This is a genomic window from Novosphingobium colocasiae, from assembly GCF_014652555.1.
In the GTDB taxonomy this organism is placed as follows: domain Bacteria; phylum Pseudomonadota; class Alphaproteobacteria; order Sphingomonadales; family Sphingomonadaceae; genus Novosphingobium; species Novosphingobium colocasiae.
Genome location: NZ_BMZA01000003.1, coordinates 233,729 through 281,592, shown reverse-complemented (window position 1 = coordinate 281,592; position 47,864 = coordinate 233,729). Strand labels below are relative to the sequence as shown.

Below are 47,864 nucleotides of genomic sequence, written 5' to 3'. Positions count from 1 at the left end.
TCCAGAGCGTGAATCACATCTCCGACAAAATGGGAATCCTAAATCCCCACAACCCCTAAAACAATATGGAAGGAAGACCGGGCGATGGATCGTGGAGACCATGAAATCCTGATGCGCATGCGCGCCGCACACGCGTGCGTCACCCTGGCGGAGACACCAAGATGACCGCATCCCCCGGCACCGCCCCCCAGGCCGGGCAATCCGCAGATATCCGCGTCCACGGCCGCATCTGCCCTTTCTGCGAACAGAACTGCGCGACCGAAGTCACCTTCGATCACACCGCCGGCAAAGTGGTGAGCATACGCGGCGACAAGCAGGACCCGCTAAGCCAGGGTTTCGTCTGCCCCAAGGCGGTGGCGGTGAAGGACCTGCACCACGCCTCCGACGTTCTGACCGGCCCGATGATCCGCCGTAACGGGCAATTTGAACCGGCGTCCTGGGACGAGGCGCTGGACTATGCGGCGAACCGTCTGCAGGCGATCCAGGCCGAGCACGGGCGCGATGCCGTTGGCCTGTTCTTCGGCACCAGCATCGCCCACATTCCCGGCTTCGCGTTCTACACCGGCCCGCTGCTCAACGCGCTGCAGACCAGGCAGATCTATTCGACCTCCAGCATCGATTGCCACCCCCACTTCCTGGCGGCGATGTCGATGTTCGGCGGCTTCACTTCGTTCCCGGTACCCGACATCGACCGCTCCGATTACTTCGTGCTGATCGGCGCGAACCCTTTGCAATCGAACGGCAGCTTCATGACCGCGCCCGGCGTGCCCCGGCGACTGAAGGCGATCCAGGAACGCGGCGGCAAGGTCGTGGTTATCGATCCGCGCCGGACCGAAACCGCGCGCATGGCCGACTGGTATCTGTCGATCGAGCCGGGCGGCGATGCCGCGCTGCTGCTGGCGATCGTGCGCACGCTGTTCGATGAAGGACTGGTCCAGCCCGGCCATCTCACCCCCTTTCTCAAGGGCGTGGATGCCCTGCGCGCGATGGCGCAGGACTTCGCTCCCGAACGGGTCGGCCCGGCCGTGGGCATCCCCGCAGAGGACATCCGCACGCTGGCCCGCGAGATCGCGGCAGCCCCGCGCGCCTGCCTTTACGGCCGCATCGGTTCCGCCATGCAGCGGTTCGGGTCGCTGACCAACTGGCTCATCAACGCCATCAACATCCTGACCGGCAACCTCGACCGCGAAGGCGGGCCGATGTTCCCGCAAGGCGTGTTCGAAGGCGTCATCATGTCCGACCGCTGCCGCGACGGGCAGCTCCCTTACGACCGTTGGCGTTCGCGCGTGAGCAACTGGCCCGAGATGGCCGGCCAGTTCCCTGCCGCGCTCATGGTGGAAGAGATGGAAACGCCCGGTGAAGGCCAGATGCGGGCGCTCGTCACCATGGGTGCCAACCCGGCTCTGTCCAGCCCCAATGGCGGCGGGCGGCTGTCGCAGGCGATGAGCAAGCTCGATTTCATGCTCTCGTTCGATATCTTCATCAACGAAACCACCCGTCATGCCGACGTGATCCTGCCCTCCCCGCCGCACCTGTCGCATTCGGACTTTATGGTGTTCTTCACCTTCCTGACCGTGCGCGACTACATCAAGTATGCACCGCCCGTGTTCGAGGCTCCGTCCGGAGCGCTGCATGACAGCGAGATCATCTGCGAACTGATCGGCCGGCTGACCGGGCAGAGCGCCGCTGCCGCCGACGACCAGGCGCTGCGGATGCTGGTCGATCAGTTGCGCGACCAGGGCAACGCGGTGATCGCCGGGCTTTCGTTCGAGCAGATCGTCCAGCATGTCGGCAGCGAGCCGGGCGAGGACCGGATGCTCGATGTGCTGCTGCGATCGGGCGCTTATGGAGACCACTTCGGCGACCGGCCGGACGGGCTGACGCTGGAACGGCTCAAGGCCATGCCGCACGGCGTCGATTTCGGCGCGATGGAGCCCCGGATCGACAAGGTGCTCCATCTGCCCGACGGCAAGATCGACCTCGCCCCGACGGTCATAACCGACGATCTTGCGCGTTTGGAAGCCTGGGTTGACGGCGAACGCGATGCCAGCCTGCGCCTAATGGGCCGCCGGCAGGTGCGCACCTGCAACACCTGGCTGCACAACTTCCCCTCGCTCGCCAAGGGGCCGGAGCTGTGCGTCCTGCTGATGCACCCCGCCGACGCGGCCGAACGCGGTATCCCCGACGGTGCGCGGGTCCGCGTGCGATCGCGGACCGGCACGGTCGAGGTCCCGGTCCACCTCAGCGACGAGATGCGGCGCGGCAACGTCAGCCTGCCACATGGCTGGGGCCACGACGAAGACGTCCCGGGCCAGCTTCATGCCAAGGCGCGGCCGGGGGTCAATTCCAACCACCTGGCCGATCACACCCTGCTCGACGCGCCGTCGGGCAACGTCAACCTCAATGAAATTCCGGTGGAAGTTGAATTACTTGCCACGGAATCAGCATGATCACCCAAGCGACACATCCAGCATACGAAAAAACTATAAGACCAAATCCAAAAATCGCTTGTCATGGAAAAACTGGAGTAGAATAAAAGCCGATATAATTTCGGGAATCACTCCTAGACAAGACCATCCACAGGGGAGAATACGATGTCTGATAAAAGGCTGGCGCTATATGTTAGCGCCTCGGTTGCCGCGCTTACTCTTTTTCCAGCTACTACATTTGCACAGTCGGCCGCTGGTGAGACCGAGAACTCCGGTATCGCCGAAATTGTTGTTACCGCCCAGAAGCGCGCGCAAAGCGTTATGGATGTCGGCGCGACGCTGAACGTGCTTTCAGCGGAAAACCTGACCAAGCAGCGCGTGTTCAAGGGCGAGGATCTGGCCATCGCCGTCCCCAGCCTCACCTTCGCGCGCTCGGCCTACAACACCCCGATCTTCTCGCTGCGCGGCATCGGCTTCAACTCGACCGCGCTCGGCGTGTACCCGGCGGTCAGCTTCTATCTTGACGAAGCGCCGCTGGCGTTCCCGGTGCTGGCCGCGAACCAGACGTTCGACCTGCAGCGGCTCGAAGTCCTGAAGGGTCCGCAAGGCACGCTGTTCGGGCAGAACTCTACCGGTGGCGCGATCAACATGATCGCCAACAAACCGACCGACCAGCTCGAGGTAGGCGGATCGATTTCCTACGGTCGTTTCAACATGTTCGAGGCGTCGGGACACATCAGCGGGCCGATTTCCGACACGCTGCGCGGGCGCTTCGCGTTCATGACGCACACCATGGACCCCTGGCAGATCAGCTATACGCGGCCCGATGACCGCAATGGCCGTGAAGCCTACTACACGGGTCGCGCGATCTTCGACTGGGAGCCGAGCGACAAGCTCAAGGCAACGCTTACCCTCGCCGCCAACAAGGACAATTCGCAGCCGCTGGCGCTGGCGCTCGTTGCTACCAATTATGCGTATCCAACCCTTCTGGGTACCGACCTTGGCAATCCGGTGCTGACGCAGCCGCTGATCCCGGGCGGCAATCCGCGCCTTGCGGACTGGGGCGGTCCGGTGGGGCCATCGGACAACCCGTTCATCCAGCAGGCCACCCCGACCCGGCTCTATGCCCACCGTAACCAGCAACAGGGCTCGCTGCGGCTGGAATTCCGTCCGACCGACGGGCTGCTGATGACGTCACTGTCGTCCTACGCGCGCTTCCGTCAGCACATGGGCGCATCGCGCAGCGGGTCTGCGATCCAGAACGAGGACCAGACCCGGATGGACGGCCGGATCGACAGCTTCGCGCAGGAAGTCCGTCTGGAAAATACCGACAATCCGGGGCTGCATTGGGTCGTTGGCGTGAACTACGAGAACAGCAAGATCAACGAAGATCAGCTACAATCGTATGCCAACAACACCAGCGCCATCAATTCCGGCATCTTCCAGAATGGCATCAAGGTCCATAACGCAATCGAGAACATCGCTGCGTTCGCCAATGTGGAAGTGGAAATCACGCCCGGCCTGACGGCCAAGGCCGGTGCGCGTTACACGGATTCGAAGATCAAGAACACCGCTTGCGGAACGGATGCGGGCGACGGCAACATCGCAAACATCTTCAACTTTCTGGGCGACCTGTTCAATGATAACTTCAATCCGGATGGTTCGCGCAAAAACCCGGACCTGTTTACGTATATCCAGCCGGGCGATTGCTTCACGCACAATTATGATCTGATTCCGGGCGAGGTGTTCCACGACACCCTCAAGCAGCACAACACTTCCTGGCGTGTCGGCCTTGACTACAAGGTTACGGACGACGTGCTGCTCTATGGCAACGTGTCGAAGGGCTACAAGGCAGGCAGCTATCCCACCGCGTCACCGGCCAGCTACGTCGGTCTCCAGCCGGTCACTCAGGAATCGGTGCTGGCCTACGAAGTGGGCGCGAAGTCGGAACTGCTCGAACGTCACCTGATCGTGAATGCGGCCGGGTTCATTTACGAGTATCGCGACAAGCAGGTTCAGGGCAGCATTGCCGATCCGGTGTGGGGGCTGCTGCCGCAGCTTCGCAATATTCCGAAGTCCAGGGTCAAAGGCGCTGAAATCGATGTGACGGCGGTTCCCTTCCGGGGGCTGACACTGACGGGTTCGGCAACGTACCTGAAAAGCGAGATCACCAAGGTTTCGCCGCTTGAATATGACGTGGTGGGCAACCAGGGCACCATCCTTGGTTCGGAACTGCCCCTGACGCCCGAGTGGTCCTATGCTCTTGGCGGTGAATACACGTTCGACGTCGGTTCGGTGCGGCCGTTTATCGGTGCCAACTGGCGTTGGGTCAAAGGCAACGATGCAAGTCTCGGAGGCTCGAACACGATCGTACCGCCTAACGCGCCGGAGTTGCCCCAGGATCGCGCGCTGCCGGGTCTGGTTCATCCGTTCGTCATCGGGTCCTATGGACTGCTCAGTGGCCGCGTCGGTGTCAACGGGCCGGAGGACAAATGGTCGGTGAGCGTCTGGTGCGACAACTGCACCAACAAATATTACTGGCTCAACGTGACTGTGGCGCAGGACAACATCAGCCGCGGCATCGGCCGCCCGGCAACCTACGGCGTCACCGCCTCGTTCAAGTATTGAGACCCCTCCCGTCGTAACGGGAAACCCTGTAGCGCCGCCGGGACGACAATCCTGGCGGCGCCTTTTTTTTTTCAGGTCGCCGCACTTCGCCGGAGCGATCGTCCGGCTCTGCCGCTGCGTTTGCGGGTCCAGATGACGAGCCCGGTGATGCACAGCATCGTCACCGCCGCGCCGATCAGGCTGACGGCGATCCGCCAGGGCGTCCCCAGGACATGCGCGGTGTGGAGGGCGACGATCCAGGCGGTGAAGGTATTGGCGGCGTTGCTCCCGGTCGGGATCTGTACCGCTTTCAGCGCGCCGGTGTCGCTGTCGAACGCCACGCTGGTCCCCGCGCCGTGCTTCGATATGTCGGCCGAGGTGGTGAAGCCATAGACATAGGCCCCGATCTCGGGCGAGTGCCACAGATAGGTCTCGCCGTCGCTGCGCATCGCCACACCCGCCTTGCGCGCCTCTTCACCGGCCAGCACCTGCCCCCGCGCCAGCGCCGCTTCGAAGCCGAGCGCGGGGTGCGCGCGCGGACGGGGCAGCATTGCCGAAAAGAACGCTTCGCGCGGGTCCTCTGCCCCCAACTGCTTCATCACCGGGACATAGATCTGCGGCAGGTTGAACGACACGCTCGACCACGCGAACACCAGCAGCAGCGGCCACAGCCACAGCCCGCCCGCGCGGTGCAGATCGAAATTCAGTTTGTACCCCGATGCCCGCCAGCGCACCATCCAGCTTGGCTGCCAGCGCCGCCACCATGTCTTGCCTGTCGCCCGGACCGTGCCCCTTGCCGGCGGTTTGTGGCGCACCGGCAGGGTCAGATAGAACCCGACGAAGCAATCGAGCGTCCAGATCAGCGCCGCCACGCCAAACACCAGCATCGCCGTCGGCCCCAGCGCCAGACTGTAGTGCAGCCGATAAACGAACGGCATGAGGTTCTTCATGCCCTGGCGGATATCGCCCCATTCGCGGCGGCCCAGTTCGCGCCCGGTATAGGGATCGAGGAACAGGTCATCCCAGCCGGGGCCGGGCTGCTCGATTCCCGTCTTCGGATCGGGCCAGCTCAGATGAAGTCGCAGGCTGCGCCCCGGCTCCACATCCAGCGGCACGAAATTGATCCGGGCACCGGGATAGCGGGCCAGCACCTGGTCGCGGATCGCCAGCACGTCCATCGGCCGTGCGCCGGGTGACGGCGGTGCCGCAAGGTGCAGTTCCGGCGCAGTTGCAACCTCCAGTTCGTCGAGCCAGGACAGGAAGATGCCGGTGAAGCCGGCCACCGCCAGGAACAGCGTCAGGCTGAGCCCGGCCCAGCGATGCAGGATCACCCAGAGCTGGCGCGACAGGGCCTTGCCTGCCCCGGTGGCTGGAGCAACGGCCGATGGCGCAGGGGCGGATCGAGTAGCCATGTCTTTCCTAGCTTTGGCGCACGCGCGCTGACCGAAACTGGTCGGCTGCCTGCATCGGGCGGGCACGGGCTCCCCTGATGCAGGCTTCTCGCGAAGTCGAGCCCCACGAACGCGGACCGCCCGCGCGACCTCCCGGGTCAGAACCGGTAGCTGACCGTTCCGAAGACATTCCGCTCGGCACCGACGAAACAGTCACCGCGGCCCAGGCAGGAGGCATAGTATTCCTTGTCGAACAGATTGGTGGCGTTGACCGCCAGGGTCCACGGCCCGCGGGTCAGTTCGACCAGAGCATCGACCAGCGTATAGCCGGGAGTGCGGATATTGCCGGAGACATGCGCGCCGGTATAGCGCACGCCGCTGCCCAGCCGCACCGCCGTATCGTCATCCAGCCGCAGCGTCTTGGTGGTCCACAGCGACGCGTTGTGCTTCGCCACATCCTCAAGCTGCTGCCTGGAGCCGGCCTCGCGGATGCGGGTGTAGCTGTAATTGGCGATCAGTTCGAAGTCGCCGGGCAGGATGCGGGTGGCCTCGATCTCGAAGCCCTTGGATGTCAGCGCGCCCGCCTGGCGCTGGTCGAACGGATCGGGGGTGGAGGCGTCATCGACCGGGCGGTTGTTTTCGCGAATATGGAACGCCGTCGCGGTGATCAATGTGCGCTCGTCGGGGTGCAGCTTGATCCCGCCTTCGAACTGCCGCCCGCGCTTGGGCTTGAACGGGTTGCCGTCGCTTGCAGAGCCCGAGATCGGCTCGAACGACTGGGTATAGCTGAAGAACGGCGAGAGGAACGGCAGCACATCGCCGATGATGCCGGCGCGGAAGGTGGTGGCGTTGTCCTTCACCACCACCCCTGCGGTATCCCGGGTGCTGACGTGATCGCGCCGCGCCCCGACGACGACCGAGACGCGATCGTACAGGCGGACCTGATCCTGGACGTAGACGCCCAACTGCTTCTGCGCGGTGTCCTCGAAACTGCCGCCGACGAAGTTCGGGTCCGACGCGGTCGGAATGCCGCCGCCGTAATTGGACAGGGCATCATAATCGATATTGTAGATATCGATGAATTCATAGCCGTACCCGCCCGTCTTGCGCACGCGGTTCCAGCTATAGTCGATACCCGCCAGCAGCTTGTGGCTGATCCGATCGCCGGTGTGGAAATCGAACTGGACATTGTTGTCGGTGGTGAAGATTTCCATCCGCGCGATGCTGCCGTCGGCATAGAGGCCGATCACGCGCTGGTCCGGATCGATATAGGGATTGTCGGGGTTGCCGTAGCTGTCCGGATAGTGGGTCAGGTACGTCAGGTCGCTGTCGATATAGCGGGCCTTGAGGTTGATCCGCACCGCCTCGCTGAACCGGTGGCTGACCGTGCCGGTGCCTTGCAGCAGGCGTCCGTCGTAACGATCCCAGCCGGGCTTGCCGATGAACAGGCTGTTCGCCAGCTTGCCGTTGGGATTGGGCTTGATCGTGCCCACATTGGGCAGGAACTGCGCCGTCGATCCGCCGTCGTCTTCCTGATAGAGGCCCAGCAGTTCCACATCGGTATCGGGCGTCGGCTGCCAGCGCAGCGACGGCGCGATCATCACCCGGTCGTCAGGGACGTGATCGGTCTGCGTCCCGGCATCGCGCACCCGCGCGACGATCCGGCCTGCCAGGCCATCGGTCAGCACGGTGTTGACGTCGGCCAGCACCTCCTTGCGGTCGAACGTGCCGTACCGCAGCGAGAATTCGCCCGTGTTTTTGAACTGCGGGTCCTTGGACACCATGTTGAGCAGCCCGCCGATCGAGCCTGATCCGAACAGCACCGAAGCCGGGCCGCGCACCACTTCGACGCGCGAGAAGTTGTAAGGGTCCGAGCGGATGCTGGCATAGTAGCTGTAGATATCGTGCATGCCGTCGCGGAACTGGATCGGGTTGATGCCGCGGATGAAGCCGCCGTCCACCCGGCTGTCCGAACCATAGGGGTTGGACTGGACGCCCGCGACATAGTTCAATGTGTCGGAGATCGAGACCGCACCCTGCGCCAGGTAAGTATCGGCGGTGATGACGGTGACCGGCTGCGGCGTTTCGAGCACCGGCGTATCGGTCTTGGTGCCCGATGCGTTGGTCTGGCGGGCACCGGTCACGATGATTGTCGATCGCGCCGCCGTTTCGGCGGCACCCTCCGCCTCTTCAGCCTGTGATGCCGGCACCAGCACCGCCAGATATGCAACCGCCGCAGCTCCGGCCAAGTATCCACGCTTCATTGTCATTCCCTGTTCCGGGCTTGCGCCCAATCGATCCGTTATCCCGACCCGCCGGCGTCGCTCGTGCGACGTCGGCAGGGGTCCGCAAAGGCGGACGCCGGCGCGCGTGCCGGCTTCGCGTTTTCCCGGAGATTGCCCCCGACGCGCCAGTGTCGCTAATGCGACTCATTCTTATTTGCAACAGAGAAAGTGAGGCGATTCGGGTTCAGCGACAACGGACGCGGAGCTTGGGCAATGCCTAAGCCGGGGTGACGAACCCGAAGTGGCCGAGACGGGCGCGCAGGCTGCGGATCTCTTCGGCCAGCGCCGCGCGGCGCGCGTCCGGCACCACGGCCAGGACCAGCATCCACGCGTCGTGCGTCATCCGCGCGACGAAGGCATCGTCATCCAGATCACCCTGCACCCACAGGTCGATCACCCCGGACGAGTGCGACAGCAGCGCCAGCGCCATGTCGTGGCGGGTGAAGCCGGGGCTGGCGGGATCGTCGTGCAGGTAGCCGAGCTCCATCATCCCGGCGAGGCGGCGGCGCCACAGCTCGAGTCCGCGCGTCAGGTAGGACGGCCGCGCCGCCATGTCGCGCTCGCCGAGCTGGAACTTGTAGAGCGGCCGGTAAAGCCGCGATTTGCGCACGAAGAATTCGGCCGCAAACGTCATCGTCGCTACCGCATCGCGCACCGGATCGCCTTGCGAAGGCATCGCGTCGCAGCCGCTCATGATCTCGTCCAGCCCGCGGTTGAGCAGGTCGTACAGCACCGCACCCTTCGACCCGAAGATGTTGTAGAATGTGGTCGGACTGACCCCGACATGCCCGGCAAGCGTCTGCATCGTGAAATCGGTGCTCGATGTCGCGTTGATGAGGTCCTCGACGCGATCGAGAATGATGCCCCGGCGCTCCGCCTTGGGGATGGATCGGATCATGCTCATCCTCTCAACTGCGCGGAAATGGCTGCGAACCGGGGCCGGATATCCGCTTGCCGGCCATTTCAACGCGCAAATCCATAAGCTGCTTTACAATCAAGTGTAACGCATTACACATCACAATCACAACGGCCGATCAAGCCGTGGGTTAGAGGATGTCGGAAATGGTGATGACCGCTGCACGGCCGAAGGTCGCCGAAGCCGGCGCGCAGGACCCCAAGAGCACGCCGAGCGAGGCGTGGATTGCCCGGCTTCAGGCCCGCTTCCCCACCGAACGCACGGTCGACGAGGCGCTGACCCGCAAACTGCGCAACCGCGCCGATCCACCCTACCGCCCGAGCACGCTTGCCGAAGTGGCCGGGCAACTGCGCGCGTTCTTCGCCGTCCATGCCCCCGGAGCCGAAGTGCACGCCGTGGCTCCGCTCGGCGGCGGCGCATCGAAGGAGCAGTACCGCTTTACCCTGCACGAACAGGGCAGCGCCCCGACGGATTACGTGCTGCGGCGCGAACCGCCCGAATCGGTGGTGGAAACCCACCGGCTGCGCGAGTTCGAAGTAATGAACGCGGTGCGCGGGACGATCCCGGTGCCTCCTGCCCGTTGGGTGGACGCTGATGGCGCATGGTTCGGTCGCCCTTCGCTGATCAACGGCTTCGTTTCGGGGGTGACCAAGCCCGCCGGGTCGGAAGGCAACGTCTCCGGGCTGGGCACGGGGTTCTCGCCGGAATGGCAGGCGCGGCTGGCCCCGCAGTTCGTCGATATGCTCGCCGCGATCCACCGCTTCGACTGGCGCGACGCCGCGCTCGATGCCTTCGATGTGCCGCCCGAAGGTTCGGCCGAGGGGGTGCTGCGCACGATCAACTGGTGGGACCGGGTGTGGGAGGAAGATTCGATCGAGGCGATCCCGATCATCCGCTTCGCCGCGCAGTGGCTGCGCGCCAACGCGCCAACGATCGAGCGGGTGACGCTGGTCCACCACGATTTCCGCCCCGGCAACTTCCTGTTCGAGCCGGACAGCGGCACGATAACGGCCGTGCTCGACTGGGAGCTGGCGCATCTGGGCGACTACCATGAGGATCTCGCCTGGTCACTGCAGGAAGGGTACGGCTATACCGACGCACAAGGCCGGTTCATGGTATGCGGCCTGATCGAGCGCGAGGCGTTCTTTCGCCGCTACGAGCAGGCTTCGGGTTTCCCGGTCGATCGCGCGCGGATCGATTACTACATGATCATGAACACCTGGAAGTCCGCGATCATCGTCCTTGCGACCGGCATCCGCTGCGCCGCCGGCGGCAAGAGCCATCAGGACATCCTGCTCTCCTGGCTCGCCGGGTTCGGCCACGTGTGCCTCCACAACCTTGCCCGGCTGCTGCGGGAGACGCTCCATGGCACCTGATACCCGCCTGCGCCTTGCCGCGATCCGCAAGGCGCTCGAAGACATCATCGTCCCGCTGATCCCGGCCGAGGCTTCTTTCGCGCAGGAACAGCTCGGCCTGATCCTGCGCTCGATCGGCATTGTGCGCGACCAGATCCCGCACGAGGAAGCGTTCCTGATCCACGACGCCCACGCCTTCGCCACGCTCGGCCATGCGCTGGGGCAGCACGCCAGGCCGCAGGACACCTGCGCCGCACCCTTGCGCGAGGCGATCGCCCGCGTCGAGGCGATCTGCCCGGCCCAGGCCCTGCGGCGCAGCGAACTGGAGCAGGCGGTCGGCGCGATGCGCGCGTGCATCGAGCAGGCGGTGGAGGAAATCGGTGCGGATGCCGCCAGGCTTTCCGCTATCGCGCCGCTGATCCTCACCCATACCGAAACCCAGACGCTTCTGGAACGGCGCTGGGTGGTTGGCACCGGTTTCGATCCCGCACCCGAAGCGCTGCCCGCGCTGGACGGCATTCTTTACCCCGCAAGCACGGAAATCACTGCATGAAAGTCCATATCGTCCACGCCCACAGCGAAGGCGATTCCTTCGTCAACGCCATGAAGACCGTGATCGCCGACCAGTTCGCGGCCGACGGCCATGAAGTCAGCCTGTCCGATCTTTACGCCAAGGGCTTCAACCCGGTCGCCTCGCCGGCGGATTTCGGCGATCGCCGCGACCCGGGCCGGCTGGTCTATACTCTCGAACAGCGCCACAATTACCAGGGCGGCACGCTGGCAGCCGATATAGTCGCCGAACTGGAACCGGTGCTCGCTGCCGACATGCTGGTGTTCACCTTCCCGATCTACTGGTTCGGCGCGCCGGCGATCCTCAAGGGGTGGTTCGACCGGGTGCTGCTGTCAGGCGTCTGCTATGGCGGCAAGCGGGTGTATGGTCAGGGCGGCCTTGCCGGCAAGCGCAGCTTCGCGGCGATGAGCCTGGGCGGACGGCACGACATGTTCGGCGAGCGCGGCCTCCATGGCGAACTGGTGCAGGGCATGATGCGCCACCTGTTCCAGGGCACGCTGGGATATGTCGGCACCACGGTGCTCGATCCTTTTATCGGCTTCAACGTCCCCTATATCAGCCTTGAAGCGCGTACCGCGCTGCTGGAAGAACTGCGCCGGACCGTCGCCGATATCGACCGCCGCCCGGTGCTGCCCGTGCCCGACCTCAACCGGTTCGACGATCGCTTCGCCCCCCTCCCGGAGAACGCCGCATGACCGCGCGGACACTGACGCTCGACATCGCCGACGGCATCGCCGCGATCACGCTGGCCCGCCCGGAGCTGGGCAACCCGATCGACGGCGAATTCTCCCGCGATCTCTACGATCTGGCCAATGCGCTGGCCGGGCGCGACGATGTCCGCGCGATCCTGCTGCGCGCCGATGGCCCGGCCTTCAGCTATGGCGGCGACATTTCCACCTTTGCGCCGCAGATCGATGAACTGCCGGCGATCATGCGCCGCTGGACGGGCGATTTTCACACCGGCCTGATCCGCCTGCAGCGGCTCGACGCGCCGATCGTGGCACAAGTCCAGGGCGTGTGTGCGGGCGGCGGCGTGGCCATCGCGGCGGGCGCGGATTTCGTGATCGGCACGCCCGGCACGCGGTTCGTTTATGCCTACACCGGTATCGGCCTCGCCTGTGACGGTGGGGCATCGCTTGCCTGCACGCGGCGGATGGGCTTTGCCCGGGCTACCCGGTTCATGCTGCTCAACCAGACGCTCACCGGCGCACAGGCGCTGGAGGCGGGGCTGATGGACGAGATGCTCGAACCCGAAGCGCTCGCCCCGCGCGCGCAGGCCCTCGCCCGCCAGCTTGCCGATGGCCCGACCGTGGCGTTGGGTGAAGTGCGCCGGCTGCTGCGCCAGGCCACCCATGCGGCCATGGAAGCGCAACTGGAAGCCGAGGCGCAAGCCATGGTCAAGGCCGCCACCACCGATGACGCCCGCGAGGGTGTCCTGGCCTTTGCCGAAAAGCGCAAACCCCGCTTCCGCGGCCGCTGAACCTTCGAAGGACACCCAGTGCAGACGATCTCCCCATCCCCTTCCGCCACCTCGCGCCCCGATCACGAGGCGATCGAGCCACGCCTGCTCGAACTGCTGCTCGACAAGCAGGAACGGCGTAAACAAGGCCCTTACGTCCCGCGCAGCGCCCCTGAGATCGAGGCCGGGCTGGCCGAACTGTTCCGCCAGCGCGGGCTGAACCTGCGTGCCACCGGCGTGCGCCGGCTGGGCGGCGGCGCGTCGAAAGAACAGTTCGTGTTCGACGTCGAAGGCGACCGGCCGGACGAATTCGCCCGCTGCGTGCTGCGCATGGACCCGCGCGAGGGGATCATCGAGACCTGCCGCCGGCGCGAGGGTCAGGTCCTGCGGGCCATGGCCGGGCGGGCCCCGGTACCGCCGGTGCTGTGCGTCGATGATGGTGCCGCGATGGGTCAGCCGCTGATGATTACCGGTTTCGTCGGCGGCGTCACCAAGCCGTCAGACGGTGCTTCGGGTCCGTCCGGCCTTGGCGCGACCATGGGCGACCGGGTGTCCGAAGCGCTGACCCCGCAGTTTATCGATTGCCTGATCGAAACCCACGCCACCGATCTGGCGACCGCCGCGCTCGAAGATTTCGCCATGCCCCGCCCCGGCACGACCGACGCCGCGCTATGGCAGGTCAATTACTGGACCAAGGTGCGCGAACTCGAAGAGATCGATTCGCTGCCGCTGCTGACGCTGGCCGAGACCTGGCTGTACGATCACCTGCCGGTCTGCGCCGACCCCATCCTGCTCCACGGTGACTGGCGACTGGGCAATTTCCTGTTCGACGAGAGCACCCTGCGGATCACCGCGATGCTCGACTGGGAACTGACCCATATCGGCGATTTCCACGAGGACCTGGCCTATAGCCTCGAACCGCTGTTCGGATCGGTCCAGCCTGATGGCGAACTGATGATCGGATCGATGTTCCCGGTCAGCCGCCTGTTCGACACCTATCAGGCCAAGACCGGCCGACGCATCGATCCCGCCACGCTCAAATGGTATCAGGTCATGACCAGCTACAAGCTGATCACCATGAACCACACCTCGTCGATCATCGCCGCGCGCGACGGCACCAATCACCAGAGCGCGCTGCTCGGCTTCCTCGCCTCGGTGACGGCGGGGATGAGCGATACCCTGTGCAACCTGCTTGAAGGAGAAATCGGATGACGCCAGATCCCGCCATCCGGCTGCAAAGCGTGATCCACACGCTGGAGCGCGTCATCATCCCGGCGGTCGATACCGGCAACCTCCTGGCGGTGGAGCAGTGCGGGGTCACGGTGGCGCAATTGCGCATGCTGTTGGAGCACCTGCCGCTGCTGACCGCCTACCATGGTGCCTGCGTCGCCGATCTGGTCGCGACCGCGCAGGACCTGCCCGAAGCGGACGGCGGCCCGCAGACCCTCGCCGCCGCCGCGCGGCTTGGACAGGTGCTGACCGATCGCGCCGCCACCGATGACGATCGCCTGTTCTACCACCGCGTCGGCAAGGCACTGGAAGACCTGCTGCGCGCCGTCGCCGGGGATGGCGCACCGGGCTATCGCCGCGCGATAGACCGCGCCGTCCTCACCTTCTCGCGCCGCCAGTCGCTGCGCTCGCGCAGTTGGTTCGTGGCGGCAGGCTTCGACCCCAAACCGGCCGAACTGCCGCCGGTTACCGAGCTGATTTGAGGGGCGCGCCGGCAGCGAGTGCAGCCAGCCTCGCAGCCATGACCGGCCAGGAATAAGTGCGCGACGCATAGTCCGCCATTGCCACCCGCGCCGCTTCATCGACGGCCAGGGTTTCGATGGCGGCGATGCAGGCCTGCGCCGATGCATCGGGGCGGGCAAGGTCGATCGCGGCACCGGCGAGCCATTTGCCGGCGGCCGGGTCCGCAAGCTGGGCCGGCGCACCGCAGACCACCGGCAGGCCGCAGGCCATCGCCTCCTGGATCACCAGCGGGTACCCTTCGCCGACGCTGGGCAACAGCAGCACATCAGCACCGCGATAGAGCGCCGCCAGCGCCTGCGGGCTTTGCGGGCCAAGGTCGGTCACGTTGGCCAGTCCCCAGTCCGCAGGCCGCAGGGGGCCTGATCCGGCCAGCACGAACTGCCAGTCCGGCCGTGCCTGCGCGCAGGCCCGCAGCACCGCCAGGCCCTTCTTGGCGACGTAGCGGCCCGCGAAAAGCACCCGCTTCGCGCCGGACGGGCCGGGCTGGGCCACCGGTCCGGCGGCGTTGAAAATCGCATGGTCCACGCCATTGAAGGCAAGATGAGCGCTGCGGCGGGGCGGGCTGCCCAGCAGCGCCTGCCGCACCGTGTCGGAAATGAACACCACTTCGTCCGCCGCCGCCAGCATCGGCCGCGTCACCATCAGATTGGCCAGCGCCATCACCCCGCGCATCAGACGCGAGGCGAACGGGATCGCGGCGATGTGCTGGACCAGCACCACCCGCTTGCCCCGCCGCCGCGCCATGACCAGCGCCGCGATGGAGGTGACGTAGAGAGCGTCGTGGACGATCACCGCATCGGCATCGTCGATCGCCCGCGCCAGATCGCGCAGGGCGCGCGGGCCCGGCAGCGGCATCGGCAGCCCGGTCAGCCGTTCCAGCGGATCACGGCATGCAAGCGGGACCGTGGCGATATCTGCAGGCACAGCATCGGCGCTGCTGGCTGCCCAGACCGCCTTGTGCCCCTGCCCTGAGAACGCCCGGCACAAGTGCGCCGCCACGCGCTCGATGCCGCCGCCGTGGCTTTCGTAGAAATGGCTGACGGTCAGGAGGCGCACGAAGCCGCCCACCAAGACCCGAGGCCGGGCGGGCGGGCCGCGACGCCCGAGTTCACACCCGGTCCCTTGTTTCTATGACAGAATGCTGGAGCGCGAGTGTGCGCAGCGCCGCCGCCGCGTCGATCGGCGCAGCCGCGCCCGCCTCTCCCCTCGCTGCACGGGCGAAACGATCGAACACTTCGTCGTTACCATAGCGCAGGCGACCGGTGAGATGGGGGATGCCGCTGGCGATATGCTGCCACCAGTGCTGCGCCGTGGCGGAAAGGCTGGTGCGGATCACGTCCGCCGTCCCGTGCGCGCCGTCATTGCGCAGGCGCAGGTAGATGTCGCGGAACACATCGACCACGCCGACGCCGTGTTCGCCGTGGACCATCAGGTACCATTCGGAGAGGCTCGATTCGAAGTTGCACGACAGCGTGATCGGGATATCGGTGCCCTGCGCGGCAAACCACGCATCGACCTGATCGGGCGTGTTCAGGCCCTTGCGGCTCTCGCGGCTGACCGCCTTGACCAGACCGAGCGGGCCGACCACGCTGGCGAGCAGATAAAGCAGATGCGGGCTTTCATCATAGAATAGCCCCAGCGGCAGATCCTCGTACCACGTCGGCAGCCGCCGACCGGGATTGCCGACCTGCACCGCGCGGATCGATCGCAGTGCGCCGATCCGGCCGGATGCCAGATCGGCATGCAGGCGCTTCATCGAGCGGGCGAACTGGAAATTGTGGACCACCGCAAGCGTGCGCTGCGCGGCTGCGGCAGCGTGGACCATCGCCTCGCCTTCGACGGGCGACATCGCGAAGGGCTTTTCGGTAATGACGTGCAGGCCGCGCGCCAGCGCCTCGCAGACGAGGTCGTGGTGGGCCATCGGCGCGGTGGCGACCGAGATCGCATCGACCTCATCCATCCACGGCACATCGGCCAGCCGCGAGGCGGTGGCGGATCGCACCCCTTTGTAACGCGCCGCGACCTCGGCCGCGCGGCCTTCGCGCCGGTCGATCACGCCGACGAGGCGGAAGCGGTCTGATGCAAAGAGGCTGGGCAGGTGGCGCGCCTGCCCCACCCAGCCCAGGCCGACTACGGCAATCCGCAGCGGCTCAGCCATGGGCCGCGGCCCCTGCGGCAAGCGTAGCGTTGCGGCGCGAGGTCGCCAGCGCCCACGAACTGGTAGCGTAATTCCAGAAAAACAGCACCACAGCGCCGATCGGCGCGGCGAGCGTCATTGGCAATGCCAGCACATCGCGCAGCAACCACAGGACCGCCAGCGACACCGGATAATTGGTTACCAGCGCGGCACCATAACGGCAAAAGCTGGCCCAGCGCATCGTCTCGCGGAAGGTGAACCGGCTTTGCAGGACATAGCCCGCCGGGGTCAGCACCACCGCGCTGCCGACAAGGCACAGGGCATAGTGGAAGCCAAGATGATCCAGCCCGATCATGATCGCGTTATGGAGCACAAAGCAGGCAACCGCCACGGCAGTGTATCGCGGTGACCGGCGCAAGTGCGCGACGAGGCCGCGCACCCTACCGGACGATGCCGTTTGCACCGGTGCCGCGACGAACCGCGCATCGTGGCCACCGATGATCGCCAGCAGGAAGCCGCCCATCAGCGTCTGCACACCCAGCGCGCCGGTGGCGGCGGCGAGGGTCAGCGGGAGCACTGACGGCAATGCCGCGAAACCGCCGACAGACCAGCGCAGCGCAATCGCGCCCAGCCCCAGTGCGGCGATGCCGATCAGCCCGAGCCCGGCCAGCAGCGCATTTTCCAGCACCATCACATGCGCCCAGCGGGCAAGGCCCGGACGCAGCGGCCGGTACCCTTCGCGCACGCCGTAGAGGTGCGTCGCCAGCGCCATGACGGCGCAAAAATGCCCGCTGGTCAGCAGGAAACCGGCGAGGATCGTCCAGCCGGTGCCGATGTGCTGAGGGCCCGAAAGCAGCCCGGTCTGGTGCAGGCCGGCCATCGCGAAGATCACGCAGGCCAGCAGCATCGCTGCCAGCGCCGGAACCCCGAACAGCCAGGTCGGGCTCAGCATCAGCAGATAGCGCAAGTGCCGCCAGCCGTCGCGCCACGGACGCAAGTGCGGCGGGCGATCGCGCAGGTCGGGGGAAAGCGTGGCCGGCACTTCATCGATCCGCAGCCGCGACAGGGCCGCCTTGATCACCATCTCGCTGGCGAATTCCATGCCTTCGCCTTCCAGCCGCAGCCGGTCATAGGCGTCGCGGCGGATGGCGCGCAGGCCGCAGTGGGCATCGCCGATGCCCGAACGGAAAAACAGGTTTAGGATGCCGGTCAGCACCGGATTGCCGATATAGCGGTTCTTCCACGGCATCGCGCCGCGCGCGATCCCGCCCTGGAAGCGCGACCCCATGCACAAATCCGCGCCGTCGATCAGCCGGCCGATCATGGCGACGCAATCGGTGAAATCGTAGCTGCCGTCGGCATCGCCCATGACCAGGAAGCGCCCGAAGGCGGCATCGAATCCGCCGATCAGCGCTGCGCCATAGCCACGCCGCGCCACCGGCACGACCCGTGCGCCCAGCGCCGTCGCGATATCCTGCGAGCCGTCGGTCGAGCCGTTGTCAGCGATCACGATCTCGCCGGCGAGGCCATAGCGGGCGGCGATCAGGTCCAGCGCGGTCTGCGCGTTAGCGATGCAGTGGCGCAGCGAAACCGCTTCGTTCAGGCACGGCATGACGATCGACACCGCCAGTTCCCGGCTGTCCGCCTCCGCGCCGAACGATTGCACCACGCTCATGAATACGAAACCCCCGGAATGTCCCCGAGCAGATGTTAACCAAAAGGGTAAATTTTTCGTTATCCCTCAGGCGCTGAGCGGCAGCGCACTCTCGGGCCCGCGTGCGCGCTTGGCCTGGTAGAGGCGGTCGTCGGCCTCGCGCAGCAGGTCGTCGAGGGTGCGTTCCATACCCTGGCTGACCACCGTGCCGATGCTGGTACTGATGGCGATCACCGCGTCGGCGATCACGAACGGCTTCTCGATCGTGGCGCTGATGCGGCGGGCAAGCAGTTCCGCTTCGGAGGCGTGGCCGAGGCCGAACTGGATGACGACGAATTCATCGCCGCCCATCCGCGCCACCAGATCGCCGTGGCGCACCGCGCCGCGCAGCCGCTCTGCCACAGCCTGGAGCACCTGATCGCCGACCGGGTGGCCGAAGCGATCGTTGACCGGCTTGAACCCGTCCAGATCGAGGTAATGCACCGCGATCAGGCCATGGCGCGAGACCAGCCGCGCGTTCTCGGTGAAGTATTCGTTGAGCGCGAGGCGGTTCGGCAGCGTCGTCAAAACGTCGCGCCGAGCCAGCGAGATCGAAGCGAGGCGCTGGCCGGTGGCGGCGGTATCGAATGCGCAGCGCACCAGGACGCTGCGCATTCCGGCGACGAGAAACGCCAGAGTAATCCCTGCCAGCCCGACGTAGGCCGCATCCGCGCGCAGGATCGCCGCCGCCATGGCCGGGGCTACGGCCAGCGCCATGCTCGGCAGGGCGATACGCGGGCGCAGGCCGCAACCGGTGGCGACCCCGGCGCAGTAGGCCACCAGCAGGCAGATGGTGACCATGTGGACCTGCGGCAGCGGCGCGCGAAACGCGAACAGGCCGAACAGTCCAAGCATCAGGGCAAACCCGAGGTAGGGCAGCGCGAACGTGCCCTCGATCGTGCGGGCTTCGTCCCGGGTAAGCATGGCGGTCAGCGCCCGCTCCCGCCCGGCGACGGTCACCACGATCCGGGCGGCGCTGGCGACAAGCGCGGCGACCCCGGTCGCCATCAGCGCCGGGCTGGGCGCGGCGCGATAGAACAGCCAGAAATCGAACAGGAACGCCGCCCCCATGACCACGGCGGGCGCGACATTCTGGTAGAGGCTGCGGACCAGCTCCACGTAAACACGGTCAGTCAGGGATTCCTGGGAACCGGTTGCCAAAATGTTTCCTTCTTGCGTGCGCCAGACTTACAATACTGCAATGATTGCCTTGGTCGGGAAAAGTTGAGAAATCGTGACGATGACCGCACACGCTACACAATCGTTTGAATTTTCCGCTTCCACACCGCCGCGCCGCCCGCTCGCAGCCTTGCTTGCCGGGGTGACCATCCTGCTGGCCGGCTGTTCCGGCGGATCGGCGCAAGTCGCGTCAACGCCACCGCCCCCCCCTCCTGCCGCGCAATCGGCCATCGACCTGACCGGATCGCAGACCGACGCGTGGCGCGATGCCCCGCCGGTGCGGGCGGCTCACGCGATGGTGGTGACGAACCAGCATCTGGCGACCGAGATCGGCCTCGACGTGCTGCGCCGGGGCGGCAACGCGGTGGACGCGGCGGTGGCGGTGGGGTTTGCGCTGGCGGTGGTCGATCCGTGTTGCGGCAATATCGGCGGCGGCGGCTTCCTGACCGCGCGGCTGGCGGACGGGCGCACCCTGTTCCTCGATTTCCGCGAACGCGCACCGTTGGCGGCCACCGCGACGATGTTCCAGGATGCGGCCGGCAACGTCATCAAGGGCGCCAGCACCGATAGCTGGAACGCGGTGGCAACCCCGGGGACGGTCATGGGGCTGGCCGAAGCGCTGCAACGCTATGGCACGCTGCCGCTCGCCAAGGTGATGGCCCCGGCAATCCGGCTGGCGCGCGATGGTTTCGTGCTGACCGAAGGCGATGTCGCGATCATGGCGCGCTCGGCGGACAAGTTCGCGCGCACGCCCGGTGCCGCCGCCGCGTTCCTCAAGGGCGGGCGGACTTATGCAGCGGGCGAGCGGCTGGTGCAGGCGGACCTGGCGGCAACGCTGGAAGCCATCGCCAAGGGCGGGCCGGACGCCTTCTACAAGGGCCCCATCGCGCAGGCAGTCGCCGATGCCAGCAAGGCCGGCGGCGGGCTGCTGACCACGCGCGACTTTGCCGAATACACCGTGCGCTGGGACAAGCCGGTGACCTGCGGCTATCGCGGCCTCGGCATCATCGCCCCGCCGCCGCCCAGTTCGGGGGGCACGACGCTGTGCGAGATCCTGCAGGTGATCGAGCCTTATCCGCTGGCGCAGTGGGGCTATGGATCGGCCGATGCCACGCACGTCATGGCCGAGGCCGAACGCTTCGCCTTTGCCGACCGGAACGAGAGCCTGGGCGATCCGGCCTTCGTCAACAACCCGGTCGAGGCGCTGATTTCGCCGGCTCGCGCCGCCGCCATCCGCGCGCGCATCCGCATGGACAAGGCGACGCCATCTTCCGAAGTAAAGGGCGGCGTACCGGCGCAGGAGGGCGATCACACCACCCATTATTCGGTGCTCGACGCATCGGGGAATGCGGTCAGCGTGACCTATACGATCAATTACCTGTTCGGATCGGGGCTGATCGCGGGCAAGACCGGGTTCTTCCTCAACAACGAGATGGATGATTTCACCGCCAAGCCGGGCGTGCCTAACGGGTTCGGGCTGGTGCAGGGCGCGGCCAATGCCATCGCGCCGGGCAAACGACCGCTGAGTTCGATGACCCCGACGATCGTTACCAAGGACGGCAAGGTGTTCATGATCACCGGCAGCCCGGGCGGATCGACGATCATCACCACGGTGCTGCAATCCATCGTCAATGTCGTCGATTTCGGGATGAACATGCAGGCCGCCGTCGATGCGCCGCGCTTCCACCACCAGTGGCTGCCGGATCAGATCGCGTTCCACCACGGCTACCTGACCGATCCGGTCCGCGCGGAACTGGAAGCGCGCGGGCACAAGCTGGTGGAGCAGCCCGGCTGGGGCGCGGACGAGGCGATCCTGGTCGATCCGGCGACGGGCACGATCGAAGGCGCGAACGACGTCCGCCGCCCCGCCGGCCTTGCGGCGGGATATTGATACCAAGGTTACTGTATCGACAGCGCATCTCCCCGCCCCGGCGAGGCGGGGCCGGGGGAGCGATGCCGTCAGGCAGCGCGTCGATGCCACGGGTCGTATACCCCCCTCCCAACCTCCCCCCTGAAGGGTGGAGGAGTAAATAGCGCGATCAAACGCCGTCCCGCCCTACCCCGCCGCCAGCATCTGCAGCGAGGCGGAATAGTAATCGTCGGCCAGTTGCGCGGGTGCCTGCGTGCCGAGCAGCCGGGCGACGATCGCCGCGCCGCCGCTGGACAGCGGATAGGGCGCTTCTTCGGCGGTCACCACGTCGATCCACGCCGGGATCGGCTTGCCGGCAGCCAGCCGCGCCCGCCAGAACGCCCCGATCGGGGCAGCCAGCGCGGCGCGGTTCGCCATGGCGGCATAAAGCGCCACGCGCAGCGCATCGAAGCCGAAGCGCGGCGGCCGGTCGCGCGCCGGGGCCACGGCATCGCGCGCCGTCAGGTCCACCCAATCGGTCGGCAGGTGATCGGGGCCGAAGCGCGACAGGCGAATCAGCGCTGCGCCGTCGGCGATCACCGGACCCCAGACCGCCTTGCCGTCATCTTCCAGGAACTGGTCCAGCGCCGGCCAGACATAGTACGAGGGGTTGAGCGTGAGCGCCTGCGGGCTATCGAACCCGACGAGGCCCGGGATCAGCGCCGCGCGGCCATACCGCTGCGCCACGCAGTGCCCGCGCACCGCGGCCCGGATAGCCTGCCCGCGCGCGGCATAGCGCGAATCGCCCCAGCGGCGCGCCGCCAGCCCCAGCGCCCAGGCGATCAGGATATCGCCATCCGTCGCATTGTTGGGATCGGACACCGGATTGGCTGACGCGGGATCGTAGCGCCAGGAATGGAGCGCCATGTCGCTGCGGCCCAGCGTGCGCTCGGTCCAGCCGGCCATGAGGTCGAAAGCCTCCCGATCCCCGGCGTTGGCCGCCAGCACCATGGCATAGCCCTGCCCTTCGCTGTGGCTGATGCCGTGATTGCCGGTATCGACGATCCGCCCTTCGGGCAGCAGGAAGCGCTGGCGATAGAACGGCCACCAGCCGCCGGTGGGTGCCACCGCCTTGCCCTGCGAGCCCGCGTTGCAGGCGGCGGTCAGCGCGAACATCAGGCCGATGGTGAAACTGCGCCGGTCAACGGCCATGGCGCAGCTCGAGACATTCCCCTTGCCATTGCCCCGTCGTCACCAGCGCCGGCCCGCTCCCCAGCGTCCGGAACCAGGCATCCCACGCCCCTTCGAGCAGCGCCGAGAGCGCCGCGCGCCAGTGCGGCCCGTCGCAACCCGGCACGCCGATGGGCGGCTGGTTGTGGCGCACGATGATCGCATGGTCGCCCGCCTCGATATCGACCTCGCCCCAGCCGAGCGCCTGCCAGAAGGCGTTGGCGCGGGCGCACAGCCCGGCGACGTCGCTCACCCCGTCGAGCGGTTCGAGCGCCGCCAGCCGCCGGCCGATCGCGAGGTAGAACCCGCGGGCCTGCGCGGCCGGCAGTGCCTCACCGACTTCGCTGGCGGTCAGGCCGGTCAGCAGGCAGAGGCCCGGGATGAAATCCTGCCGGGCCGCGCCATGGCCGGCGCGGCCGGCGGTCTGGAAAGCCTGCATTTTCACTGGCCGGTACTCCCGAAGCTCTGGCGGACGCCGATCATGCTGCGCAACTCGTCATAGGACCCGAAGGTGTTGTAGCTGATATCGCCGCCGACCTGCGTGTTCGGGGCGATGCGGTAGTAGGCCGACGCCTGAGCGTTGAGCGCGAAGCCGGTCTTGCTCAGACTATCGTAGCGCGAGCGGACATCCTCGTTCTCGGCCTTGAGCGCGTCAAGCTCGCCCTGCAGCGCCGGATCGGTGGGATAGAGCGGCGAGGAATCCTCGCTGTAGCTCTGGAAGCCCGGCGTCAGCGAGGCGCGCACGGTCAGCTTGTCGGTGTCGAGCGCATAGTTGATCGGGAAGCCGACGCTGAGGAACGACTGCGGGCTGAAATAGCCGCCGTTGCCCCAGGTGAAGGTGTTCTGGCTGTTATCGTACTTCTGGTAATTGACGTTGAGCCCGACGCTGAGCGACGAATGCGCCGTGCGGTGCGCGCGCATGTAGCCGCCGACGTTGATCTCGAAACCATCGTTGTTCGCCACGTTGGTGCCGCGATAGCGATAATAGCGGCCTTCACCGTAAACGCCGTTGCCGTCGCGATCGTAGGACAGCCCGACGCCGCCGCCGGTGCGCATGACCTGGCCCCAGCGCTCGCCGGTGACGGGATCGAGCGTGCCGGCGTAGGACAGTACGCTGTCGGTCACCGGCTTCCTCTCGACGAACGCCTTGCCCTCTACGCCGCCGCCGAACTTGGGGGTGACCGCAGCGCGGAAGGTGAGCTTGGTCTTGCCCATGCCGATCGGGGTCGTGCCGGCTTCGGCCTGGACCAGATCGCCGGCATAGCCGGCCGAAAGCGCCACGCCCGAAGCGTTCTGGCTGTCCACTTGAGCCAGGCATGCGGCAGGATCGCTTTCTGCATCGCACTTGCGGGCATCGGTCTTGGCAACGATCGCGCGCGCTTCGGGCGAGGCGTTGGTGCCGAAACGGGCGCGGGCGGAATCTGAAGGGGTGCCGGCATCGATCATGACGGCCTCGCCGCCGACATAGATGCGCCCGCCCAGGAAGCCGGTGGAGAACTTGGCCGAGCCTTTGATCTCGTCAAGCTGGCTGAGGCCGGTTTCGCCGGAGCGCTGGCGGTACGAGGTATCGACATCGACGCGCGGGGCACTGTCGCGCGAAAGCTGGGTGATCTCGCCCTGCAGTTCCGCCAGCACCGGATCGGCGGGATAAGCGCCGGCACCGGCCGGTACGTCCTGGCCGGGATAAGCGGCCGCCGGAGCGGGATAGCCGCCGGGGGCGGCGGGATAGCCCGGCTGACCGAAAGGCGATGCCGCCGGAGCCGGATAGGCCTGCGCCGAATAGCCCTGTGCCGGATAAGCTGCCGGCTGATAGCCCGGTGCCGCCGCATAGCCGCCATCGGCGGGCGCAGTGTAGCCGTTGGGTGCGTAGGGGGCAGGTGCATAGCCGGTAGGGGCATAGCCGCCCGCCGCCGGGACGTACTGGATGCGGGTGCCGCCGCCAAGCTGGAACGGGTTCACCGCCGCCGGCTGCGCAGGTGCGGCCATGTTGCGGAAGGGATTGCCCGAACCGGCCGGGTCCATCGCCGCGAACGGGTTGCCGCCAGTCAGCGCGCCGCTGCCGGCACCGCCCGCATACAGCGCGCGCGCCTGCTTGAACAGGCGCAGCGCCGCGCCTTCATCGCCGCGCGCCTGCTCCAGCCGGGCCATGCGCATGAAGGCATCGTAATCGGTCGGGAAGGCGCGCAGGGCCTGCTGCTGGGCCTGTTGCGACAGGCCCTTGTCCCCGGCCGACTGCGCCGCTTCGGCAAGGCCGAGCAGTGCATCGCGGTTGCCGGGTTCGCGCGCCAGGAACAGTTGCCAGGTCTGCGCCGCGCGGCCGGGCATGCGCCCCGCCTGATAGAGCCGGGCCAGCGCCGCCAGCACTTCGGTATTGTCCGGCGCGGAGGTCCAGGCCCCTTGCAGCATGTCGAAAGCATCGGCGAAGCGCCCGGCAGAACGGGCGCGTTCAGCCTGGCCAACGGTCAGCTTTGCGGCCATTCCGGCATAGATGCGCTGGCCGTCGGGCGTATTGCCCGCCAGTTGCCCGGCCTGCGCCAGCGCGGCGCGGGCCATGTCGTCCCTGCCGGCGCGGGCCAGCACATCGACCAGCCCGGCGTAATCGTCCACCGTCGTCAGCCCCTGATCCATCGCCGATTGCGCCAGCGAGGCGGCACCCATGGCATCGCCCAGCGACAGCATCGCATCGGCCACCGCCACCTTCTTGGCAGCAGGCATGCTCGGCATCGCACCGATCTGGCGCAAGGTCGCCAGCGCCTGCAACTGGCCGCCGCCCTGCCCGCTGGCCTTGGCGCGGGCGATGGCACCATCCACCTTCACCCCAAGCGCCAGCGTGCGCATCGGCTGGGTCCGCTGGGCTTCGGGGATCATCGCCAGCAGCCGGTCGGCTTCGGTGCTGCGGCCCAGATCGTTGGCGATCAGCGCCGCCGCGTATAGGCCATCGGCATCGCCCAGTTGTTCAAGCGAGCGCAGCAGCGATTCGGCTTCGGGCATCCGCCCGCGCTTGATCATGAAGCGGGCAAATTCATAGCGGATCCACGGATCGGTCTGATCGATCACCAGGCCGTTCTGGAATTCGCGCGTCGCCCCCATATCGTCGCCGGCAGCGGCGGCGGCCAGCGCCCGGCTGCGCACGGCGCGCAGTTGCAGGCGCTTTTCATCCTGCTTGCCGCCCTGGCTGGCCTGCCGGTACAGCTCGGCGGCATCGGCAAAGCGGTTCTGCTTTTCATAGACTTGTGCCAGCAGTTCCAGCGCCGGGGCGGGCTGATCGAAGCCCGAGCGGACCAGTGCCTCGGCCTCGACCTGGGCATCGCCGATCCGGCCCTGCTGCAACAGGCGGCGAGCGTCTTCCACCCCCGCGTAGAACCGCGCCGAAGCGAGCGCCGATGCCCACTGCTGGGCCTTGCCCAGTCGCGATGCCTGTTCCAGCAGGTTCGCCGCTTCGGCAAAGCGGGTTTGCCGCAGGCGCACCAGCCCAAGCCCGCCGAGCGCTTCGGGGTCGGAGCGATTGGCGGCCAGCGCGCGTTCGAACTGGGTCGAGGCGGCGGCGAGATTATCGGTCTGCAGGGCGTCATAGCCGGCAACGCGCGCCTGCCCGGCGCGGACGGCAGCGGTTGGCGCATACGCGGCGGCGGGCCGCGACGCAGGAGCAGCGGCCTTGGCGGGCGGTGCCGCAGCGGGCCGGGCGGCAACCGGCGCGGCAGGCTTGGGCGCAGGGGCGGCAGGCTTGGCGGGCGCGGCCAGCGCGACGGACGGATCGAGCGCACGGGCCCGGCGCAGCGCCTGCTGGGCCAGATCCTCACGCCCCTTGGCGCGCCAGTACTGCGCCTGCTTGATGAGCGCGGCGACGGCGGGCGATTCCGCGTGGCTCGGGGCCGGAGCGGCAAAGGTCCCGGTCAGCACCGCCGCGAGCGCGGCCGACCACAAGAGCGGCCGACACCGCGCCACAGCGCGCACACGGCGGGATACAGGCGTCTGGAGGCAGCGCATGATCACTTGTCCTTGTCACCGGCGCGACGGCCGGCATTGGCGAGGCGGCGCGCGGCCTGCCCACGGAAGTAGAGGTAGGCGGGCCCGGCGAGGATCGCGGCGAGCGCCAGCGTGAACAGCCCCATCATCAGCGGACGGCCGCTGAACCAGTAGGCCATCTTCATCCAGATCGGCAGCGAGCCGGTCCAGTAGGTCTTGCCCAGCGCAAAGCTTGCCATCCCGTCGCCCGAGACGACCGACAGGTCGCCCTGCACGGCGGCGTTGATCTTGGGATCGTTGAGCCCGTCGATCATCGCCGGAAGGTCGTCGCGGTTGTCCGCCAGCAGCGCCACCACGGTGCGATCAGAGGCGAACGGCGACTTGAAGCTGACGATCCCGGAAAAGCCGCGCGCGGCATAGACCAGCGGTTCGGCGGCTTCGCTGCCCTTCTGCGCCGGCCGGGTATCGAACAGCGCCCACAGGTTCTGGATCGGCGAGGTTTCGTTCACCCGCAGCCGGCCGTTTTCGTAATGGACGGGCGCATCATCGAACAGCGCGCCCAGCCCGGCCAGGTCGGTCTTGCCGATCACCAGCACGTCCTGCGACGCCAGTTGTTCAGGCACGATATCCGAGGTGACGGTGACCCCGGTGGCGGGAACGCCTGTGGAATCGCCGAACCGCCCCATCACCGCCAGGAACGCCTCTACCGAAGAGGCCACCGGCGAACGCGCCATGACCACGGTGGTGTCGGCCAGATCGGGCTGCGCCGTGAACGGAAAGCCGGCACCGGCGAAAGTCGCCAGATCGGGCATCAGGATGCCGTGATAGGCGCTGGTCAGATCGATTGTGCTGTCCGGCAGGATCGAGACGCGCACGTTGTCCGGCAGGGTGCCGGTGCACTTCTTCTTGTCGGCCAGGACCAGGTTGTAATCCATCGCCAACTGGTTCTGACCGAACAGCGCATAGCGCGGCAGAACCACGCTGGCGCTGGAATCGTGGCTGCGGGCGTTATCGCCACCGAACAGACCACCGAACAGCCCGCTCCACCAGTCCGAGCCGAGCGGCAGGGTCTTGAGGTATTGGCCGTTGATCGAGACATCGAGGCGGCTGGCGCGCTTGTCGAGCCACTGGGCGACCGGATAGCGATAATCGACGTTGAGCTTACCGCCCTGGCGCGGCCAGAAGAACAGGTCGGGCGCGGCGCGGAAGCGGGCGGTCAGCGGGCCCGGAGGGATGCCCATGCCCTGCAGTTCGTAGGCCTGCATGATCTCGCCCAGCTTGACCGGGCGGTCGGTGGAAATCCAGCGCGGGGCCGAATAGCGCCCCCAGGCGGGGATGCGCACGCCATCGAAGCTCATCCGCTGGCCGCCGAACACACCGCGACCGAGCGCGACCGAGGCGGCGGCGAGGCGCAGGTCCTCGTCGTTGCTGCCCATCAGCACCAGCAGGGTGCCGTCGGGATCGTTGGGGTTGCGCACCACGGCCGCTTCCGCGCCGCGTGCCGGCACCACCGACAGCCCGGCGATCGACTGGCCCGCCTTGAGGAAGACGATGCCGTTGCCCTTGGCCGGAAGCGAGCCGTACATGGCCTTGAACGCATAGCCGCGATAGCTGGCGAGCGAGCCGAGCCACGAGGCGGTGCTGGCCGCCGCCTCCAGTTCGCCGGCATGGGGCTGGCCGGCAAAGATGAAAGGCATCTTCAGCGGCAGGTTCTCGCCCTTGTCGAAGAACGGCATCGGCAGGCGCGCCAGATCGGGGGCGAGCGAGGCCGAAGTATAGCTGAGGTCAAGCCAGGAGCCGACGTTGCTGACGGTGGCCCACAGCGAGGAATGGAACGGGTCCTCGCAATCGCGGGCATAGTGGCCGATCAGGCGCAGGTTGATCTGGTTGTCGCCGGGCAGGAACAGCGCCGGGTTGACCGGCAGCGTGAAGGTCTGGCCATCGGCATTGAAGCGGGTCAGCGGCAGCGTCTTCACCACTTCGCCGTTGAGGATGACGACGAGCTGGCTGAGATCATCGAGCATCGCCGGTGACCATGCCGCCTTCAGCGTCAGCATCGCCGAGCCGACGACTTCGTCCTGCCGCATGCCGAACGGGATGCCGATTTCACCGCGCGTCCCTTCCAGCCGGATCGGCCGGGTGACACGCAGGTCCTTGAGCGAGAGCCGCTGCGTCATGCCGGCGGCCGGCGCAGGCGCGGCCGGGGTGGCGGGCGCTGACGGCAAGGCCGGGGCGGCGCGGGCCGGCTGCGGGGCCAGCGCGAAAGTGCTGGCACCCAGCCCCAGTGCGGCGGCGATGCCGGCGGCTTTGGCCAGCGGGTGGCCTTCGGCTGCGGCCTGCCTGGCGCGCTTGGCGGCGACTTGCGCCTGTGCTGCCCGCATCTGGCGACGTTCCCTGAAATTGAGGCCGAGCATGCGACGCAAGGTCAGCATATCGACGAAGATGATCTCGGACAGCGAGCGCAGGCCGCTCACGTCATCGGTTTTGTCCTCGGGCTGCCAGGCATCGGCACGGCCCATCACCGCGCGCACCAGATGGCGCGCGGCCAGCATGTCCAGTTCCTCGAAGCGAACATAGGCGTTGGTTCCGGCGACACGCACGGTCTCGACGGGGATGGACAGCGTCTCGTCGCCCATCGCCATCGTCAGGTGCGTCAGCACGCGATCCTTGACCGGCAGCTTTTCGGGCAGAGAAATGGCGGCACCACCCATCGAGATATCGATGGTCCGCGCCGGCACCACGTGGCCCGAGGCGAGATAGGCGGTGACCGGCAGCTTTGCCTCCACCCGGATGTCCTGCCGCTCCTGCTTGGTTTCGCGCGCAACGGAAACGGCGGCGATCAGGATGAACAGGCTGAACGTGGCCCAGGCGGTGTTCAGCGCCAGCGTATCGAGCTGGATATTGAACATGTAAGGGAATGCCAGCAGCTTGACGAAGCCGAGCACGATCGCGGAAAACAGCACGCCGATGCACACGATGTGCGGCTTGACGATGCCCCAGTCGAAGAACGTGCGGTCCAGCAGTTCGCCCTTGTCGGTCACGTTGAACTTGCCCTTGCGCGGCTGGAACCAGGTCATCACCGTCGGCTTGACGAGGTGGAAGGCCAGGATCGTCTCGTAGACCTCGCCCCAGAACGGCCGGCGGTCGGCCCCCTGGGTGCGCTCGTTCGCCGCCGAAGAGCAGAACAGGTGCGGCGCGGCATAGGCGAAGATCAGCGAAGCCGAGGCCTGGATGATGTTCTGGCCGAAGATCAGGTAAGCGAGCGGGCTGGTCAGGAACACGATGCGCGGCAGCGGATACTGGAAGTGCAGCATCGCGTTCAGGTAACAGAGCCGCTGCTGCCAGGTCAGGCCGGGGCCGAACAGCGGGCAATCGATCCGCAGGATCTGCGTCATCCCGCGCGCCCAGCGGATGCGCTGGCCGACGTGGAGCACCAGTCGCTCGGTCGCCAGGCCTGCGGACAGGCGGGCCGAGATATAGGCGGTGTTCCAGCCGGTGCGCTGCAGCTTCAATGCGGTATGCGCGTCCTCGGTCACGGTTTCACCCGCGAAGCCGTTGGTTTCCATCAGCGCTTCGCGGCGGATGATAGCGCACGAACCGCAGAAGAAGGTGGCGTTCCACAGGTCGTTGCCGCCCTGCACCGCACCATAGAACAGATCGCCCTCGCCCGGCATCTCGCCCAGCGCCTCGCCCAGGTTGCGCTGGACCGGATCGGGCGAATACATGTGGTGCGGCGTCTGCAGCAGCGCGAGGCGCGGGTCCTTCTGGAACCAGCCGACAGTGAGCTGGAGAAAGGCGCGGGTCGGCACGTGGTCGCAGTCGAAGATGGCGATCAGATCGCCGTCGGTCTTGGTCATCGCCGCGTTGAGATTGCCCGCCTTGGCGTGCAGGTTGTTATCGCGGGTGATGTAGCCGCAGCCGGCTTCCTTGGCGAAAGCGCGGAATTCGGGGCGGCGGCCATCGTCGAGGATGAATATCTTGAAGCGATCGACCGGATAATCGACGTCCATCGCCGCGAACACCGTGTTGCGCACGATTTCGAGGCTTTCGTTGTACGTCGGGATATAGATATCGACCGTGGGCCAGGTTTCCGGATCGCCTTCCGGTTCGATCACCGGGCGGTTGAGCGGCCAAGAGGTCTGCAGGAAGCCCAGCAGCAGGATCACCCAGGCATAAAGCTCGGCCAGATAGAGGCCGGTGCCGAACAGGAATTCGGGCAGGCTGCCGAACGCCAGCGTCTGGGTGGTGCGCCAGACGATATAGCGGGTCGATACGATGACCGACAGCAGGCCGAGCGCAAGCGCGCCCTTGCGGCCTTTCCAGCGCTTGAGCACCAGCGTCCCGGCGATCACCACGCCGGCGAAGAACCATTGTTCGCTCGCGTCCAGCGGCACGCCGATGACCATCGCCGCAATCAGCGCGATGGGCAGCACCGCCAGATAGCGCAGCGCCCGCGCCGGGGTCAGGCCCTGAAGACGGGCGCGGATCGCGTTGCCGCTCACGCAATCCAGCTCCGGCCGGGGACGATCTGCTCGGCCAGCGTCGGCCGCTCCAGCATCGGGGCCACCGCCCGCGCCAGCGCCGCCACATCGGCCAGTGCCGCACTCGCCGGGGCATAGCGCGAAAGGTACTGCAGCGATGCCAGCGCCTCGGGCACGGCTTCGTCGCGACGGACCCGGCCGACCAGCCGCGCGCCCAGCAGTTCGCGCAGGAACGCGGCGGTGTGGCGGGTGAGCTTGCGGGTTTCGTCCAGCATGTTGATGGCAACGACCGAGTGGTCGGACCAGCAGCCGCGTTCGATATCGAGATAATCGGGCAGCAACGAGAGGCTTTCGGGCGCGGCAGGCAACGTGCAGACATGGGCACGCGCCAGCGGCAGAAGCGCGCGGGCGAGGCCGAGATCGCCGGCCGCGACATCGAGCACCAGCACCCGGTCGCCGTTGTCGAGGAAGCCGAGATCACGCAGGGTCGCGGCAAAATCGGGATCGGCGGGCGCGCGCGGATCGTTGCGCAGGCTGATGCCCGAAGCCACCACCGCGCGATCGGCACCGGCGTTGAAGCCCGGCAGCCGGGTCGAGGGCGGCAGGCCGAAATGCAGCGGCAGGCTGTCCATCGCCGCCGTGCTCAGCAGCGTGACGTCCGCCCCATGTTCGACCAGCGCCAGCGCGAGGTGCGCGGCAACGAAAGTGTTGCCGGTCCCGCCCTTGGAGCTGTGGCACAACAGCAGAGCCATCAGAGTTCTCCCTTGCGCTGCAGTTCGGACAACTGGCGCAACAGCATACGGACGTCCTGTGGCGGCAATTCGTGCGGCGTCGGCTCCGGCTCGGCAGCGCGGGCGGCAGAGCCGCTGCCGGCTCCGCCGTCGCCTTCATAGCGGCTGAACAGCGCGGCAAACGGCTGGTGCGCGGGCTCGCGCCCCGGTGCCCCGGCGCTGGCGGCAACGGCACCCGCAACGATGCCGTGGCCGGGCTCTGCGCCCTCCTCCAGTTGCGCCAGGCGCGTATCGCGCAGCAGGGCTTCGAACAGGGGCCAAAGCTCCAGTTCGCTGAACCGATCTGCAAATTCGCGGTACGTGAAATCGCTTTTGCCCAGCCGGTCGAGCAGGGCCTTGGCGTCAACGCGCATAAATCACCTCCGTAATTCCCCGTAGGAATTGCAGGAAATGGTTAACGCGGAGTTGAAAACGCTTGCAGGCTGCGGTGAAGCGATCCGACAGCGGCCGGTATCCGCCGTCCCGGACCCGCCGTCTCCGGGGCAATACCGCTAACCTTTCGCCCACCATGCCGCAGGTCCCGCATTCTCCCGTATACCGCGCGTCCGGAACCGGAAACCTGTGTCCGCTATTGGCGAACAAGCTTAGTTAAAATGTTGAGGCTGACGGGCAATGACTGCACAGGACCGAGCCACCGATCCGGCAACCGGCATCCCCGCTTCCCCGTTCGAGCGCCGCGAACAGCGCGAGCACGTTGAGATGCTTGCCAAATTTCGGCGCGATCTGGCGACGTCCACGGTCATGCTGAAGGACCTGACCCGGTTCGGCGCGCGGATCGAAGGGATCGGCCAGCTTGAAACCGACGAAGCGGTGAGCCTCTACCTGCCCGGCTGCCGGCCCTCGATGGCTTTCGTGGCCTGGGCCAACGATCATTGCGCCGGGCTGGAATTCGCCGAGCCGCTGACATCGTCACTGTTTGCCGAGCTGGTCGCCAAGTACGGCCTGGGCCGGGCCTGAACTGTAGAAAACCGCACGGAAAAAATCGCGCTGGCGCATTCCCAAATCGCGCGGCAGCCACCAGATAACGGGAATGACAGAACCAAAAGATACCAGAACCGTCAGTTCCCGCCGATTCTACCGCGCCGAACAGGAAGCCGGCTTCGCCGATTCGCAATCCGGCACCCTGCAGACCCGCAACCCGGCCTACCGCCTCGCCTTCCTCGATACCGATTTCCTGCTGCGCGACGAGCTGCGCCCGGTGCGTTTCCAGCTTGAGCTGCTCAAGCCCGAGATGCTGCTGGAAGAAGCCAACATCGGCTCGACCCTCGTCATGTACGGATCGGCCCGCATCCCCGCGCCCGAAGATTGCGAGGCGCTGCTGGCGCAAGCCACCACCAACGAACAGCGCGCCGTGGCGGAGCGGCTGGTCGCCAAGACCAAATATTACGAAGCCGCCCGCTCCCTCGCTCACCGCGCCAGCACCTGCGCGGTAGTGGAAAGGGGCATGCGCCAGTTCGTCGTCTGTTCGGGCGGCGGGCCGGCGATCATGGAGGCGGCCAATCGCGGCGCGGCCGAAGCCGGAGCGGAATCGCTGGGCCTCAACATCGTGCTGCCGCACGAACAGGCCCCTAACCCGTATGTGACGCCGCGCCTCTCGTTCCAGTTCCACTATTTCGCGCTGCGCAAGCTGCACTTCCTGCTGCGCGCCCGCGCGGTAGCGGTGTTCCCCGGCGGCTACGGCACACTCGACGAATTTCTCGAACTGCTGACGCTGGTGCAAACCGGCAAGATGAAGCCGATCCCGATCCTGCTCTATGGGCGCGAATTTTGGGAAAAGATCATCAACTTCGAAGCGCTGGCCGATGAAGGAGTGATCAACCGCGAGGACTTGAACCTGTTCCACTGGTGCGAGACGGCAGAAGACGGCTGGCACAAGATCGTGGAATTCTACGACCTCGACTGCGGGTGAATGCGCGCCAGCCCTCTGCTCCTGCTTCCACTCATTCTCGTCATCCCCGCGAAGGCGGGACCCGGCTGATGCCCTCGCAACAGGCACGGTCAGAAGATAGGTTCCCGCGTTCGCGGGAATGACGAAGAGGTCGGGGGCGAGCGTCGCGCGCGAAACATTCGCACCGGATTGCCGAAAGAAGGAAGGATGGTTCACGCGGAGGCGCGGAGGCGCGGAGGCGCAGAGGTGTTGTGCCTGCGGCAGCGCCGCATTCCTTTCCTACGGTGCGTTTGTCTCTCCGTCGAAAGAGAAAGAGAGCCTGCGACGCTGCACAACACCTCTGCGCCTTCGCGCCTCCGCGTGAACCCATTTTCTTCTTCTCGGAACACCAGGCTCACGGCTGTGAAAGCCGGTCCGTCCTCAGCAGATCGCGTGATGCCCCATCGGTCCGTGCCCGGCACCGAAGCCGGGGGCGTTGAGCAAGGCCACCCGCACCGCCTGCCGCGCCCGGTCCACCGCGTCAGGAAGGGCGATCCCCGCGCCGAGAAACGTCGCGATCGCGCTCGACAGGGTGCAGCCGGTGCCGTGGGTGTGCCGCGTGACGATGCGCGAGGCGGACCAGGTGACGGGCTCATGCCCCGGCACATGGAGCACGTCCGCCACCGTATCACCCTCCCCGTCGCCACCCTTGGCAAGATAAGCGACGCCGCGCGCCGCCACCGCCGCCTCGCCGCCCAGCGCCGCCAGTTCCGCGACATTGGGCGTGGTCAGCGTGGCGAGCGCCATCAGCCGTTCGAACGCCACTACGGTCGGCGCATCGGCCAGCACCGCGCCGCTGGTGGCGACCATCACCGGATCGAACACCACCGGCACCCCCAGTCCTTCCAGCCGGTCCGCCACGACATGCGCGATGGCGGGCGAGCCGAGCATGCCGATCTTCACCGCATCGACGCCGATGTCCGAAACGCAGGCATCGATCTGCGCCGCCACCATCTCCGCCGACAGCGCCTCGACCGCCGTCACCCCCAGCGAGTTCTGCGCGGTGATGGCGGTGATCGCCGTCATCGCGAAGCCGCCCAGCATCGTGATCGTCTTGATATCGGCCTGGATGCCGGCACCGCCCGAACTGTCGGACCCGGCGATGGAAAGGATGCGCGGAGGCGTGGTCATTTGCGCCTGATGGCAGCAGGCGTGTGAACGGGCAAGCGGCAGACCCCCACCCCACTGCGACTAAGGCCTGCGGCCTAAGTCTCGTTGCCCCTCCCGCGAGCGGGCGGGGATACTCGAGTTGGCCCTCCCGTTCACGGGAGGGGCGGAAGGCTTGGCGGTTTACCGCCTAGCCGAACGGGGTGGGCGCAGCAGCCCCCTACCCCTTGAAGTGCCGCACCTTCGAAGGCGGATGCGCATCCTGCAGCTTTTTCGCCCGGCTCGGGCGGTCCATCAATTCGCCGCCGCAGTTGGGGCAGGTTTCGTCCAGATCGTCGGCGCATTCGGCGCAGAAGGTGCATTCGAAGCTGCAGATGAACGCGCCGGGGGCCTCTGCCGGGAGGTCGGTGCCGCAGCGTTCGCAATCGGGGCGCATTTCGAGCGCCATCAGGCGGCCGCCTTCTCGACCGCGTGGCAGATCGATGCCACCGCCGCCTCGACCTCGCCGGCATCGTCGCCTTCGGCCATGACGCGGATCACCGGTTCGGTGCCGGACGGGCGGATGACCAGCCGCCCCCTGCCCGCCAGCGCGGCCTCGGCATCGGCGATGGCGGTCTTGACCTGCGCCGCCTCCAGCGGTTTGCCGCCGGCGAAGCGCACGTTGCGCAGGAGTTGCGGCACCGGATCGAACAGGTGCAGCAGTTCGCTCGCCCGCTTGCCCGACTGGACCAGCGCCGCCAGCACCTGAAGCGCCGCCACGGTGCCATCGCCGGTGGTGCCGTGATCGAGCAGGATCATGTGCCCGGACTGTTCGCCGCCGACATTGAAGCCGCCTTCGCGCATGCGTTCGAGCACGTGACGATCGCCCACCTTGGTGCGTTCGAGCGTCAGGCCCTGCCCGCAGAGGAAGCGTTCCAGGCCAAGGTTCGACATGACCGTGGCGACCACGCCGCCGCCGCGCAACTGGCCGCGCGCGGCAAGCTGGCTGCCGATCAGCGCCATGATCTGGTCGCCGTCGATGGTCTGCCCCTTTTCATCGACGACGATCAGCCGGTCGGCATCGCCATCGAGCGCGATGCCGATATCGGCACCCGCAGTGACCACGGTTTCCTGCAGCAGGCCGACATGGGTGGAGCCGCAGCGGTCGTTGATGTTCTTGCCGTTGGGATTGACCCCGACCGCGACGATTTCCGCCCCCAGCTCCCAGAACGCCGACGGCGCGACCTGATAGGCGGCCCCGTTGGCGCAATCGACCGCGATCTTGAGCCCGTCCAGCCGCACCGAATTGGGCAGCGATGCCTTGACCGCATGGATATAGCGGCCGCGCGCATCCTCGATCCGGCGGGCGCGACCGATCTCGGGCGCATCGGCCAAGGCGATCTCGTCGGCCAGCATGGCTTCGATCGCCAGTTCATCCTCGTCCGACAGCTTGAAGCCGTCGGGGCCGAACAGCTTGATGCCGTTATCCTCGTAAGGATTGTGGCTGGCCGAGATCATCACCCCGACATCGGCCCGCAGTTCGCGCGTCAGCAGCGCGATCGCCGGGGTCGGCAGCGGTCCGGTCAGCACCACGTCCATGCCGACGCTGGTGAACCCGGCGACCATGGCGTTTTCGATCATATAGCCGGACAGGCGGGTGTCCTTGCCGATCACCACACGGTGGCGGTGCGCGCCGCGCAGGAAGCGGGTGCCGGCCGCCTGGCCGACCTTCATCGCCATCGCCGCCGTCATCGCGCCCTTGTTGGTGCGCCCGCGTATTCCGTCCGTGCCGAAGAACTGCCTGCTCATGATTCCGCCCTGATAGCGCTGCGCCGGTATCGAATTGCTATGTCCTGCGCCGCCGCTAATGTCATCCCCGGATGACCGCGAGCGCAACAGGATTGGTAAAAACCGGATGACCGACGCTGACGCGGGCCGATCCGGGTTGCCGGAAATCCGGGTGCCGGGGCTGGCCACACTGGCCGGACTGGTGCTGGGCCTGGTGACCGGGATGGCGTTGGCCGGAACCGCCGCGCTGCCGCCGATGCTGGCGGTGGCGGAACCGATCGGCGCGCTGTGGCTCAAGGCCCTGCAGATGACGATCCTGCCGCTGGTGATGGGGCTGATGTTCACCGGCATCCTCGATACCGCCGCTGCCGCCGGGGCCGGCGCGATGGCCCGGCGCACGCTGGGCTTCATCGTCGGCATCCTGGCGCTGAGCGCGGTGTCTTCCAGCCTGCTGATGCCGCTGCTGCTGCGGCTGTTCCCCGGCCACGCCATCGCGCCCCCGGCCGGAGCGGCAACGGCCGAGCCGGCGGTGCCGCACCTCGCGGATTTCATCGCTTCACTGCTGCCGACCAACGTCGTGGCGGCGGCGGGCGAAGGGGCGATGCTGCCGGTCATCCTGTTCACCGCCCTGTTCGCGCTGGCGACGACGCGGCTGGCCGAAGCGCCGCGCCGCCAGCTTGGCCTGCTGTTCGAAGGGCTTGCCGCCGCGATGATCGTGGTGGTCGGCTGGGTCCTGCGGGTCGGGCCGCTGGGGGTCTTCGCGCTCGGCCTGTCGCTCGCCGTGTCGAGCGGGGCGGCGGCGCTGGGGACACTGGCGCATTATCTGGTGCTCGTCAGCCTGTGCGGCGCGGTGTTCCTGATCGGGGCCTATCCGCTGGCGGCGCTGGCCGGTCGCCAGCCGCTGGTCCGGTTCGCCCGCGCGGTGCTGCCGGGGCAAGTGGTGGCGGTATCCACCCAGTCCTCGCTCGCCAGCCTGCCGGCGATGCTCGGTTCCTGCCGCGCACTGCGGCTGCGGACCAGCACCGCCGAATTCGTGCTGCCGCTGGCGGTCACCCTCTTTCGCGCCACCAGCCCGGCGATGAACATGGGCGTGTGCATCTATGCCGCGCACATGGCCGGCCACCCGCTGAGCGCCACGGCCATCGCCGCCGGGGCGCTGGTAGCCTTCGTCACCACTTTCGGCACGGTCTCGCTTCCCGGCACCATCAGCTTCATCGCGTCCACCGGGCCGATCGCGGCGGCGATGGGTGTGCCGCTATGGCCGCTCGGCATTCTCGTCGCAGTGGAAATGCTGCCGGACATCATGCGCACATTGGCGAACGTGACGATGGACGTGGCGGTCACCGCAGCGGTCGATCTGCGGCAGGAAGAGGCCGGCTGACGACGGCTTGCTGCGGCGCAAAAACATTCGTGGTTAACCGGAACCGGGCGCGCCGTTTCGCCATTTCGGGAGCGCACTTCCAGACCATCAGGAGCCCCTCTTGGCTGCCCAGATCCACGACCACACTTCGCGCAATCCAGGCCCTTCCGGCTTCTCCGATCTTCCCATCCACCGCACCCGATCCATCCTCGCCAACCGCCCTGTCGTCCTGATGACGACGCGCCACGGGGCGAGCGACAACGTCATGCCGATCGGCTGCCTGCACGTGCCCGAGGGATCGAGCGCGCGGATATCCTGCGTCGTCGCCGCCACGACCCAGACCTTCGCGATGCTGCTGGCGACCGGGCAATGCGCGATCAACGTGCCGCCGCGCTCGATGGCCGAAGTGGTCTCGGGCATCGGTGCCTGTTCGGGCGCGCTCTATGACAAGTTCGCGCTGTTCGGGCTGGCACGGGCTGAGGCAGGACTGGTCAACGTGCCGGTGCTGCCGCAGTGCATCGCACAACTGGAATGCCGGGTGAGCGATGATCGCGCGGCGCGGCGCTATGGCCTGTTCATGCTGGAAGTGTTGCGCCTGAGGGTGCAACTGGCCTCGGTGACGAACCGCCCTGGGCCGACCCGGCCCGCACGCGCGCTGCCGGTGCGGACCGCGCCGGACTGTATCGCCCCGGTGCCGCCCTATTCCTCCAGCTCGATGTCCCAGTAGAGCCAGTCGCGCCAAGTTTCGTGGAGGTAATTGGGCGGAAACCCGCGCCCGCGTTCCTGCAGGTGCCAGCTTGTCGGCCGGATCGGCTGGACCAGTGGCGGCATCTTCGCCTGCTGCGGTGTGCGACCGCCCTTCTTGAGGTTGCAGGGCGAACAGGCGGTAAGGATGTTCTCCCAACTCGTGCGGCCACCCAGCCGGCGGGGGATGACATGGTCGAACGTCAGATTGTGCGGGCTGCCGCAGTACTGGCAACTGAACCTGTCGCGCAGGAACAGGTTGAAGCGGGTGAAGGCGGGAAATTCGCTCGGCTTCACATACTGGCGCAGGGCGATGACCGAGGGGATCGGCATTTCCCAGTTGGGCGAATGGACCGCCCGGTCATAGCTGGAAATGACGTCCACCCGTTCGAGGAACACCGCCTTGATCGCGGTCTGCCAAGGCCACAGGCTGAGCGGGTAATAGGAAAGCGGGGTGTAATCCGCGTTGAGAACAAGGGCAGGACAGTCGGAAAGACTTCGCGAGGGGTCCCCCTCCGCGCCACGGAACCTGGCCGCGCGCTCGATCAGCTCCGATCTGAGCATGGCCCCCTGTCGCAGGACCGGATTACCGTTTGATGGCAGGTCGATTTCGACATGTTAGCCTTTGCAGCATCTGCGCCCGGGAAGGTCAACCCTTGGCCAAATACGCGCGTTCCGAAATCCACAGCTTGCGATGGCAGGGCGGCGCGATAGAGCGGGACGATGATCGTCACCCGGTTCGCCCCCAGCCCTAACGGGCCGCTCCATCTGGGCCATGCCTATGCGGCGATCGTGGCGCACGATCTGGCGCGGGCGCGCGACGGGCGCTTCCTGCTGCGAATCGAGGACATCGACGGTGAACGCAGCCGGCCGGAATTCACCGCGCAGTTCCTGGAAGACCTGACATGGCTGGGCCTGGCATGGGACGGCGCGCCGATTGCCCAATCCGATCGCATCGTCGCCCATGCGGCGGCGGGCGATCGGCTGAAGGCGATGGGGCTGCTTTATCCCTGCTGCTGCACCCGCGCCGAAATCGCCGCCACCGCCCGCGCGACCGGGCCTGACGGGCCTGTCTATCCGGGAACCTGCCGGGGCCGCGCCGTCGATCCCGAAGGCGCGGCATGGCGGCTCGACGTGGCTGCGGCGATGGCCATGACCGGCCCTCTCGAATGGAGCGACGAGACGGCGGGTCCTCAGATTGCGCGCGCCGATCTGTTCGGCGACGTCGTGCTGCTGCGCAAGGACCTGCCCGGCAGCTATCATCTGGCGGTAACGCTGGACGATGCCGCCGATGCCGTCACCCTGGTCACGCGCGGGGCAGACCTGTTCGCGTCCACCCATGTTCACCGGCTGTTGCAGGCGCTGCTGGGGTTACCGGTACCGGTCTGGCACCATCACCCGCTGCTCGTCGATCCGGAGGGGCGCAAGCTGGCCAAGCGGCGCGGCTCGCCGTCGCTGGCGGAGCGGCGACTGGCCGGGGAGGACGGCCGGACGCTGGCACAGGCGCTGCGCGATCACTGCTTCCCCGCTGGCATTTCCCTGTCACAGCGCCTAGATTGCGCGCCATGAACGTATTTTTCGGCATCGTCATTGTCGGCCTGATGATCATGGTGGTCATCACTCTGGTTCGCGGCATCATCGCCTTCCTCAACTCGACGAAGGAAGATCTCAACCGCGCGCCCGGCGACGGGCCGACGCCGAACCAGTTGTTGCAGAACAAGCTGATGTTCAAGCGCATCCAGTATCAGGCCGCTGCAATTCTGGTCTGCGCCGTGCTGCTGGCGATGGCGCGCTGAACCCCAAGCGAAAGTTCCAAAAACTTGGTACGCCTGAACAAGATTTATACCCGCACCGGCGATGACGGCACGACCGGCCTTGTCGACGGCTCGCGTCTTCCCAAGTATGCGGCGCGGATGGAAGCGGTCGGCGCAGTCGATGAAGCGAACTGCGCGATCGGCATGGCGGTGCGCGCGCTCGATGGCGACGAGCATGCCGCCGTGCTCACCCGCATCCAGAACGATCTGTTCGATCTCGGTGCCGACCTGGCGACGCCGGGCGAGGATTTCACGCCCGGCGAAATGACGCTGCGCATGGTCCCCGGCCAGGTGGACTGGCTCGAAACCCGGATCGACGCGATCAACGAAAGCCTCGCGCCGCTGCGCAGCTTCATCCTGCCCGGCGGCAGCGAGGCGGCGGCGCGCGTCCATGTCGCCCGCGCCTCGGCCCGCAGCGCCGAACGGCGGATGGTGGCGCTGGCCGCCGAAGCGGCGGTCAACCCGGCGGCGCTGCGCTATATCAACCGGCTGAGCGATTACCTTTTCGTGCTGGCCCGTGCGGTCAACGCCAACGGTGCTGACGACATTCTGTGGGTGCCGGGACAGAACCGCTAAAGCCGTTTCGCCCGGGCGGCCAGCCGGCCACCTCAGGCCATCATCAGGGGGAACAAGACATGCAGACAATCGGCATCATCGGCGCGGGTATCATGGGGTCGGGCATTTCCCAGACGGTCGCCAGCAAGGGCATGGCCGTGGTGCTGACCGACATCAGCATCGAAAACGCCGAAAAGGGCAAGGCCGGCATCGCCAAAGGCCTGACCCGGCTGGTCGCGAAGGACAAGATCACCCAGAGCGATGCCGACGCTCTGCTGGCGCGCATCACCCCGGCGGGCGACTATGCCGCGCTTTCGACCTGCGACATCGTCATCGAAGCGGCAACCGAGCGGGAAGACATCAAGGCCAAGATATTCCAGGCGCTGGCGCCCGTGCTCAAGGACGGCGCGATCCTCGCCTCCAACACCAGTTCCATTCCGATCACCCGCATGGCCGCGCAGTCTCCCGATCCCACCCGCTTCTGCGGCCTGCACTTCTTCAACCCGGTGCCGCTGATGGGGCTGGTCGAAGTGATCCCCGGTCTCGCCACCTCGCAGGCCACCACCGATGCGATGAAGGCGTTCGGCGAAAAGCTGGGCAAGACCGTGGTTCTCGCCGGCGATGCGCCCGGTTTCGTCGTCAACCGCATCCTGTGCCCGATGCTGAACGAGGCGATCTTCGTGCTGGGCGAAGGGCTGGCATCGGTGGAAGACATCGATGCGGGCATGAGGCTGGGTGCCAATCACCCGATGGGCCCACTAACGCTGGCCGATTTCGTCGGTCTCGACACACTCTACGAAATATCCAAGGTGTTCCTCGCCACCACCGGCGATCCCAAGTACCGCCCCGCGCCGCTGCTGCAGAAGTACGTCGAGGCGGGATGGTACGGCCGCAAGACCGGCAAGGGCTTCTACGATTATTCGGGCGAGGTCCCGGTCCCGACGCGCTAAGCTGGGGAACGCGGGCGGGTCGACCGGGGTTACTCCTGCAAAGGAGAACACCCATGGCCGAACGCCCCGAAACGCCGCAGGACCCGATCGCCCCCGAAACCGTCAACGCCGAACAGGAAGACGCCGAAGCTCAGGCGCAGACGGTGGCCGAGGAAGGCATGGGCCGCCGCGCCCGGACGCGCCTCGAAGACAGCGAAAAGCCCGGCGGCGGCATCACCGATGAAGGCGACACGCCCGATCTGGTCGATCACATGAAGCACATGGACAGCAGCGGCGTGATCGACATGTTCGCCTATCGCGGTGAAGAAACGATGGACGATCTCGAAAACCGCTATGGCCGCGCCGGCGTGGTTGATGAGGATTTCGCCAACGACGATAGCTGAAGCTACTCGCCCGCCTCGCGCTTGAGGTCATAGAGCACCTCAAGCGCGTCGCGCGGGGACAGGGCATCGACATCCATCGCCCGCAGCACCTCCCGCAAGCTGTCGCACTGCGTTTCGCGCGCATCCTGCGCGGCGGCGAACAGCGGCAGGTCGCCCAGCCCGGTGGCCAACCCGCCGGTTTCGGCGCGGCCCTTTTCCAGCTTGTCGAGCACCGACTTGGCCCGGCTGATCACCTTGGGCGGCACCCCCGCCAGCCGCGCCACCGCCAGCCCGTAACTTCGGTCCGCCGGTCCTTCCGAAAGTTCGTGCAACAGCACCAGATCGCCTTTCCACTCGCGCGCCCGGACATGGTGCAGCGACAGCGCCTCGCACGTCTCGGCCAGCCGGGCCAGCTCGTGATAATGTGTCGCGAACAGGCAGCGGCAGCGATTGGTTTCGTGCACAGCCTCGGCCACCGCCCAGGCCAGCGCCAGCCCGTCGTAGGTAGACGTCCCGCGCCCGACTTCATCGAGGATCACGAAGCTGCGATCGGTCGCTTGCGAGAGGATCGCGGCGGTTTCCACCATCTCCACCATGAACGTCGACCGGCCGCGCGCCAGATTGTCCGCCGCGCCGACGCGGCTGAACAGGCGATCGACCATGCCGATCCGCGCACTTTGCGCGGGCACGAAGCCGCCAGCCTGCGCCAGCAGCACGATCAGCGCGTTCTGGCGCAAAAAGGTGGACTTGCCGCCCATGTTCGGCCCGCCGATCAGCCAAAGCCGATCATGGCTGGCGAGCCGGCAATCATTGGCGACGAACCGCTGGCCCTCACGCACCAGCGCCGCCTCCACCACCGGATGACGCCCACCCTCGATCTCCAGCGCCAGCCCTTCGACGACTTGCGGGCGCGTCCATAGCCCTTCGGCGGCGCGTTCGGCCTGACCCGCACTGACATCGAGCCGGGCAACGGCGGCGGCGGCGCGGGCGATCGGGTTGCGCCGCGCAACCGCCATCTCGACCAGCCGGGCGAAGTGGCCTTCCTCGGCCGCCAGCGCATGGGCCCCGGCCTCGGCGATGCGGCTCGCCTCTTCGTGCAGCGCCAGCGCGTTGAAACGCATCGCCCCGGCCATGGTCTGGCGGTGGGTAAAACCGCTGTCAGCCTCCAGCAGCCGGTCGGCATGGCGCTGGGGCACTTCGATGAAGTAGCCCAGCACGTTGTTGTGCTTGATCTTCAGCGAGGGCGTGCCGGTCTCGTCGCGATATTTCGCCTCCAGCGCGGCGATGGCACGGCGGGCATCGCCCGACATCCGGCGCAGTTCGTCCAGCGCGGCGTCATAGCCGGCGGCGATATAGCCCCCCTGCCCGCGTTCGGTCGGCGGAGCGGGGACCAGCGCACGGGCAAATTCGTCCACCAGTTCGGCATGACCGCGCAAGTCCGGCAGCAGCTCGCGGACCAGCCCGGGCAGGTCGGCCAGCAGGGCCAGCCTTTCCGCCACCGTGCGCGCGCCGGACAGGCCATCGCGCAACTGGCCCAGATCGCGCGGCGATCCGCGCCCGGCGACCACTCGCCCCAAGGCGCGGCCGATATCCGGCATCGCCCGCAGCGCCCGTCGCAAATCCTCGCGCAGCAGGGCATCATCGTGCAACCAGCCGACCGTTTCGAGCCGCGCGGCAATAGCGACGCGATCGGTCAGCGGGGCGGAGAGATCATCGGCCAACTGCCGCGCGCCGGCACCGGTGACACAGCGGTCCACCGCTTCGATCAGGCTGCCGCGCCGGCCACCCCCACTCGCTTCGAGAATTTCCAGACTGGCCCGCGTCGCCGCATCCATCGCCAGCGTGCCGTCGCCGCTCAGCAGTTCCGGCGGCAACAACAGCGGCAGGCGGCCCCGGCCGACATGATCGAGGTACGCGATCAGCCCGCAGGCGGCGGCCAGCATCGGCGCGGTGAAAGCGCCGAACCCGTCCAGCGTGGCCACGCCGTGCAGCCCTTTCAGCCGCGCCGCACCGCCGTCCGCCGAAAACTCGTGCGGGGCCCGGGCGATGCTCTCCGCCGGCGCGCCGTCCCAGCCATCGGGTGCCACCAGTTCGCGCGCGCCCAGCCGCGCCAGCGCCGCATCCAGTCGCTCGGGCGCGCATTCCTCCAGCACCATGCGGCCGGTGGAGATATCGCAGGCGGCGATGCCCAGGCTGCCCCGCACCACACAGGCCGCCGCCAGGACATTGGCCCGGCGCGGTTCGAGCAGCGCTTCCTCGGTCAGCGTCCCCGCAGTGACGAAGCGGACGATATCGCGCGCCACCAGCGTCTTGGACCCGCCGCGCTTCTTCGCCTCGGCCGGGGTCTCCACCTGTTCGGCGATGGCGACGCGGCAACCCGCCTTGATCAGCCGTGCCAGATATCCTTCAGCCGCGTGGACCGGGACGCCGCACATCGGGATCGGCTCGCCCCGGTGTTCGCCGCGCGTGGTAAGTGCAATGTCGAGAATGGCCGATGCGGTTTTTGCATCGTCGAAAAACAGCTCGAAGAAATCGCCCATCCGGTAGAACAGCAGGCACCCGTCCGCCTGCGCCCGCAAGGCAAGGTATTGCGCCATCATCGGGGTGGCGCCGGAGAGATCGGGGGTGCCGGCCATGGCCTTATCCGTTAGCGGGACATAGGACCAAATGGGAAGCGTGCGCTTGTCCGCTTTCCCCTATCGCGTGGCGCGCATTTTCGTTAGGGGCGACGCGGAAACGGGAGAAATCGTTTTGTCCGACAAGAGCAGGGTCCAGTTCACCGAGCGCGAGGCGCTTTTCTATCACCAGACGATCCGTCCCGGTAAGATCGAGATCATCGCCAGCAAGCCGATGGCGACCCAGCGCGATCTCAGCCTCGCCTATTCTCCCGGCGTGGCGGTTCCGGTCCAGGCGATCGCCGACGATCCGCGCACCGCATACGATTATACCGCCAAGGGCAACCTCGTCGCGGTCATTTCCAACGGCACCGCGATCCTGGGCATGGGCAATCTCGGGGCGCTGGCATCGAAGCCGGTGATGGAAGGCAAGGCGGTGCTGTTCAAGCGCTTTGCCGACGTCGATTCGATCGACATCGAACTCGCCTCGGAAGACACCGACGCGCTGATCGAAGCCATCGCCATGATGGAGCCCAGTTTCGGCGGCATCAACCTGGAGGATATCAAGGCCCCGGAATGCTTCATCATCGAGCAGGCGCTGCGCGAACGGATGAAGATCCCGGTCATGCACGATGACCAGCACGGCACCGCGATCATCGCCGCCGCCGGCCTCATCAACGCCTGCCACCTGACCGGGCGCGATCTGTCGGAGATCAAGCTGGTCGTGAACGGCGCGGGCGCTTCGGCACTGGCCTGCACCAGCCTCATCAAGGCGATCGGCGTGCGGCACGAAAACGTGCTGGTCTGCGATACGCGCGGCGTGATCTATCCCGGCCGCGAGAACGTGGACCAGTTCAAGTCCGCCCATGCGGTGATGACCGACCGGCGCACGCTGGCCGAAGCGCTGGTCGGCGCGGACGTGTTCCTGGGCCTGTCCGCCAAGGGCGCGGTGACGCCGGAAATGGTCATGGGCATGGCCCCCCAACCGATCATCTTCGCGATGGCTAACCCCGATCCCGAGATAACCCCCCCCGAAGTCAAGGCTGTGCGCCCTGACGCGATCGTCGCCACCGGCCGGTCGGACTATCCCAACCAGGTCAACAACGTGCTGGGCTTCCCCTTCATCTTCCGCGGCGCGCTGGACGTCCATGCCACCGCCATCAACGAAGAGATGAAGATCGCCGCCGCCCACGCGATCGCCGAACTGGCCCGCCAGCAGGTGCCCGAGGAAGTGGCCGCCGCTTATGGCGAAAGCCAGCAGTTCGGCCGCGAATACATCATCCCCGCCCCGTTCGACCCGCGCCTGATGGAAGTGGTTCCCTCGGCCGTGGCCAAGGCGGCGATGGATTCGGGCGTGGCCGGCAAGCCGATCGAGGATTTCGACGCCTATCGCCACGAACTGAAGGCCCGCCTCAACCCGACCACCTCGGTGCTCAGCCAGGTCTATGCCCAGGTCAAGGCCAATCCCAAGCGGGTGATCTTTGCCGAGGCGGACAACGAAGTGGTGCTGCGCGCGGCCATCCAGTACCGCGATTTCGGCTATGGCGATCCGATCCTCGTCGGCCGCACCCAGAAGATCACCGATCTCATGGCCGAACTGGGCGTTGCCGATCCGGAAAGCTACCAGATCGAGAATTCGATGGTGTCGGACTATGTCTCGCCGATGGTCGAGATGCTGTACGAACGCCTCAAGCGCCGGGGTTTTCTGCAGCGCGACGTCCAGCGCATGGTCAACAACGATCGCAACGTCTTCGCCTCAGGCCTGCTCAAGCTGGGCGTGGGCGATGCCATGATCACCGGCATGACCCGCCCCTTCGCGCAATCGATGAAGGATATCCGCCGGGTGCTCGATCCCGCGCCGGGCAAGCTGCCGTTCGGCATCCACATGATGGTCGGCAAGCACCAGACGGTGTTCATGGCCGATACCACCATTAACGAACGGCCGAGCGCCGAGGAACTGGCGGTGATCGCCACCGAGACCGCCGCCGTGGCGCGGCGGCTGGGCCACGAGCCGCGCGTGGCGTTCCTGTCCTATTCGACATTCGGCAACCCCGGCGGCCGCTGGCTCGACACCATCCGCGATGCCGTGGCGATCCTCGATGCGCAGGCCCCGGGCTTCGAATACGATGGCGACATGGCCCCTGACGCCGCGCTCAATCCGAAGATCATGGCGCTCTATCCGTTCTGCCGCCTGTCGGCCCCCGCCAACGTGCTGATCATGCCGGGCCTGCAATCGGCCAACATCTCGGCCAAGCTGCTGCGTGAACTCGGCGGGGCCACCTCGATCGGGCCGATGCTGCTCGGCCTGGAAAAGCCGGCGCAAGTCGTCCCGATGACCGCGATCGCACCAGACGTGCTGACCTGCGCGGTGCTCGCGGCGGCCGGGATTACCGGCTGACCGGCACCATGCCCGCAAGCTGCGCTTGCGGGTCGGGCCATACAAAAGAGGCAGGGTGAGCGATCACCCTGCCTCTTTTGTTATTCGGACTTATAGCCCAGTGCCAGGAATCTGGATCGCTCTCCGTTCGTGTCGAGCGAAGTCGAGACACGGAAAGCACAGCGCCAGCGTATC

General features: G+C 66.9%; 37 protein-coding genes. 19 read left to right on the top strand and 18 right to left on the bottom strand.

The genetic code is table 11. The annotated features are described in order from the left end of the window. The first annotated feature begins 161 nt into the window (after positions 1 to 161). Positions 162 to 2,450 (top strand): molybdopterin-dependent oxidoreductase, encoded by a 2,289-nt coding sequence (locus IE122_RS07530; protein ID WP_189620522.1) that lies wholly within the window; start codon positions 162 to 164, stop codon positions 2,448 to 2,450. A gap of 144 nt (positions 2,451 to 2,594) precedes the next feature. After that, on the top strand, positions 2,595 to 5,057 hold the full coding sequence (locus tag IE122_RS07525) for a TonB-dependent receptor (protein ID WP_189620520.1): 2,463 nt from the start codon (positions 2,595 to 2,597) through the stop codon (positions 5,055 to 5,057). Positions 5,058 to 5,128: 71 nt separating this feature from the next. Here the strand turns inward: IE122_RS07525 and IE122_RS07520 are convergent, their stop codons facing one another. The 3 genes from IE122_RS07520 to IE122_RS07510 form a co-directional block, all read right to left on the bottom strand. Continuing rightward, on the bottom strand, positions 5,129 to 6,448 hold the full coding sequence (locus IE122_RS07520) for a PepSY-associated TM helix domain-containing protein (protein ID WP_189620518.1): 1,320 nt from the start codon (positions 6,446 to 6,448) through the stop codon (positions 5,129 to 5,131). Between the two features lie 137 nt (positions 6,449 to 6,585). Further along, positions 6,586 to 8,691: a TonB-dependent siderophore receptor gene (locus IE122_RS07515; RefSeq protein ID WP_189620517.1), complete on the bottom strand. Its 2,106-nt coding sequence runs from the start codon at positions 8,689 to 8,691 to the stop codon at positions 6,586 to 6,588. A gap of 238 nt (positions 8,692 to 8,929) precedes the next feature. Then, on the bottom strand, positions 8,930 to 9,610 hold the full coding sequence (locus tag IE122_RS07510) for a TetR/AcrR family transcriptional regulator (protein WP_189620515.1): 681 nt from the start codon (positions 9,608 to 9,610) through the stop codon (positions 8,930 to 8,932). A 164-nt stretch (positions 9,611 to 9,774) separates the two neighbouring features. On the opposite strand from IE122_RS07510, the gene IE122_RS07505 reads away from it, so the two are divergent. From IE122_RS07505 to IE122_RS07480, 6 genes are read left to right on the top strand one after another with little or no spacing between them, the layout of a single operon-like run. Next, complete coding sequence (locus IE122_RS07505) at positions 9,775 to 11,004, top strand: phosphotransferase family protein (RefSeq protein ID WP_189620513.1); 1,230 nt, start codon at positions 9,775 to 9,777, stop codon at positions 11,002 to 11,004. Next, a complete protein-coding gene (locus IE122_RS07500) occupies positions 10,994 to 11,536 on the top strand; it encodes a hypothetical protein (RefSeq protein ID WP_189620512.1) in 543 nt (180 codons plus the stop codon). The genes IE122_RS07505 and IE122_RS07500 overlap by 11 nt, the downstream gene beginning before the upstream one ends. Beyond that, positions 11,533 to 12,249 (top strand): NAD(P)H-dependent oxidoreductase, encoded by a 717-nt coding sequence (locus IE122_RS07495; RefSeq protein WP_189620510.1) that lies wholly within the window; start codon positions 11,533 to 11,535, stop codon positions 12,247 to 12,249. The genes IE122_RS07500 and IE122_RS07495 overlap by 4 nt, the downstream gene beginning before the upstream one ends. Next, complete coding sequence (locus IE122_RS07490; protein WP_189620508.1) at positions 12,246 to 13,034, top strand: enoyl-CoA hydratase/isomerase family protein; 789 nt, start codon at positions 12,246 to 12,248, stop codon at positions 13,032 to 13,034. Before IE122_RS07495 ends, IE122_RS07490 begins: the two co-directional genes overlap by 4 nt. Before the next feature lie 18 nt (positions 13,035 to 13,052). Further along, positions 13,053 to 14,225 carry a phosphotransferase family protein gene (locus IE122_RS07485; protein ID WP_189620507.1) on the top strand — a complete coding sequence of 391 codons (1,173 nt, stop codon included), beginning with the start codon at positions 13,053 to 13,055 and terminating at the stop codon, positions 14,223 to 14,225. Further along, positions 14,222 to 14,725: a hypothetical protein gene (locus tag IE122_RS07480; RefSeq protein WP_189620506.1), complete on the top strand. Its 504-nt coding sequence runs from the start codon at positions 14,222 to 14,224 to the stop codon at positions 14,723 to 14,725. Before IE122_RS07485 ends, IE122_RS07480 begins: the two co-directional genes overlap by 4 nt. Here the strand turns inward: IE122_RS07480 and IE122_RS07475 are convergent. The 4 genes from IE122_RS07475 to IE122_RS07460 all read right to left on the bottom strand — a co-directional run bounded on the left by IE122_RS07475 (position 14,709) and on the right by IE122_RS07460 (position 19,756). Continuing rightward, positions 14,709 to 15,821, bottom strand: coding sequence for a glycosyltransferase family 4 protein (locus IE122_RS07475; protein ID WP_189620503.1), 1,113 nt, complete (start codon positions 15,819 to 15,821; stop codon positions 14,709 to 14,711). The genes IE122_RS07480 and IE122_RS07475 overlap by 17 nt on opposite strands. A gap of 52 nt (positions 15,822 to 15,873) precedes the next feature. Next, positions 15,874 to 16,923 carry a Gfo/Idh/MocA family protein gene (locus IE122_RS07470; RefSeq protein ID WP_189620501.1) on the bottom strand — a complete coding sequence of 350 codons (1,050 nt, stop codon included), beginning with the start codon at positions 16,921 to 16,923 and terminating at the stop codon, positions 15,874 to 15,876. After that, positions 16,916 to 18,577: a bifunctional glycosyltransferase family 2/GtrA family protein gene (locus IE122_RS07465; protein WP_189620498.1), complete on the bottom strand. Its 1,662-nt coding sequence runs from the start codon at positions 18,575 to 18,577 to the stop codon at positions 16,916 to 16,918. Before IE122_RS07465 ends, IE122_RS07470 begins: the two co-directional genes overlap by 8 nt. 66 nt (positions 18,578 to 18,643) lie before the next feature. Continuing rightward, a complete protein-coding gene (locus IE122_RS07460) occupies positions 18,644 to 19,756 on the bottom strand; it encodes a GGDEF domain-containing protein (RefSeq protein ID WP_229813875.1) in 1,113 nt (370 codons plus the stop codon). 79 nt (positions 19,757 to 19,835) lie between these two features. Here IE122_RS07460 and ggt point away from each other — a divergent pair, with 79 nt between their 5' ends. Then, positions 19,836 to 21,665: a gamma-glutamyltransferase gene (ggt, locus tag IE122_RS07455; protein ID WP_189620497.1), complete on the top strand. Its 1,830-nt coding sequence runs from the start codon at positions 19,836 to 19,838 to the stop codon at positions 21,663 to 21,665. 165 nt (positions 21,666 to 21,830) lie between these two features. Here ggt and IE122_RS07450 read toward each other — a convergent pair whose 3' ends face one another. Genes IE122_RS07450 through IE122_RS07425 form a run of 6 tightly spaced genes read right to left on the bottom strand, consistent with a single transcriptional unit; the run spans position 21,831 to position 32,444 of the window. Continuing rightward, positions 21,831 to 22,835 carry a family 8 glycosyl hydrolase gene (locus IE122_RS07450; RefSeq protein WP_189620495.1) on the bottom strand — a complete coding sequence of 335 codons (1,005 nt, stop codon included), beginning with the start codon at positions 22,833 to 22,835 and terminating at the stop codon, positions 21,831 to 21,833. Then, positions 22,825 to 23,292, bottom strand: coding sequence for a cellulose biosynthesis protein BcsD (gene bcsD / locus IE122_RS07445; RefSeq protein ID WP_189620552.1), 468 nt, complete (start codon positions 23,290 to 23,292; stop codon positions 22,825 to 22,827). The genes IE122_RS07450 and bcsD overlap by 11 nt, the downstream gene beginning before the upstream one ends. Before the next feature lie 2 nt (positions 23,293 to 23,294). Then, the gene (locus IE122_RS07440; RefSeq protein WP_189620494.1) at positions 23,295 to 26,840 is read right to left on the bottom strand and encodes a cellulose biosynthesis protein BcsC; all 3,546 of its coding nucleotides are present in this window, start codon (positions 26,838 to 26,840) and stop codon (positions 23,295 to 23,297) included. A 2-nt stretch (positions 26,841 to 26,842) separates the two neighbouring features. Further along, positions 26,843 to 31,285, bottom strand: coding sequence for a UDP-forming cellulose synthase catalytic subunit (gene bcsA / locus IE122_RS07435; RefSeq protein ID WP_268249011.1), 4,443 nt, complete (start codon positions 31,283 to 31,285; stop codon positions 26,843 to 26,845). Between the two features lie 32 nt (positions 31,286 to 31,317). Next, positions 31,318 to 32,052 (bottom strand): cellulose synthase operon protein YhjQ/BcsQ, encoded by a 735-nt coding sequence (locus IE122_RS07430; RefSeq protein ID WP_189620493.1) that lies wholly within the window; start codon positions 32,050 to 32,052, stop codon positions 31,318 to 31,320. Then, positions 32,052 to 32,444 carry a hypothetical protein gene (locus IE122_RS07425; RefSeq protein ID WP_189620491.1) on the bottom strand — a complete coding sequence of 131 codons (393 nt, stop codon included), beginning with the start codon at positions 32,442 to 32,444 and terminating at the stop codon, positions 32,052 to 32,054. The genes IE122_RS07430 and IE122_RS07425 overlap by 1 nt, the downstream gene beginning before the upstream one ends. A 259-nt stretch (positions 32,445 to 32,703) precedes the next feature. Here IE122_RS07425 and IE122_RS07420 point away from each other — a divergent pair, with 259 nt between their 5' ends. Continuing rightward, positions 32,704 to 33,048 (top strand): hypothetical protein, encoded by a 345-nt coding sequence (locus IE122_RS07420; protein ID WP_189620490.1) that lies wholly within the window; start codon positions 32,704 to 32,706, stop codon positions 33,046 to 33,048. Between the two features lie 73 nt (positions 33,049 to 33,121). Continuing rightward, on the top strand, positions 33,122 to 34,000 hold the full coding sequence (locus IE122_RS07415) for an LOG family protein (protein ID WP_189620488.1): 879 nt from the start codon (positions 33,122 to 33,124) through the stop codon (positions 33,998 to 34,000). A gap of 399 nt (positions 34,001 to 34,399) precedes the next feature. On the opposite strand, the gene thiD is transcribed toward IE122_RS07415, so the two are convergent. The 3 genes from thiD to glmM all read right to left on the bottom strand — a co-directional run bounded on the left by thiD (position 34,400) and on the right by glmM (position 36,913). Continuing rightward, positions 34,400 to 35,149: a bifunctional hydroxymethylpyrimidine kinase/phosphomethylpyrimidine kinase gene (gene thiD / locus IE122_RS07410; RefSeq protein ID WP_189620486.1), complete on the bottom strand. Its 750-nt coding sequence runs from the start codon at positions 35,147 to 35,149 to the stop codon at positions 34,400 to 34,402. Between the two features lie 196 nt (positions 35,150 to 35,345). Then, entirely contained in the window at positions 35,346 to 35,573 is a 228-nt protein-coding gene (locus IE122_RS07405; RefSeq protein ID WP_189620485.1) for a DUF1272 domain-containing protein, read from the bottom strand. Beyond that, positions 35,573 to 36,913, bottom strand: coding sequence for a phosphoglucosamine mutase (glmM, locus tag IE122_RS07400; RefSeq protein WP_189620483.1), 1,341 nt, complete (start codon positions 36,911 to 36,913; stop codon positions 35,573 to 35,575). The genes IE122_RS07405 and glmM overlap by 1 nt, the downstream gene beginning before the upstream one ends. Positions 36,914 to 37,019: 106 nt before the next feature. Between glmM and IE122_RS07395 the strand changes: the two genes are divergently transcribed. Together IE122_RS07395 and IE122_RS07390 are read left to right on the top strand one after the other, a co-directional pair. Continuing rightward, complete coding sequence (locus IE122_RS07395) at positions 37,020 to 38,273, top strand: dicarboxylate/amino acid:cation symporter (RefSeq protein ID WP_189620482.1); 1,254 nt, start codon at positions 37,020 to 37,022, stop codon at positions 38,271 to 38,273. A gap of 100 nt (positions 38,274 to 38,373) precedes the next feature. Beyond that, positions 38,374 to 38,979, top strand: coding sequence for a flavin reductase family protein (locus IE122_RS07390; protein ID WP_189620480.1), 606 nt, complete (start codon positions 38,374 to 38,376; stop codon positions 38,977 to 38,979). On the opposite strand, the gene IE122_RS07385 is transcribed toward IE122_RS07390, so the two are convergent. Then, the gene (locus IE122_RS07385; protein WP_189620478.1) at positions 38,952 to 39,560 is read right to left on the bottom strand and encodes an HNH endonuclease; all 609 of its coding nucleotides are present in this window, start codon (positions 39,558 to 39,560) and stop codon (positions 38,952 to 38,954) included. The two genes, IE122_RS07390 and IE122_RS07385, sit on opposite strands and share 28 nt — an antisense overlap. A gap of 159 nt (positions 39,561 to 39,719) precedes the next feature. Here IE122_RS07385 and gluQRS point away from each other — a divergent pair, with 159 nt between their 5' ends. From gluQRS to IE122_RS07360, 5 genes are read left to right on the top strand one after another with little or no spacing between them, the layout of a single operon-like run. Further along, positions 39,720 to 40,565, top strand: a complete 846-nt coding sequence (gene gluQRS / locus IE122_RS07380; protein ID WP_189620477.1) for a tRNA glutamyl-Q(34) synthetase GluQRS — start codon at positions 39,720 to 39,722, stop codon at positions 40,563 to 40,565. Further along, positions 40,562 to 40,792 (top strand): HIG1 domain-containing protein, encoded by a 231-nt coding sequence (locus tag IE122_RS07375; protein WP_189620475.1) that lies wholly within the window; start codon positions 40,562 to 40,564, stop codon positions 40,790 to 40,792. The genes gluQRS and IE122_RS07375 overlap by 4 nt, the downstream gene beginning before the upstream one ends. Positions 40,793 to 40,816: 24 nt before the next feature. Then, entirely contained in the window at positions 40,817 to 41,386 is a 570-nt protein-coding gene (locus tag IE122_RS07370) for a cob(I)yrinic acid a,c-diamide adenosyltransferase (RefSeq protein WP_189620474.1), read from the top strand. 59 nt (positions 41,387 to 41,445) lie between these two features. After that, positions 41,446 to 42,315 carry a 3-hydroxyacyl-CoA dehydrogenase family protein gene (locus IE122_RS07365; protein WP_189620472.1) on the top strand — a complete coding sequence of 290 codons (870 nt, stop codon included), beginning with the start codon at positions 41,446 to 41,448 and terminating at the stop codon, positions 42,313 to 42,315. Positions 42,316 to 42,368: 53 nt separating this feature from the next. After that, positions 42,369 to 42,698 carry a hypothetical protein gene (locus IE122_RS07360; protein WP_189620470.1) on the top strand — a complete coding sequence of 110 codons (330 nt, stop codon included), beginning with the start codon at positions 42,369 to 42,371 and terminating at the stop codon, positions 42,696 to 42,698. A 2-nt stretch (positions 42,699 to 42,700) separates the two neighbouring features. On the opposite strand, the gene mutS is transcribed toward IE122_RS07360, so the two are convergent. Then, positions 42,701 to 45,313: a DNA mismatch repair protein MutS gene (gene mutS, locus IE122_RS07355; protein ID WP_505831516.1), complete on the bottom strand. Its 2,613-nt coding sequence runs from the start codon at positions 45,311 to 45,313 to the stop codon at positions 42,701 to 42,703. A gap of 115 nt (positions 45,314 to 45,428) precedes the next feature. Between mutS and IE122_RS07350 the strand changes: the two genes are divergently transcribed. Continuing rightward, positions 45,429 to 47,690: an NADP-dependent malic enzyme gene (locus IE122_RS07350; RefSeq protein WP_189620469.1), complete on the top strand. Its 2,262-nt coding sequence runs from the start codon at positions 45,429 to 45,431 to the stop codon at positions 47,688 to 47,690. Positions 47,691 to 47,864: the final 174 nt, after the last annotated feature.

Bases quoted from the DNA above. Each gene is read 5' to 3' on its own strand.
- IE122_RS07530 (WP_189620522.1), top strand. From the start codon at position 162: ATGACCGCATCCCCCGGCACCGCCCCCCAGGCCGGGCAATCCGCAGAT.
- IE122_RS07525 (WP_189620520.1), top strand. From the start codon at position 2,595: ATGTCTGATAAAAGGCTGGCGCTATATGTTAGCGCCTCGGTTGCCGCG.
- IE122_RS07520 (WP_189620518.1), bottom strand. From the start codon at position 6,448: ATGGCTACTCGATCCGCCCCTGCGCCATCGGCCGTTGCTCCAGCCACC.
- IE122_RS07515 (WP_189620517.1), bottom strand. From the start codon at position 8,691: ATGAAGCGTGGATACTTGGCCGGAGCTGCGGCGGTTGCATATCTGGCG.
- IE122_RS07510 (WP_189620515.1), bottom strand. From the start codon at position 9,610: ATGATCCGATCCATCCCCAAGGCGGAGCGCCGGGGCATCATTCTCGAT.
- IE122_RS07505 (WP_189620513.1), top strand. From the start codon at position 9,775: ATGGTGATGACCGCTGCACGGCCGAAGGTCGCCGAAGCCGGCGCGCAG.
- IE122_RS07500 (WP_189620512.1), top strand. From the start codon at position 10,994: ATGGCACCTGATACCCGCCTGCGCCTTGCCGCGATCCGCAAGGCGCTC.
- IE122_RS07495 (WP_189620510.1), top strand. From the start codon at position 11,533: ATGAAAGTCCATATCGTCCACGCCCACAGCGAAGGCGATTCCTTCGTC.
- IE122_RS07490 (WP_189620508.1), top strand. From the start codon at position 12,246: ATGACCGCGCGGACACTGACGCTCGACATCGCCGACGGCATCGCCGCG.
- IE122_RS07480 (WP_189620506.1), top strand. From the start codon at position 14,222: ATGACGCCAGATCCCGCCATCCGGCTGCAAAGCGTGATCCACACGCTG.
- IE122_RS07470 (WP_189620501.1), bottom strand. From the start codon at position 16,923: ATGGCTGAGCCGCTGCGGATTGCCGTAGTCGGCCTGGGCTGGGTGGGG.
- IE122_RS07465 (WP_189620498.1), bottom strand. From the start codon at position 18,577: ATGAGCGTGGTGCAATCGTTCGGCGCGGAGGCGGACAGCCGGGAACTG.
- ggt (WP_189620497.1), top strand. From the start codon at position 19,836: ATGACCGCACACGCTACACAATCGTTTGAATTTTCCGCTTCCACACCG.
- IE122_RS07450 (WP_189620495.1), bottom strand. From the start codon at position 22,835: ATGGCCGTTGACCGGCGCAGTTTCACCATCGGCCTGATGTTCGCGCTG.
- bcsD (WP_189620552.1), bottom strand. From the start codon at position 23,292: ATGCAGGCTTTCCAGACCGCCGGCCGCGCCGGCCATGGCGCGGCCCGG.
- IE122_RS07440 (WP_189620494.1), bottom strand. From the start codon at position 26,840: ATGCGCTGCCTCCAGACGCCTGTATCCCGCCGTGTGCGCGCTGTGGCG.
- IE122_RS07430 (WP_189620493.1), bottom strand. From the start codon at position 32,052: ATGGCTCTGCTGTTGTGCCACAGCTCCAAGGGCGGGACCGGCAACACT.
- IE122_RS07425 (WP_189620491.1), bottom strand. From the start codon at position 32,444: ATGCGCGTTGACGCCAAGGCCCTGCTCGACCGGCTGGGCAAAAGCGAT.
- IE122_RS07420 (WP_189620490.1), top strand. From the start codon at position 32,704: ATGACTGCACAGGACCGAGCCACCGATCCGGCAACCGGCATCCCCGCT.
- IE122_RS07415 (WP_189620488.1), top strand. From the start codon at position 33,122: ATGACAGAACCAAAAGATACCAGAACCGTCAGTTCCCGCCGATTCTAC.
- thiD (WP_189620486.1), bottom strand. From the start codon at position 35,149: ATGACCACGCCTCCGCGCATCCTTTCCATCGCCGGGTCCGACAGTTCG.
- IE122_RS07405 (WP_189620485.1), bottom strand. From the start codon at position 35,573: ATGGCGCTCGAAATGCGCCCCGATTGCGAACGCTGCGGCACCGACCTC.
- glmM (WP_189620483.1), bottom strand. From the start codon at position 36,913: ATGAGCAGGCAGTTCTTCGGCACGGACGGAATACGCGGGCGCACCAAC.
- IE122_RS07395 (WP_189620482.1), top strand. From the start codon at position 37,020: ATGACCGACGCTGACGCGGGCCGATCCGGGTTGCCGGAAATCCGGGTG.
- IE122_RS07385 (WP_189620478.1), bottom strand. From the start codon at position 39,560: ATGCTCAGATCGGAGCTGATCGAGCGCGCGGCCAGGTTCCGTGGCGCG.
- gluQRS (WP_189620477.1), top strand. From the start codon at position 39,720: ATGATCGTCACCCGGTTCGCCCCCAGCCCTAACGGGCCGCTCCATCTG.
- IE122_RS07375 (WP_189620475.1), top strand. From the start codon at position 40,562: ATGAACGTATTTTTCGGCATCGTCATTGTCGGCCTGATGATCATGGTG.
- IE122_RS07365 (WP_189620472.1), top strand. From the start codon at position 41,446: ATGCAGACAATCGGCATCATCGGCGCGGGTATCATGGGGTCGGGCATT.
- IE122_RS07360 (WP_189620470.1), top strand. From the start codon at position 42,369: ATGGCCGAACGCCCCGAAACGCCGCAGGACCCGATCGCCCCCGAAACC.
- mutS (WP_505831516.1), bottom strand. From the start codon at position 45,313: ATGGCCGGCACCCCCGATCTCTCCGGCGCCACCCCGATGATGGCGCAA.